Here is a 57,671-nt window from a genome sequence, read left to right as displayed (position 1 = left end):
CGAGCGGGCGGTGGATCTGGAGCACGTAGTTGTCGGCCGTGGTGAACATCGTCTTCGCCAGGCCTTCCCAGGTCTTGGTGATCCGGGCGATCTCGGCGTCCGTCTCGTCGACGATGGAGAAGTTCCAGGCCCGCCAGTTCTCGGCCTTGACGGCGCCGACCTTCCGCCCGCCGACCTCCAGCGCAAAGTTGATCTTCCCAATGGCGTTCTGCTGAACGATCTGGCCGACTTCCTGGCCGTTCGGAAGCTGCACGACCACCCGCGACTTGATGAACTTCGCCGGGCGGGTCAGCAGCAGCACCGGAATGCCGTGCGCGTCACGGATCTCCAGCTTGTGGGTCAGATACTGGTCGAGGGAGGTGAGCAGTCGTACCGCCTTGCGCAGACCGCTCTGGCCGACCTGGACCACCGAGCCCAGCGTGGCGCCCTGCTGGTCGAAGACGGCGTACTCGTTGGTCAGCTCGATCAGCTTGGCCTTCTGGTTCACTACGAGGACCGGCTCGGAGAACAGGGTGCCGCCGCCACCGGAGACCGGGCCGACACCCGCCTGCTGCTGTACCTGGCGCCGCACCTTGGCGGAGTCGCCGACCGGAGCGACCGGCTGCCCGGGGAAGCCGGGAGTGTTCGTGTTCTGGGACATGGCGGGCAGGCTAGGCTCAATCCGCCCCGGAGGGCCAGATCGTTCGACCGCCGCGGTTCGCCCACGGACCACCGGTTCTGCCCGTGACCTGCGGCTTCTGCGGGTGCGAGCGCCAGTTGTCCGCCACCCGACGGCGGCGGTATGAGCGAAGTCACACCCGGGACGCCGGCTCGGGCCCGGTTCGAGACACCTCAACCACTGTGCGCGCCAAGCCCGGTGGGCCGCGGTCAGGTCGCGGTACCAGGCGCAGGAGGCCCTGGGGGTGCGGCGCTGCGTCTCGAAGTCGACGTGGACGAGGCCGGAGCGCCGACAGTCAGGTGCACCTGCCTACACCGGTCGTGTCCATCCGACGGACCTCGTCGACGAGGCGGCTGCTCACCACGGGCCCGTGCGCCCGCCTCGCCTATTGCAGGATGTTGATCGCGCGGGCGATCACCAGGGCGGCAACGATGAGGGAGGCCGCGGCCTCCACCATCATCAGCAGCTTCGCCCATCTCCTGACGGCGGAGACATCGGCCGGGCTGAACGCCGTGGCGGTCCAGAAGGCCAGCGAGAGGTAGTCGGCGAACGTCGGCACCCAGTCGGCCGTCGCGTAGGCCGAGTGCTGCATCTCGGGGAACACGAAGCTCGGGCTCGGCTGGAGCGGGCGGGCGCGGGCCGCTGCACCGCCTCGGTCGAGGTCCCAGTACCACAGCGCGAAGGCGATCACGTTCGTGGCCCAGGTCACTCCCCCGGTGGCCAGCAGACCGGTGGCGTTGTCGGCGAACAGCTTGTTGTCGGTCAGGATGTCCACCACCAGGTGGACACCCGCATAGAGGTTGGCCGCGGTGATGAAGCCGATCATGACATCGGTGACCACTCTGAGCCACCGCTTCTGCCGATCGATCCGCCCCGGGTCACCAAGGATCAGTGCCCCCAGCAGGGTGAGCATGACCACGGGAACCATCCATGCGGGGTCCAGCCGGTACGAGGCGGGCAGCGCCAGGTGGAGCATCGCGGCCGTGGCGATCGCCAGTGCCACCGGCCACCAGCGCTCGCCCCGCGCGGCGGCCTGATCGAGTGTCGCCGACGGTGAACCGGCCGGCCCAGGGCTTGATCCCATGCCTCATTGTGCCGACGCCCGCCGCGTGGGCCTCGGACGGCACACCAACCCGGACGGGTGGACCAGGTGATCTTCACGGTCCTGCGGTCCTCTGCAAGCCGCTGAGCCATCTGCCGCACAAGCCGCTTGCGCACCCGCCGAGACCCGGGCCAGCGAGCCCGGCCGGTTCGGCACCACCGTCAACGCCGTCGCCTCGGGCTTCATCGCCACCGACACGGCCGCCGCCACCGCCGCGCGGATCGCTGTGCTCCTTCGAGGACCTGCCGACGCTCACTGCCGAGCGGATCCCGGTAGGCCGTGTCGGCCGCCCGGAGCTGGTCGGGTCGCCGACTGGGGACTACCGGTGACGCCTCCTGGGCCTGTCGATCACCCGTTGCCGTGACGCGCGGCCACGGACGCCCCTGTCCACCATGCCCCGCCTTCCGGGGCTGGAGCGTCACATGCCACCACTGAACCCGAAGGCCAACTACCGTACGCGGCCATTTCGGTGAGCGGTGATCAGGTCGCGGTACCAGGCGTACGAGGCCCTCGGCGTGCGCCGCTGCGTCGCGGAGTCGACGTGCACGAGGCCGAAGCGTTGGTGGTAGCCCTCGGCCCGTCGGACAGGCTGTCATTCTATTCGTGGCGGTGGCCGGCGAGGACGTGGGCCGCGATACGGTCCGGTCGAGTTCGGCGCGGAAGTCGCCGATTCGGATGGCCACTTGACGGTAGTCCTCGCCGACGGTGCTCTCGACGGCCAGGAGCGAGGACCGGAGCCCGCGCGCCGCGGCATCGGCGGCCCCGGCCTCGTCCAGACTCTCGGCCGCCGCGCCGGCCCTCACTCTCAACAGGTTCCTCACGAGGATCCGAATTCGGCACCGCCATGACCGGAAACGCCGGCCAGCCACCGGGTGCGCACCACGTGATCACCCTCACCCGAGCCGCGCTGCCAGAGCCCGCTCCAGCCGACATGACGTGCAAACCAGTACCCGAACAGGTTTTCACAATTGAATCAGTCATTCCTGTAAGCGGTCGCAGATTCTACGGGCAATCGAATATTTTGACGACACGGGTGGTGGTTTTCGATTCATTCCTCGCGGAACTCAGCTCCACATGAACCCGCCCTTGTGGACCCGCGATTCGCACCCTATCCTCCTGTGGATTAGGCGAGAGGACAGGAGGACCCGTGACAGCGGGCACCAGTGTTTCCCGAGGCGTGCAAAGTCCGCCAGAATATCGGCCAGTTTTGCCGTCGGAGCAGGAGCAACGCCTCCAGGAGACCTACCGGCAGAAGGTCAAAGAATTTGACCAACTAGAGGTCGACCTTCGCGGGGCCCGCGCCTTCCAGCGCATCTTCCTACTGAGCATGCTCGGCGCGATTTTGTTGGCCTTCCTGCTGGGCTACACCGTGATCATCGGCCTCTGGAATACGCAGCCGCTTTTCACGAGGTATGCAGGACTGGCAATCGTTGTTGCTTTGTGGGTGGCAATGGGGAGACTCCTGTGGGCCAACCGCAAGAAGATCTCCACCAAGTCCGGCGAGCTGCGGAACGCACTTCAAGACCGACAGACCGCCGCAGCGCAACTCCCACTGGATTCCCCATCCGCCCTGCGAATCTACCGCGAAGCATCACTGGAGATTGTCGATCAGTACCGGAAGGGAGCCAACAAGAATCGTCGGGTCCACAACTTCTTCCAGGTGATCATTATCACCGGGTCAATCGTAACGTCGACCCTCACCGCAATGAATGACGGAGGCAGCACTTCACTGAGGCTCGGAACTGCCTTCCTCAGTGGATTTGTCGGAATTTCGGCAGGTGTTACAGGGTACTTCAAATTTCGAGAGCGCGGCTACAACCTGCAGTCCACTGCCGATGAGATCGAAAAGCACTACAACGCTTCGCAGTTCATGCTGGACGAATACGCCGGAAGCGACCCGAACACCCCTCTCTCCGAAGACGACCGACTGAGGACATTTGCACGCTTCGTCGAACGACTGAAGGAGGAGCAGAGAAAGCGGGAGCTGCAGCTCGAGCAATCCAGCTCGGCAAGCGAGGAGCACGCCGGCTGATGAGCGGAATGGCCAGTACCACATGGCCGAAGTTGCGCTTCCTGCTCGCGCCGGCTCAACATCGGCGAACCCGTCGGCTGATGACAGCCCACGGATCACTCCCGTACGCTACTGCCTGGTGCCTGGTGGAGCTGGCTCGATCCCCCTTCGAACTTCCGTACGTCCGACATGTCGCCGCTCGAATGAAAGCGCTGGGCACGCTTGCTCCGGGAGTCACCCTGGACTGCTGGGACACTTTGGACCCGGTGGAGCAGCATCGCCGCCTCGGCTGGCTGGAGCGCCACGGGGCAACACCGCTTGCTGCCTTGGGGGTGACTCGCAGTGCGGTCGAGCAGGCGGAACTCCATGTCGTCGAGTGGGGCCTGCCGGCTGGACACAGAGCCATCGCCGTCGCGGCTACTCCGAACGCAAAGTCTGACTAGCTGCGAGCCGCCTCGAGTTCACCCGACCCGCCATCACCACGAAACCTCCCGACACGTTCTTCGACGAATCGCTGCTCCGACACAAACGCCCCGGTTGATAGGGCCCACCTGGTCCGGCCCCCGGCCCCTGCTACCGAGTTGCGGACTTCGCCCGGTGGGTGGCGATCAGGTCGCGGTACCAGGCGTACGAGGACCTGGGTGTACGCCGCTGCGTCGCGGAGTCGACGTGAACGAGGCCGAAGCGCTGGTGGTAACCCTCGGCCCATTCGAAGTTGTCGAGGAGGGACCAGGTGTAGTAGCCGCGGACGTCGATGCCTTCGGTGATGGCGGTGGCGAGGGCGTCGAGGTGGGTGGCGAGGTAGGAGATGCGGGTGGGGTCGTCGGGGCCCTCGGTGGTGGAGCAGCCGTTCTCGGTGATGGTGATCGGGGGGAGGGTGTCGGGGTAGCGGTCGCGGAGGGTGAGGAGGAGTTCGCGCAGGCCTTCGGGGACGACGGGCCAGCCGAAGGCGGTTCGGGGGACGTCGGGGATGTCGACGAGGTCGAAGGGGAGGCCCCCGGGGTCGGTGGGGGCGGCGATGCGGGTGGGGTTGTAGTAGTTGACGCCGAGGCCGGTGAGGGGGGCGGCGGTGATGAGGTCGAGGTCGCCGGGGCGGACGGCGCCGTGGAGGTCGGGGCCGACGCCGAAGGCGGTGAGGTCGGGGTAGCGGCCGAGGAGGAGGGGGTCGGTGAACAGGCGGTTGTGGAGGGCGTCGTAGGCGTCGGCGGCGGCGAGGTCGGCGGCCGAGGACGAGGCGGCCTGCACGGGGGTGAGGTTGTTGGCGATCATCACGTCGAGGCCGCGCCCGTGGAGCAGGGAGGCCGCCAGGCCGTGGGCGAGAAGCTGGTGGTGGGCGGTGGGGAGGGCGTCGAGCAGCAGGGCGCGGCCGGGGGCGTGGATGCCCAGCGCGTAGCCATAGACCATGTGGACGAAGGGCTCGTTGAGGGTGATCCAGGCGGGGACGCGGTCGCCGAGGCGGTCGGCGACGGCGGCCGTGTAGTCCGCGAAGCGGTGGGCGGTGTCGCGGTTCAGCCAGCCGCCCCGGTCCTCCAGGGCCTGCGGGAGGTCCCAGTGGAAGAGGGTGGGCAGCGGGGTGATGCCGGTGGCGAGGAGGGCGTCGACGAGGCGGTCGTAGAAGGCGAGGCCGGCGGGGTTGACGGCGCCCGCGCCGGTGGGCTGGATCCGGGGCCAGGCGATGGAGAAGCGGTAGCCGTCCAGGCCGAGGCCCCGCATCAGGGCGATGTCCTCGGGATACCGGTGGTAGTGGTCGCAGGCCACCACCCCCGTGTGCCCGTCGCGGACCGCGCCGGGGCGGGCGGCGAAGGTGTCCCAGACGGACGGGCCCCGGCCGTCCTCGTCGACGGCTCCCTCGATCTGGTAGGCGGCGGTGGAGACGCCCCAGCGGAAGTCCGCGGGAAGGTCGGATCGGTTCGGCACGGCAGCAGCTCCCCCTCGACGCGCAAAATATGAGGACTGCTCATATTAGTGGCCGGCCGGTGGATTGCCAGGGCCCCGGCGATCCGGAGACGTCGCGGTGCCCCCGCTCCCCGGCGGCCCGCCCCACGAACCACCGGGGAGAGGGACGGACGTCAGGTGAGGGTGGCGCCCCGGGTGTGGGCGAGGGATTCGAGGCCGTAGCGGGTGACGTGTTCGGGGTTGGCCAGGTCGATGGTCCGGATGCCCTCGGCCGTCAGGCGGGCGTTGATCTCGTCCAGGTGCTGCTGGACGAGCTGCTTCTCGGCGTCGGTGGTGCGGCCCTTGTGGGGGCGGCCGGCGTGCTCCAGGCTCGCGTAGTTCACCCGCTCCCGGGCGGCCGCGGCGGCGGTGGCCGGGCTCTGGCCCGGGATGGCGCGGGGCGCGCGCTTGGCGCCGCGCAGCACCTCGGCCATCGGCGCGGCCGTCGCCAGGCGGTCGAACGCCTCGGCGGTCATCACGACGGTCTCCGGCTCGTCGCCGTCCGGGTGGTGCAGTTCGACGGTCACCAGATCGAGCGCCAGGCCCGCGATGCCGGCCAGCTCCCCGGGCAGCGCCTCGATCTCGACCGGGCCGTCCGCCAGGTCGGGGTGGTCGCGGACGACGATCCGCACCAGGTCGTCCTCGTTCTCCGCGTGCTTGCCGGTCAGATCCGAGAATCGGATGATCTTCTGGCCCATGTCTTCCTCTCCCTGCCCCTGTGATCAGCGCAGAGCCTATGCCCTGCGCGCACGGCACGCGGTCCGCGGCGGATCGCGGGAATTGGCCCGGTGAACGGCGTTTGCGGCACAGTGGCCCCATGAGCGCGGACACGAGGAGTCACCCGGGCCCGGGGCGGACGGGCCCCGGACGGCGACGGCCGGTGCAGCAGCGCAGCCAGGAGCGCTACGAGCGGATCCTGGACGCCTGCGCCGCGCTGCTCGACGAGGCCGGGGCGACGGCCCTCACCACCAAGGAGGTGGCCCACCGCGCGCAGGTGCCGATCGGCACGCTGTACCAGTTCTTCGCGGGCAAGGAGGACCTGCTCGCCGCGCTCGCCGGCCGCAACCTCGACCACTACCTGCACCGGCTCGACGAGCGGCTGCGCACCGAGGCCCCCACCGGACCGGCCGGGTTCACCGACCTCGCGGTGGAGGAGTTCGTCGCGATGAAGCGGACGGTCCCGGGCTTCGGGCAGGTGGACTTCGGGCTCACCGGACCGGCCGTACCGCCCGGCGTCCAGGACGACCGGCACCTGCTGGACACCGCCGTGGACAACAACACGGCGGTCGCGCTGCGGCTCCAGGCGCTGGGCGGCGAACTCTTCGCGACGGCCGACCCGGCGGCCCTCACGCTCGGTCTGCGGGTGGCCCTGGAGGCGGCGGACGCGGTGCTGAAGCTGGCCTTCCGCGCGGATCCGCAGGGCGATCCGGTGATGATCGGCGAGTGCAAGCGGCTGGTCCGCTGCTACCTCCTCGAACAGCTCGGCCCACGCTGAGTGACGGCCCGCCGCTGGTCCGCGGCGGGTCCCGGTGAGCCGTTGCGGCCCGGGCGGGCGGGCAGCACAGTGGAGACAGGAGGGCGGCACCAGCCGGCCCACCGGTCCCCGCTGTCCCCCCGACACCCGAGGAGCAAGACCATGCACGCAGCGGTAGGCGACCAGCTCCACATCCACAGCAGGGCGGTGGGCATGGTCGACCAGAAGGGCGAGATCGTGGAGGTGCGCGGCCAGGACGGCCAACCGCCGTACGTGGTCCGCTTCGAGGACGGCCACACCGGCCTGGTCTACCCGGGCCCGGACTGCACCACCGAGCCGCGCGAGGCGATCCGCTGACCCCACCGGCCACCGCCCCGCGCCCGTCCGGCCCGGGGCGGTGAGCCGTGCTGCTCCCCGCCGGCCTGTCCCTCGTCGCCTTTCCGCTCGCCGCCCTGCCCCTCACCGGCGACGCGCCCACGCCCACGCCGGCGCTGCCGGGGCCGCTGGCCGCGCTCGCGCCGCTGCTGGAGCACTACGGCTACGCGGCGGTGGCCCTGTGCGTGCTGCTCGACAACTGCGGGATCCCCGCGCCCGGGCAGACCGTTCTGGTACTGGCCGCCGTCTTCGCCGGCACCGGCCACCTGGACCTCGCCGCCGTGGTGGCGACCGCCTTCGCGGCGGCCGTGCTCGGCAACACCCTGGGCCACCTGATCGGCGCCACCGGCGGCCGCGCCTTCGTGCAGCGCTGGGGCCGGTACGTGTTCCTCACGCGGGAGCGGACGGCGCGCGCGGAGGTGTTCTTCGCCCGGCACGGCGGCAAGGTGGTCACGGTGGCCCGCTTCGTCGACGGGCTGCGGCAGACCAGCGGCATCATCGCGGGGACGACCGGCATGCCCTGGCCGCGGTTCCAGGTGTTCAACGTGCTCGGCGCCGCGCTCTGGGTGGGCGTGTGGGCGGCCGTCGGGTACCTGGCCGGCTCCCACGTCGGCACCGTCTGGCGGACGGCGGTGCGCTACCAGCTGTGGCTGCTGGTCGCGCTCGGCGTGCTCGCCGTCCTGCTCGCCGCCCGTCATCTGCTGCGCCGGCGGCGGACAACAGGCGGGACAACAGGCGGGACAACAGGCGGGGCAACAGGCCGGACGCCAGGAAGGACGGCCGGCAGGACAGCAGGCAGGACGGCACGCGCAACGGCGCGGGCGCGGTTGCGACCGCGGCCCCGGCCGGTGAGCCTGGAAACGATCACCTGGGAGGCGAGCATGACCGACGGCGGGACGCCCAAGGGCCGCGGGTCCGAGGAGGCGCTGCGGGCGCCCACCGACCGGACCGTCCTCCTCGCCGTCCTCCTGGCCACTCTGCTGGCCCTGGGCGCGCAGGCGGCGAGCGGCACCAACGCCCGGCTCGTCCTGCTGCTGGTGTTCGTCCCCGCGCTGCTGGCCGGCCTGGGCACGCTCCGCCAGACCGTCGCCTCCGCGAGCTGGGTCACCGGCGTCATCCTCGTCAGCTCGGTGCTCTTCCCGCCGCAGTCGACGACCGGCCGGGTGCTGACACTGGCCACCGTCGTCGGCGCCGCGGTCGTCGCCGTGGTGCTCTGCGCGCGCCGGATCCGGCGGGAGCGCGATCTCCACCGGATGCGGCAGACCGCCGTCGCCCTGCAGCGCCAACTGCTGCGCCCGCTGCCCGCCCTGACCTCCGACGTGCTGCTGCACGGCTGCTACCGGCCGATCGAGGAGGACGCCATGGTGGGCGGCGACCTCTACGACATCGCCGAGACGCCGTACGGCACCCGGGTCGTCATCGGCGACGTCCAGGGCAAGGGCCTGCCCGCGATCGGCACCGGCTTCGCCGTGCTCGGCGCGTTCCGCGAGGCGGCCTTCCGCGAGCCCGCGCTCACCGACGTCGCCCTCGCCCTGGAGGACGCGGTCACCCGGCACAACGCCTACGCCGTGCAGAGCGGCGAGGCCGAGCGCTTCGTCACCGCGACGGTGCTCTGCCTGGACGGCCGCGGCGACGTCCAGGCCGTCAACTGCGGCCACCTCGCCCCGTACCTGCTCGCCGGCGGGCGCGCGGAGGCCGTCCCGCTGGCGGCCGGCGTGCCGCTCGGGCTCGCCGACCTCGCCGGGGAGGTCCGGACCGTCCAGTGGTTCGACCTCCCCGACGACGGGACGCTGCTGCTGCTCACCGACGGGGTCACCGAGGCCGCGAACGGCGAGGGCGTCTTCTACCCGGTCGAGCAGCGGCTCGGCGCCCTGGGCGACCGCACTCCGGACGAGCTCCCCTCGGCCGTCGACGAGGACGTCCACCGTTACAGCCGCGGCCGCCGGCGGGACGACCTCACGGTCCTCGCCCTGCGCCGCAACCCGGCCTCCCGCCCGCCCGGGGGCCGGGAGAGCCCGGGCGGCTAGCGCAGCGGGAACACCTCGAAGGACACCGCGAAGCGCGTCCCGAGCCGGGTGCCCGCACCCCGGCCGGCGCCCTCCAGGAAGCCGCGGGCGTCCGCCATCGCGCCGCCGAGGCCGGCCAGGTACGCCTTGTGGGCCTCCAGCGAGGCGACGCCCCGGTCGAAGTGCTCGGTGGTGTCCACCGCGTGCCCGGAGTCGGGCGAGGAGGCCGCCCAGATCTGCCGCACCCCGTCCCACGGCTGGTGGCCCTCGTCGATCAGCTCGCGGAAGACCCAGCGGTTGGCCGCGTCCCGCACCGCGTCCAGGGTGGCCCGGCCGACGGCGATGTGGTCGGCCTGGTTGAGGAAGACCCCGCCCCAGGTGTCGCGGAAGTTGCTGGTGATGACGATGTCCGGGCGGTGCCGACGGACGGCGCGGGCGATGTCGCGGCGCAGCGGCAGGCCGTACTCGACGACGCCGTCCGGGTGGCCGAGGAACTCGACGGTGTCGACGCCGACGAGGGCGGCGGAGGCGATCTGCTCGGCCTCGCGCAGCGGGCCGCACTGCTCGGGGGCCATGCCGTCGATGCCGGCCTCGCCGCTGGTGACCATCACGTAGACGACCTTCTTCCCCTGGTCGGTCCACCGGGCCACGGCGGCGGCCCCGCCGTACTCCATGTCGTCGGGGTGGGCGACGACGACCAGGGCGGTCTGCCAGTCCTCGTCGACGCGCTGGAAGGGCGCGGGTGCCTGCTCGGTCATGGTGGTGCTGCCTCTCCGTGGAACCGGTGCGCGCGGGTGGGGCGCACCGTGCGGCGTGCGGTGCAGGTGGTGCGTGTGGTCGTACGGTCCTACCGGTCGCGACTCTAGAAGATCACCGGGCCGGCCGCCGGGCGATCGCGGCGGGGCGTCCGGAGTGACCGGGCTTGCCCCTGACGCGCGGGGCAGGGGTTAGCGTCCCCGCACCGCGCGGCGGCCCCGCCGTCGCCTCGTCACCCGTACCGGATTCCGGAGTCCCCTCATGCCTTCCTCCTCCAGCACCGTCCGCTTCCCCAGCACCGTCCGCGAGGTCCGGCTGGCCGCCGCGCCCGGCGGCCTGCCCGTCCCCGGGGACTTCGCCCTGGCCGAGCGCCCGCTGTCCGCCCCGGGCCCGGACGAGGTGCTCGTCCGCAACCGGGCCTTCCTGGTCTTCCCCGGCCTGCGCACCCTCGTCGGCGGCGCGTTCGCCGACGCGCCGTTCTCGTTCGGGCCGGGCGACGCCCTGGCCGGGCCCGCGCTCGGCGAGGTGCTGGCCGCGCCCGCCGACGGCCCGCTGCGCCCCGGTGACCTCGTCACCCACCTGCTCGGCTGGCGCGACCACGCGGTGGGCGAGGCCGCCGCGTTCACCCGGGTGGCGGACGGCTTCCCCGACCCGCTCGCCCTGCTCTCCCCCGGCGTCGTGGCCTACGGCGCGCTGACCCGGGCCACGGAGGTGCGGGAGGGGGACGTCGTCCTGGTCACCGGCGCGGCGGGGGCGGTCGGCACGGTGGCCGGGCAGCTGGCCCGGCTGCTGGGGGCGGCCCGGGTGATCGGCACCACCGGCTCGGCGGCCAAGGCGAAGCGGCTGACCGGGGAGCTGGGCTACGACGCCGTGCTGGTGCGCGGGCAGGGTCCGATCGCCGGGCAGCTGGCCGAGGCCGCCCCGGAGGGCGTCGACGTGGTGCTGGACATGGTCGGCGGCGAGCAGCTCACGGCGGCCGTCGACGCCGCCCGCCCGAACGCGCGGTTCGCGCTGATCGGGGCGCTCGCCGGGCAGATGGCCCCGGGCGGCAGCGGCGCCGACGCGCCCACCGTGGTGGACACCTTCCGGCTGCTCACCCGCAGCGTCACCGTGCACGGCATCAGCGGGCAGCGGTACACGGAGCTGGAGCCGGAGTGGCGCGAGCGGCTCGGCGCCTGGCTGCGTACCGGTGAACTGACCGTCCCCAGGACGGTCCTGACGGGCATCGAGCAGGCACCCGGGGCGTTGTCCCGACTGATCGGCGGTGACGTCTTCGGCGTGACGGTCGTCGACCTGTAGGCGGGACGCGCGCGGGGAGGACGGATGGCGGGACGGATGAGGATCGGGGACGCGGCGGCGGCCGCGGGCACCACACCGCGGGCACTGCGCTTCTACGAACAGCGGGGCCTGCTGCCACCGCCAGTCCGCACCGCCGCGGGCCAGCGCGAGTACGGGCCGGAGACGGTGACCCGGGTGCGGGTGATCCGGGCGCTGCTGGCGCTCGGCCTCACCGTCGAGGACCTCGCCAGCCGCTCGCACCGGCTGGACCTGCTCGCCTCGGACCCGCCGCGCAGCTGCGCGTCGGAGGGGGACTTCGGGCCGGACACCTTCGCCCCGGTGATCGCCCAGCGGCTCGCCGCCCTGGACGCGGAGATCGCCCGGCTGACCCGGCTGCGCGAGGCCCTGGCCCGGCACACCGGAGCCGTCGTGCCATAACCTCCCCCGATTTACAGAGAGTTCTCTGCAGAGACCCCTATGCAGAGAACTCTCTGCCTCCTACGATGCTGGGCATGCCCACCGAAGGAACCACCGAAGGAACCGCCGAGGAACCCGCGGCGCCCGGCCCCACGACGCCCCGCCCGCCGGCACGCCGGATCGACGCCCGCAGCCTGCGCGGGCTCGCGCACCCGCTGCGGATGAAGATCTTCGAACTGCTGAACCTCGACGGCCCGGCGACCGCCACCCGGCTCGCCGAGCGGCTCGGCGAGAACACCGGCACCGTCAGCTGGCACCTGCGCCACCTCGCCGAGCACGGCTTCATCGAGGAGGAGACCGGCCGCGGCACCAAGCGCGAGCGCTGGTGGCGGCGCGTCCCCGTCGCCAACCGGCTCGACACCAACGACTTCCGGGACGACCCGGACACCCGCGGCGCGGTCTCCCTCTACCTGCACGAACTCCTTGAGCAGTACTTCAACCGGATCGACACGTACGTCACCGAGGACTGGCCGGACGAGTGGCGCAGCGCCGGCACCATCTCGGACTGGAGCCGGCTGTGGCTGACGCCGGACCAGCTCCGGACGCTCAACGAGGAGCTGTTCGCCGTCATCCGGCGCCACCTGCCCGCCCCGGACACCGACCCGGAGGCCGAGGCCGACCCGGCGGCGCTGCCGATCGTCGTCCAGCTCCAGTCCTTCCCCCGCCGCCCCCGCCCCGCCGCGGGCGACACCCCGCACCGGAGCGGCGAGTGAACCGCGACCGCACCGCCCCCCGCAGCCTGCTGCGCCGCCACCGCGACTTCCGCCTGCTGTGGTGCGGCGAGACGGCCGGCAAGTTCGGCTCCTCCGTCACCGGCGTCGCCATGCCGCTGATCGCCGTCTCCGACCTGCACGCCTCCACCTTCGAGATCGGCCTGCTCAGCGCGGCGTCCTGGGCCCCCTGGCTGGTCATGGGCCTGCCGGCCGGCGTCTGGGTGGACCGCTTACGGCGCCGCCCGGTCATGCTCGCCGCCGCGGGCGTCTCGCTCGCGCTGTTCGCCGCCGTCCCCGTCGCCGGGTGGGCGGGGCGGCTCAGCGTCGGACTGCTGCTGGCCGTCGCGCTGCTCACCGGCACCGCGGCCGTCTTCTTCCAGACCGCCTACACCGCCTACCTGCCCGACCTGCTCTCCCCCGCCGACCAGCCCGAGGGCAACGCCAAGCTGCACGGCAGCGCCTCCGCCGCCCAGATCGCCGGCCTCGGCTCCGGCGGCCTGATCGCCCAACTCGCCGGCGCCGCCAACGGCATGTTCGCCAACGCCGCGACCTTCCTGGTCTCGCTGCTCTGCCTCGGACGCATCCGGCACCGCGAGACACCGCCCCGCTCCGCCGCCGAGCGCGACCTGCGCCGCGAGGTCGGCGAGGGCCTGCGGCTGCTCGCCGGGGACCGCTGGCTGCGCTCCTTCACGCTCTTCGCGGCCGCGTCCAACCTGGCGCTGATGGGCTACCAGTCGATCCAGGTCGCCTTCCTGGTCCGCGAGGTCGGGCTGGCCCCGGGCACCGTCGGCGCCCTGATCGCGGTGGCCGGCAGCGGCGGCGTGCTCGGCGCCTTCGCGGCCCGCCGGGTCGCCGGCCGGATCGGCACGGCCCGCGCGATGATCGTCTTCGAGCTGGGCCTGTCCTCGCTCGCCCTGCTCATCCCGCTCACCGGCCCCGGCCCCGGCGTGCTCTGCTACGCCGCCGGCGGCTTCGCCGTCTCGGTCGGGGTGGTGGCCGGCAACGTCATCAAGTCCGGCTTCCAGCAGCGCTACTGCCCGCCCGAGCTGCTCGGCCGGATCGCCGCGAGCGGGGCCGTCCTCAGCTACGGGACCATCCCGCTCGGCGCGCTCCTCGCCGGCGCGCTCGGCACCGCCCTCGGCCTGCGCCCGGCCCTGTGGATCACCACCGCCGGAGTGCCCCTGGCGGCCCTCGTCCTCCTCTTCTCCCCCGTCGGCCGCACCCGCGACCTCCCCACCACCCGCCGCCCCGGCGGCTCCCCGCTCCCGGCTCCCGAACCCGCCACCACCTGACCGGCCGTCCGGCATCCCGGCCGTCCGGCATCCCGGCATCCCGGCATCCCGGGCGGGCCGCGCGGGAAGGCCGCGCGTGCCGTGGCCGGGGTGGGGCGGGGCGGCGCCGTAGGTTGACGGCATGGCACAGGACGCGCCGGGTGGCCGGCTCTCTCCTCCGAAGTGGCTGACCGCCGGGCTGCGGCCGAAGCCGGCCCCGGTGCCGTGGGCGGCGGGGCGCCCGGGCCTCGGTGGGGCTGGCGGCGCCGCTGGCCGTCGGGCTGGCGGCGGGGCGCCCGGCGTACGGGGCGCTGGCGTCGATGGGCGCGCTGTCCGCCGTCATCGGCGACACCGCCGACGCCTACCGGATGCGGGTCTTCAACATCGCCGTGCCCCAGCTGTTCGGCGCCGCCGGTGTCGCCCTCGGCACCCTGGTGTTCGGGCGCGACTGGACGGCCGTCGTCGTCCTGACCCTGGTCGCGCTGGTCTCCGGGATGATCTCCTCGATCGGCTCGGTGGCCTCCGTCTCCGGTCTGCTGCTCCTGCTCAACGCTGTCGTCGGGGCGGGCCTGCCGATGCCGCGCCCGTGGTGGACGGCGCCCCTGCTGCTGCTCGCCGGCGGGGCGGTGGTGCTGCTGCTCACCCTGTTCGCCTGGCCGCTGCGCGGCGGCGTGCCGGAGCGGGGATCGGTGGCCGCCGCCTACCGGACGGTCGCCGCGTTCGTCCGCGCCGCCGGCACCCCGGAGCACGACGAACGGCGCCTCGCCGTCACCCAGTCGCTCGACTCCGTGTACGACATGCTGCTCGCCCACCGCACCCGCCGGCACGGCCGCTCCCCCGGGCTGGCCCGGCTGATCGCCCAGCTCAACGCGCTGATACCGGTCGTCGAGGCGGCCTCCGCCGCGAAGCTGCGCCCGACGGACCGGCTCGGCCCGCTGCCGGAGGCCTACCCGGCCGCCGTCCTGATCCTCGCCGACGCCGTCGAACGCGGCCGCGCCGCCCCCGGGCCGGGCGAGGACCCCGCCGCCTTCCTGGACCTGCCGGCGCCCACCGGCCCGTCCGAACGGGCGCTGGACCAGGCCCTGCGGTACGCGGCCGCCGTCGGCGCCGAACCCGGGCGCGCGGACGTCCCCGACCGGCTCGGCCGCCCCGCCGCCCCCGGCGAGCGGATGCGGCGCACGGCGCGGGCGGCGCTGCTCTCCGGCTCCTCCTGGCGGTACGGCCTGCGGCTGGCGCTCTGCATCGGCCTGGCCCAGGTGCTGGTCTCGGTGCTGCCGGTGCCCCGCTCGTACTGGGTCGCGCTGACCGTCACCTTCGTCCTGAAGCCGGACTTCGGCTCGGTGTTCTCGCGCGCCGTGCTGCGCGCCTTCGGCACGGCGCTCGGGCTGCTGATCGCCATCCCGGTGCTCGCCGAGGTGCCGCGCGGCTGGTGGGACGTGCCGACCGTCGCGCTGCTGGCGACGCTGATCCCGGCGTTCTCGGCGAAGGGGTACGCGTTCCAGACGGCGGCCATCACACCGGTCATCCTGCTGCTCTCCGACCTGCTCAACCACCAGGGCTTCGGACTGGTGCTGCCCCGGCTGTACGACTCGCTCATCGGCTGCGGGATCGCGCTGCTGGCCGGCTACCTGTGCTGGCCGGAGTCCTGGCACACCCGGATCGGCGACCGGCTGGCCGACGCGGTCGCGGACACCTCCGCGTACGTGGCGCTGGCCTTCGCCGCCGCCCCCGGGCACGACCAGCCCTCCCGGCCGCGCCGGCGCCGGCGGCTCTACCGGGACCTCTCGGCGGTCCGCTCGGAGTTCCAGCGCGCGCTCACCGAGCCGCCGCCGACCGGCACCCGGGCGGCGGCGTGGTGGCCGCTGGTGATCGCGGTGGAGCGGGTGGTGGAGGCGACCACCGCCACCCGGGTCCGGGTCGAGCACGGGGTGCCGGCGCCGGCGCCGCAGGAGGTCGCCGCGCTCGCCGCCGAACTCGCCGCGCTGGCCGAGGCCCTGCGGACCGGCACCCCGCTGCCCGCTCCACCACCCGACGGCGGGCCCGGCGGCGAACCCGGCGAGGAACCCGGCGGCGAGCACGGCGACGGGCACGGCGACGAGCACGGGACCGGGCCCGGGACCGCCGACGACGTGCTCGGCCCGCTGCGCCGCGAGGTCCGGGCGGCCTGCGCGATCGCCTCCCCGGTCCTCGGCTGACGGGGACCGGGGCTCCGTCCCGGACCGGGACTCAGTCCTGGATCCGCCGCCAGGGCCGGTCCGCCTCCAGGGCGAACGCCAGCTCCAGCAGCACCCGCTCCTGCCCGTGTCCGGCCGACAGGTGGACGCCGATCGGCAGGCCGTCCGGGCTCGCGCCGACCGGCAGGGCGATGCCGGGGCCGCCGGTGATGTTGTTGACCGGCGTGAAGGAGACGTACCGGGTGAGCCGCTCCAGCAGTTCGTCGAACGCGACGTTCGGGCTCAGGTGGCCGATCGGCGGCGCGACGTGCGCCAGCACCGGCGACAGGATCGCGTCCCGCGTACGGAACAGCCCCGCGTACGTCCGCTCGGCCAGGCGCAGCCGCCGCACCACCCCCGGCACCCGGGTGAACTCGCGGTGGAAGATCCGCCGCAGGCCGGTGGTGAGGCCGTCCAGCCGGTCCGCCCGGAAGCCGGGGTCGACGGTCAGCCGGCCGGTGGTGGCGATCAGGAAGGCGATGTAGCCCCAGTAGAGGATGAAGTCGCGGGAGAACTCCTCCCCGAACGGGAGCTCCACCGGCGTCACCTCGTGGCCCAGGGCGGCCAGGCGGGCGGCGGTCTCCTCGACCGCCGCCCTGGTCGGCCCGTCGGTGGGCGCCGTCGGGGAGTCCACCACCAGGCCGATCCGCAGCCGGCGCGCGCACGGTCCCTCGACCAGGCCGAGCGGGGGCAGCGCGGGGTTGCGGTGGTGGCGTTCGGCGGCGGCGAAGAACGCGGCGGTGTCGCGCACGGAGCGGGTCAGCACGCCGTCGGTGACGATGTCCACCGGCAGCCGGCGGCCCTGGGCGTTGGGCACCAGCCGGCCGCGGGTGGGCTTGAGGCCGACCAGGCCGCAGCAGGCGGCGGGGATCCGGATCGAGCCGCCGCCGTCGTTGGCGTGCGCGATCGGCACGACGCCGGAGGCGACCAGCGCGGCCGCGCCGCCGGAGGAGGCGCCCGGGGAGTGCGAGGTCCGCCACGGGTTGCGGACCGGGCGGGCCGCGGCGAACTCGGTGGAGGCGTTGAGGCCGAACTCGGGCAGCCGGGTCTTGCCGAGGACGGACAGGCCGGTGCCGAGGAACTGCTCGGCGAAGCCCGCGGAGCGGCGGGCGGGCTTGGCGCGGAAGGCCGCGCTGCCCTGGCCGGTGGGCATGCCGCGCAGGTCGGTGTTGTCCTTGAGGTAGCTGGGCACGCCGTACAGCGGCGCCTTCGCCCCGGTGCCGTGCGCGCTGCCGTCCGCGCCCCGCCCCCGCCCGTACGCGGCGAAGGCGACCGGGGCGAGCGCCGCGTCGACCCGTTCGGCCCGGGCCGCGGCGGCGGCCGCCAGCTCGGCGGGGCTCACCTCGCCGGTCCGCACCAGGGCGGCCAGGGCCACCGCGTCGTGCTCCCCCAGCGCGTCGTCCCCGTAGGCGTGCACCCGCTCGTCGGCCATCCGGACTCCCCATCCCCTGTCGGTCGGTGACGGCATCCGGCCCGGGAACCTACCTACCCGTCGGTAATGCCGTGCGAGCTGAGCAGTCTAGGGCGGCTGCGGCCGGGTGGAACAGCCCCGCGCGGCGGGCACGATCGCACCGCACCGGCCGTTCGGAGGGGCGACGCCCCGGGATCCCGACCGCCGGAACCCGACCCCCGGCGGCCCGCGTCGCCACGCCACCATCGAAAGCTGGTCCGCAATGATCGAGCTCGGCTTCGACGCCGGCGGCTTCCGCCGCAACGGCGCGCCCCACCGCATCGTCTCCGGCGCGCTGCACTACTTCCGGGTCCACCCCGACCTGTGGGACGACCGGCTGGCCCGGCTGCGCGCCCTGGGCGTCAACACGGTGGACACCTACCTCCCCTGGAACTTCCACGAACTCCCGGGCGGTGAGGTGGACTTCACCGGCTGGCGGGACGTCGCCCGGTTCGTCCGGCTGGCCGAGCGGCACGGCCTGGACGTCATCCTGCGCCCCGGCCCGTACATCTGCGCCGAGTGGGAGTTCGGCGGCCTGCCGGCGCGGCTGCTGGCCGTGGACGGGATCCGGCTGCGCAGCTCCGACCCCGCCTTCCTCGCCGCGGTGGACGGCTGGTTCGACGCCCTGGTACCGCAACTGCTTCCGCTGCTGGGCAGCCGGGGCGGCCCGGTGGTGGCCGTGCAGGTGGAGAACGAGTACGGCAGCTACGGCAACGACGCCGCCTACCTGGCGCACCTGCGCGACGGCCTGGTCGCCCGCGGGGTGGACTGCCTGCTGTTCACCGCCGACGGCTCCGAGGACTTCATGCAGCAGGGCGGCGCGATCCCGGGCCTGCTGGCGACCGCCACCTTCGGCTCCCGCGCCCCCGAACGCTTCGAGGTGCTGCGCCGGCAGCAGCCCGAAGGTCCGCTGGCCGCCATGGAGTTCTGGATCGGCTGGTTCGACCGGATCGGCGACCCGCACCACGTCCGGGACGCCAAGGAGACCGCCGCCTCGCTCGACGAACTCCTCGCCACCGGCGCCTCCGTCAACCTCTACATGGCGCACGGCGGCACCAACTTCGGTCTCTGGGCGGGCGCCAACCACTCCGGCACCGGCCCGGACACCGCCGGCTTCGAGCCGACCACCACCAGCTACGACTACGACGCGCCGATCGGCGAGGCGGGCGAGCTGACCGAGAAGTTCCACGCCCTGCGGGCCGTCATCGGCACGTACGTCCCGCTCCCCGAGGGCGAACTGCCGCCCCCGCCGCCCCGGTTGTCGCCCCGCCGGCTCGACGCCGCGACGGGCCGCGCCCGCCTCCTGGACTCCCTCGACGCCCTCTCCGCCCCCGTCCACCGGCCCGCCCCCGAGCCGATGGAGCGCCTCGGCCAGTCGCTCGGCCTGATCCACTACCGCACCCGCGTCCCCGGCCCGCGCCCCGAACTCCCGCTGCGCGTCGACGGCCTCGGCGACCGCGCGCAGCTCTTCGCCGACGGCCGCCCGCTCGGCGTCCTCGACCGCAACCGCCCCGGCGAGAGTCTCCCGCTGGCCACCGGCCCCGACGGCGTCACCCTCGACATCCTGGTCGAGGCGCTCGGCCGCGCCAACTACGGCCCCCAGCTGGACGACCGCAAGGGAATCCGGCGCGGCGTCTCGCACGAGCGCCAGCGCCTGCACGGCTGGGAGATCCGCCCGCTGCCGCTCACCGACCTCGGCGCCCTCGAATTCCACGACGCCCTCGACACCGCCGACGGCGAGCCCGCCTTCCACCGCTTCGAGACGGACGTCGACGCCCCCGCCGACGCCTTCGTCGCCCTCCCCGGCTGGGGCCGGGGCCTGCTCTGGCTGAACGGCTTCCTGCTCGGCCGGCACACCGACGAGGGACCGCAGCGCACCCTCTACGCCCCGGCCCCGCTCTGGCGGCCGGGCCGCAACACCCTCGTCGTCCTCGAACTCACCCGCCACGGCGCGGCCCTCGAACTGCGTGACGAGCCCGACCTCGGCCCCACCACCCGCGCGCCCAGCGCGGACTACTGAGCCACACGCCCCCCGTGTGCCTCCACACGCCTCCCGCGCCGGGGGCCGGAAACGGTCCGGCCCCCGGCCGCGAGGGCTACTCGACGGTGACGCTCTTGGCGAGGTTGCGGGGCTTGTCCACGTCGCGCTCCAGGGCGACGGCGGCGTGGTAGGCGAGCAGCTGGAGCGGGATGTTGAGGAGCAGCGGGTCCAGCTCGGGCTCGCTCTTGGGCACCAGCACGCAGTGGTCGGCGAGCTTGCTGTCGGGGCGGCGGTGGGCGACCGCGAGGACCCGGCCGGCCCGGGCCTTGATCTCGCCGAGGGTGGTGAGGTTCTTGTCGAGCAGCTCGTCGTCCGGGACGAGGGCGACGGTCGGCAGCTCGGGGCTGATCAGGGCCAGCGGGCCGTGCTTCAGCTCGCTCGCCGGGTAGGCCTCGGCGTGCACGTAGGAGATCTCCTTGAGCTTCTGCGCGCCCTCGCGGGCGACCGGGTAGCCGCGCACCCGGCCGATGAACATCATCCCGGTGGAGTCGGCGTACTCGCCGGCGAGTGCGGCGATCTCCTCGCTCTGGGCGAGGACCTCGCGGATCTGGCCGGGCAGCGCCTTGAGCGCGGAGACGATCCGGCGGCCGTCGGCGGGCGAGAGGTCGTGGATCCGGCCGAAGTGCAGGGCGAGCAGCGCGAAGGCGACGACCGTGGAGGTGAACGCCTTGGTGGAGGCGACCGAGATCTCCGGGCCGGCGTGCAGGTAGATGCCGCCGTCGCACTCGCGGGCGATGGCGCTGCCGACGGTGTTGACCACGCCGAGCACCCGGCCGCCCTTGCGCTTCACCTCCTGGACGGCGGCGAGGGTGTCGTAGGTCTCGCCCGACTGGCTGACCGCGATGTAGAGGGTGTCGGCCTCGACGACCGGGTTGCGGTAGCGGAACTCGGAGGCGGGCTCGCTGTGCGCGGGGATGCGGGCCAGCTCCTCGATGAGCTGGGCGCCCATCTCGCCGGCGTAGTAGGCGGAGCCGCAGCCGAGGATCTTGACCCGGCGGATCTCGCGCAGCTCGCGGGCGTCCAGGTTGAGACCGCCCAGGTGGGCGGTGGCGAAGCGCTCGTCGAGGCGGCCGCTGAGGGTGCGTTCGACGGAGCCGGGCTGCTCGTGGATCTCCTTGAGCAGGAAGTGGTCGTAGCCGCCGGTGTCGTAGGAGTCGACCTCCCAGTCGACGGTGGACGGCTGGCGGTGGGTGGTGCGGGCGTCCTCGGTGAAGGTGCGGAAGCCGTCGGCGCGCACGGTGGCCAGCTCGCCGTCCTCCAGGTGGACGACCTGGCGGGTGTAGCGGACCAGGGCGGAGACGTCGGAGGCGGCGAACATCTCCTTCTCGCCGATGCCGAGCACGATCGGGCTGCCGTTGCGGGCGACCACGATGCGGTCGGGCTGCTCGGCGTCGAGGACGGCGATGCCGTAGGTGCCGACGACCTTGCCGAGCGCGGCGCGCACGGCGTCCTCCAGCTCGCCGCCCTCGGCGGCGTGGGCGGCGATGAGGTGGGCGAGCACCTCGCTGTCGGTCTCGGAGCGGAAGACCGCGCCGTCGGCGGCGAGCCGCACACGCAGCTCGTCGGCGTTCTCGATGATGCCGTTGTGGACGACGGCGATCCTCCCCCAGCCTTCGGCCGGGGGTGCCCCCACGGCGTTGGCGACATGCGGGTGGGCGTTGGCGTCGCTGGGGACGCCGTGGGTGGCCCAGCGGGTGTGGCCGATGCCGGTGGTGCCCTTGAAGCGGGCGGGGACGTCGGCGGCGAGGTCGGCGACCCGGCCCTTGACCTTGCGGACCTTGATGCCGCCGGTGCGTCCGGCGACGGCGACGCCGGCCGAGTCGTAGCCCCGGTACTCCAGCCGGGCGAGGCCCTCCAGCAGGAAGGGGGTCGCGTCCTTGGGGCCGATGTAGGCCACGATTCCGCACATGGTGGACTCCTTGGTTCCGTGATGACGAGGGCCGGCCGGCCGGCGCGGGCCGGGGCGAGCCGACAAGACCTGAACGCGGACCGTCAGCCGTAGACGATCCGGCGCAACTGGCGGGCCGAGAGCCCGGGCGCCGCGACCCGGCGGGCCGGCAGCTCCTCGGCGAGCCGGGCGAAGATCCGCTCGTTGGTCAGGCCGCGCGCCTGCAGTTCGCCGTGGCGGCGCCGGACGTACTCCTCGGTGGTCTCGGAGAAGTACGCCAGCACCTCCGCCACCACCCGCGCCGCCTCCCGGGGCCCGAGCGGGCTGGTCCGGGTGAGGTGCGCGAGCAGGTCGTCGTGAGGGTGCGAGGGACCGGGCGAGCTGGACACGAGTGGGGAGCCTAGGCATCCCGTCGCCGAAAGATCAAAGATCCTGCCCGAAATCGGGCAGGATCTTGCTGCATTCGGAAGATGAAGAGGGGTCTTGTAGCCGCACGGGTGACCACGTAGCGTGATGACTTGCTCACACACCGGGGGGCCGGGGGAGGAAAGGGAGCGTCGGAAGAGTGTCGGAAGAACCGGAGGCTGGCTGATGTGCGGGATCACCGGATGGGTCGCCTACGACCGCGACCTGACCCTCGAACACGCGGTGCTCGACGCCATGACGGAGACCCAGCTCTGCCGCGGCCCGGACGCCGGCGGCGTCCACCTGGAGCGGCACGCCGCGCTGGGCCACCGGCGCCTCGCCGTGATCGACCCGATCGGCGGGGTCCAGCCGATGACGGCCGAGCACGACGGCCGGATGCTGGCCGCCCTCAGCTACAGCGGGGAGGTGTACAACCACCGCGAGCTGCGCGCCGAGCTGGAGGCCGCCGGGCACCGCTTCCGCACCCGCAGCGACACCGAGGTGGTGCTGCGCGCCTACCTGGAGTGGGGCGAACACCTGGCCGAGCGGCTCAACGGCATGTTCGCCTTCGCGGTCTGGGACGCCCGCACCGAGGAGCTGCTGCTGGTCCGCGACCGGATGGGCGTCAAGCCGCTGCACTACCACCCGACCCCGGACGGCGTGATCTTCGGCTCCGAACCGAAGGCGCTGCTCGCCCACCCCGCGGTGCGCCCGGTGGTCGACCTCGACGGGCTGCGCGAACTGCTCACGCTCACCCGCACCCCGGGCATCACCCCGTACCGGGGCATCGCCGAGGTCCGGCCCGGCCATGTGGTCCGGGTGCGGCGCCAGGGCCTCACCGAGCGGCGCTACTGGGCGCTGGAGGCCCGCGAGCACCTCCAGGACCTCCCCACCACGATCACCACCGTCCGGGCCCTGCTGGAGGACATCGTCCACCGCCAGCTGGACTCCGACGTGCCGCTCTGCTCGCTGCTCTCCGGCGGCCTCGACTCCAGCGCGGTCACCGCCCTGGCCGCCCGGACGCTGCGCGCCGCCGGCGCCGGACCGGTGCGCTCCTTCGCCGTCGACTTCACCGGCCAGTCCGAGCACTTCGCCCCGGACGCCGTGCGCACCACCCCGGACGGCCCGTACGCGGAGCTGCTCGCCCGGTACGTCGGCGCCGACCACCGGGTGATCGAGCTGGACACCGCCGACCTCGGCCACCCGGCGCAGCGGCTCGCCACCCTGCGCGCCCGGGACCTCCCGGGCGGCGTCGGCGACATGGACGCCTCACTGCTGCTGCTCTTCCGCGGGGTGCGCGAGCGCTCCACGGTGGCGCTGTCCGGGGAGTCCGCCGACGAGCTGTTCGGCGGCTACCGCTGGTTCCACGACCCGCGGCTGGTGCGCGCCGACGACTTCCCGTGGGCGCCCGTGCTGAGCAGTCTCGGCGGCAGCGGCAGCGGGCCGCGCGAGCAGCTGCTGGACCGGGAGCTGCTCGCCAAGCTCGACCTGCCCGGCTACCGGCGGGCCCGGTACCGGGAGGCGCTCGCCGAGGTCCCGCACCTGCCGGACGCCGACCCGTTCGAGCGGCGGATGCGGGAGGTGTCGTACCTCAACCTCACCCGCTTCGCCCGCATCCTGCTGGACCGCAAGGACCGGATGAGCATGGCCACCGGCCTGGAGGTGCGGGTGCCGTTCTGCGACCACCGGCTGGTGCAGTACGTCTTCAACACGCCGTGGACGATGAAGTACTTCGACGGCCGGGAGAAGAGCCTGCTGCGGGCCGCCGTCCGCGACGTGCTGCCGGCCGAGATCGCCGACCGGGCGAAGAGCCCGTACCCGATCGTGCAGGACCCGCGCTATCCGCAGCTGCTGCGCGGCGAGCTCGCCGCGCTGGCCGCCGACCCCGGCTCGCCCGCCCTCGCCCTGCTGGACCGGCGGGCGCTGTCGGACGCGCTGGCGCCGGACACCGACCCGCAGTCGGTCCGGCTGGCGACCGATCTGGCCCTGGACATCGACGCCTGGCTGACGGAGTACCAGGTGTCCCTGGAGCTCTGAGCGACGCGGCCCCGGGCGGTGCGGGCAGCGCGCCACCCGGGGCCGCGGGCCGGGCCGTGACCAGCCGCCAACCCGCTTCGTTGACCGGGCGGGACGTGCGGTAGCGTCGCCGACACCTCCCGAATGGCGGCCGATAACACGGAATCCTCAGCCCGTGCCGTCAGGATGGGGAGAGTCCCGTCCGTCTCGATCCGCCGGGGGATCTCCGTCATGCAACCGCGAGCCTTCGCGATCCTCACCGCCCTGCTGCTCGGGGTGCTCGGTCTGGGGTCGGTGGCCGTCACCGACTGGACGCCCGAGCCGGTCACCGCCGCGGTGTCCGGGCCGGCCGCCCCCGGGGACGCCACGGGCACCGCGCCCGCCGGCGCCGCGCAGCCGACCGCCGCGGGCGCCACCGCGACCGCGACCGGGGACCCGGCGGTGTGGACCCGCTCGACGCTGCGCAACAAGCTGATGGCCGAGATGGACGCCTCCGACCCCGGCATCGCCCTGGCGGACCTCGACAGGATCACCAAGCAGCTGCCGTACACCGTCCGGTTCTGCCACCCGATCGCCCACGAGCTCGGGCACGCGGCGGTCAAGCGCTTCAACGCCGACTTCCAGAAGGTCATCTCCTTCCCGCACGAGACCTGCGCGGCCGGCTACCTGCACGGCGCCGTCGAGGAGATGCTCAACGCCTCCCCCCAGCCCGAGACGGACCTGGTCAAGCTCTGCGCGCCCAAGAACAGCGGCCCGTGCATCCACGGCGTCGGCCACGGCACGATGTTCGTCGCCAAGCAGGACGTCGCCAAGGCGCGCGAGCTGTGCAACAGGTTCACCACCGACCAGAACCGGATCCGCTGCTCCGAGGGCCTGTTCATGCAGCTCTTCGGCCCGGACGAGGAGGACGAGAAGGCCAAGGCCAACCTGCCCGCCGACAAGCTCGCCCAGGACCCGCTCTACCCGTGCAAGGAGCAGCCGGCGCTGTTCCAGTCCGCCTGCTTCTTCTACGCCCCCACCTTCTACCTCTCCTCGCACGACTACCCGAACCACCCCGAGGTGTACGCCGAGGCCCTGAAGTGGTGCCTCGACGGCAAGGCCTCCGGCGGGGCGGTGGACTGCAGCCGGGGCGTGGGCTCGCGCACCATGAAGTACAACCTGGACCGTGAGGACTGGGCCGCCCAGCAGTGCGCGACCGCCGCGGACGGCTGGCAGCGCAAGGCCTGCGCGGAGGGCCTGGTCAGCTACTACACGGTCAACTACACGGAGGCGGGTGCGGCCGGCCGGCTCTGCGCCAAGTTCACCGACAAGGAGATGCAGGGCTACTGCCGCTCCGCGAGCGGTCTGTCCGGCTCACTGGACTGACGCCCGCCGTCCCACCTGTCGGGCCCGCGCCGCACGACGCGGGCCCGTTTTCGTAGGATCGCGGGGATCGGGTGCGCCGAGGACGCCGCGCCACCAGGCCCGCACCCTCCCGGAGCCGCACATGACCTCCGACGACTTCCGCGCCGCCGCGCACACCGCCGCCGACCTGGCCGCCGACCACCTGGCCGGGCTGGCCGACCGCCCCGTCTGGCAGCCGATGGACGACGCCGCCCGCCGCGCCCTGCTGGACGCCCCGCTGCCCTCGGCCGGCCGCCCGCTCGCCGAGCTGCTGGAGGCGGTCGGCCGCGACGTCCTGCCGTACCCGATGGGCAACGGCCACCCCCGGTTCTTCGGCTGGGTGAACTCCGCCCCGGCCCCGGCGGGCGTGCTCGCCACCCTGGCCGCCGCCGCGATGAACCCCAGCTCGGCCGGCGGCGACCACGCCGACGTCCACCTGGAGCGGGCCGTGGTCCGCTGGATCGCCGAGCTGGTCGGTTTCCCGCACCCTCCCGGCGGCGGGCTGCTCACCTCCGGCACCTCGATGGCGACCATCGTCTGCCTGGCCGCCGCCCGCAACCGGGCCGCGCTCGCCGCCGGCTGGGACGTCCGCGAGGACGGCCTGGCCGGGATGCCGCCGCTGGTCGGCTACGTCACCGGGGAGACCCACTCCTGCGTCCGCAAGGCCACCGAGCTGCTGGGCCTCGGCAGCCGGCACCTGCGCACCGTGGCCACCGGACCGGACGGCCGCCTCGACCTCGCCGACCTGCGCGCCGCGGTCGCCCGCGACCGGGCCGCCGGGCTGCTGCCCTTCCTGGTGGTCGCCTCGGCCGGCACCGTCGGCACCGGCGCGGTGGACGCCTTCGACCCGATCGCCGACCTCTGCGCCGAGGAACACCTGTGGCTGCACGTGGACGGCGCCTACGGCGCCTTCGGCGCGCTCGACCCGGTGATCGCGCACCGGTACGCCGGGCTGGAGCGGGCCGACTCGCTCGCCCTGGACCCGCACAAGTGGCTCGGCGTCCCGGTCGACTGCGGCTGCGCGCTGGTCCGCGACCCCGCCGAGCTGCGCGCCGCCTTCAGCCTCGTCCCCTCCTACCTGCGCGACGAGACGGCCGGGGAGCTGGGCTGGTTCTCCGAGTACGGCACCGAGCAGACCCGCCCGTTCCGCGCCCTCAAGGTGTGGGCCACCATCGCCCACCGCGGCCGCGACGGCCTCGCCCGGGACATCGCCCGGACCACCGCACTCGCCCGCCACCTGGGCGAACTCATAGCCGCCGACCCGGAGTTGGAACTGCTCGCGGAGGTCAGCACGTCCATCGTCGCGTTCCGCCTGCGCCCGGCCGGCCTCGCGGGACCCGCCCTGGACGCCCTCAACCGCGACCTGCCCGCCGCCGTCCAGCGCCGCGGCCGCGCCTTCGTCACCGGCGCCCGCCTGGCCGGCCGCGAGATGCTCCGCGCTTGCCTCCTCAACCCGGCCACCACCGAAACGGACCTGCGGATCCTGCTCGACGAGGTGAAGGCCGCCGGGCGCGGGACGGCCGATTCACGGCACCATTAACCGTCAGGTCACGGGGGATTCGTGATCGTGAAACACCGGAGCGGCAGATTGATGGCATGGAGCACCCGGAGAAGCCGAAGCCCGAGACCGTCCAGTCCCCGAACCCCTCCCGTGCCCAGCGTCGCGGCGCCGGAACCCACCGGTGGCGGCGCGACGCGGTGGAACTCGCCGCCGTCTTCCTCTCGGTGACCACCGCCGACCTGGTGGCCAAGCTCGTGGTGCACGGGCCGGACGGGCCGGTCGTGCTCGCGGCGTCCGCCACCACACTGCTGGCCACCGCGCTGTTCCACACCTGGTGGTCGCACCGGCACCAGTTGCACGGGCCGCCCGCGCCGGACGCGCCCCCGTCACCACCGGCCGGGGCGGCGGCCGGGACGGCCAGGACGGCCGGGACGGAGACGCCCGAGCCGCTGAAGGGGCCGCTGCACGACTTCGAGGAGACCGCGCTGTGGCGGGTCCGCACCACGGTGCAGGACTCCCCCGGCAGCCTGGCCCGGGTCTGCGCGGCCTTCGCGGCCCGGCAGGTGAACATCGTCTCGATGCAGTCCCACCCGCTGCCGACCGGCGCCGTGGACGAGTTCTTCGTCCGCGCGCCGCGCTCGCTCGCCCGGGCCGACCTGGCCGCGGTGGTGGCCGGGGCCGGCGGGCACGACATCTGGACCGGCCCGGCGGACGCCCACGACCTGGTGGACGTGCCGACCCACGTGCTGGCGCTGGCCACCCGGACCGCGCTGGACGCCGCCGAGCTGCCGATCGCGCTGCGCCAGCTGTTCGGGCAGTGCAGCATCCGGCAGTACCCGGGGGCGGCCGCGCGCGGCACCGCCGGGGTGGACGGGCACGTGATGCGGCTGCCGGTGCCCTCCGGCGGCCTCGTCGAACTCACCCGCCCGCAGCTGCCGTTCACCCCGACCGAGTTCGCCCGGGCCCAGGCGCTGGTCGAGCTGGACACCCTGCTCGGCCCCCGGGTGCCGGACGTCCGGGCCCGGCTGAGCCTGCCGGCCGGCACCGACCTGACCGTGCGGCGCGCGGACCCGGCGGACAAGGAGGCCGCGCTGGCGATGCACCACCGCTGCTCCCCCGACACCCTGCGCAAGCGCTACCACGGGCCGGTCCGGGACGCCGACCGCTATCTGGACCACCTGCTGGACGCCCGGCACGGCCAGACCCTGGCGGTGGAGACGGCCGACGGGCGGATCGTCGCCCTCGGGCACCTGATGTGGGACGACGAGGGCGCCGAGGTGGCGGTGCTGGTCGAGGACGCCTGGCAGCGGCGCGGGCTGGGCCTGGACCTCATGCGGCGGATGTCCGCGCTGGCCCTGGAGGCCGGGATGGACACCGTGTACGCGGTCACCCAGGCGTCCAACTCCGGGCTGATCGCCACCATGCGCCGGCTGGCGGCGCCGCTGGACTACCAGGTGGAGGAGGGGACGCTGGTGATCACCGCCCACCTGGCGGAGGCGGCCGAGGAGCTCCCGGTGCCCTGGCAGACCCGCCCGGGCCGGTGAGCATAGGCGGGTGAGCGCGGGCCGGCGGACGGCGGGCGGCTCCGGGGCGGCCGGTGAGCAGCGGCGATGGGACAGGTAATCATTCGGTCATTTCTTCACCACACCCTCACCAAGGCCCCCACCCGCCCCGGAGCACGGAACCGCCGTGCCCCGCTCCCGCGTCCCCGACGGCGAACGGCCCCTCCGTACACCGCCGGGCCTGACCGCGCGTCAGGGCCGCCCGGACGGGCTCTCCGGGCGCGTCCCAGCAGGCGGCGCGGGGTCCGGGGCGCCGAGCCGGGTGGGGGAGTCGGTAGGCTGATCCCGTCCCCGCCGCCCCACGGCCCGTAGTCCGGCCCCCGGGCGGTGCCGCAGCAAGGAGGAACCACTGAGCATGGCAGGCACCGAATCGGAGCCCACAGGCGCACGCGACGCCTCGCTGCCGGCGCGCGCGAAGATCGCGGTGACCGCCGGCAAGGTGGCCGCCGCCGTGTCCCGCAAGGCCGGGCGCGGCAGCGGCTCGGTGATCGGCGGCAAGGTCGCGCTGAGGCTCGACCCCGATCTGCTCGCCACCCTCGCCGAGAACCTCGACGTCGTGCTGGTCAGCGCCACCAACGGCAAGACCACGACCACCCGCCTGATCGCCGAGGCGCTGCGCGCCGCCGGCCCGGTGGTCTCCAACGCGCTGGGCGCCAACATGCCGGCCGGCATCACCTCCGCCCTGGCCGGCGGCTCGGACGCCCGCTACGGCGTCATCGAGGTCGACGAGAAGTACCTGGCGATGGTCGCCCGGGACACCCGCCCCAAGGCGATCGCCCTGCTCAACCTCTCCCGCGACCAGCTCGACCGCGCCGCCGAGACCCGCATGATGGCGGAGAAGTGGCGCGAGGGCCTGCAGGACACCGAGGCCGTGGTGATCGCCAACGCCGACGACCCGCTGGTGACCTGGGCCGCCTCCTCCTGCAAGAAGGTGGTCTGGGTGGCCGCCGGACAGGCGTGGAAGGAGGACGCCTGGTCCTGCCCGGCCTGCGGCGGCGTGATGCAACGCCCCGGCGACGACTGGTTCTGCCAGGAGTGCGGCTTCCGGCGCCCCAACCCGCACTGGGCCCTGCAGGGCACCCACGTGATCGACCCGCAGCGCGGCGCCTGGCCGATCCAGCTCCAGCTGCCCGGCCGGGCCAACCTGGCCAACGCCACCAGCTCGGCCGCCGTCGCCGCGGTGTTCGGCGTCTCCCCGCAGGTCGCGCTGGAGCGGATGCGCTCGGTCACCGCGGTGGCCGGCCGCTACGACGTCGTCCAGTACCAGGGCCGCGACATCCGGCTGCTGCTGGCCAAGAACCCGGCCGGCTGGCTGGAGACCTTCTCCCTGATCGACGGCCCGCCCACCCCGGTGGTGCTCTCCGTGAACGCGCTCGACGCCGACGGCACCGACACCTCCTGGCTGTGGGACGTGGACTACGAGCGGCTCGCCGGGCACCCGGTGTTCGTGCTGGGCCAGCGCAAGCTGGACCTGGCGGTGCGCCTGGAGGTCGCCGGGCTGCAGTTCCACGTCGTGGACTCGCTGGAGCAGGCCGTCCGGATGGCCCCGCCCGGCCGGATCGAGGCGATCGCCAACTACACCGCCTTCCAGCAGCTGCGGAAGGTCGTGGCCGGCTGATGCCGGACCGCCGCCGAGCGACCGCGGCCGCCCCGGCAGCCCCAGCAGCCCACCGCACGTACGTCATGGAAGGCCTTCGAGGATGAGTGAGAGCAGCCTGCGCGTGGTCTGGGTCTACCCCGACCTGCTCAGCACCTACGGCGACCGGGGCAACGCCCTGGTCGTGGAGCGCCGGGCCCGCCAGCGCCATCTCAACGTGACCCGGATCGACGTCCGCTCCGACCAGGCGGTGCCCACCAGCGGCGACATCTACCTGATCGGCGGCGGCGAGGACCGTCCGCAGCGGCTCGCCGCCGAGCGGCTGCGCAACGACCCGGGGCTGGTGCGGGCCTCCGAGAACGGCGCGATCATCTTCGCGGTCTGCGCCGGCTACCAGATCCTCGGCCACGAGTTCATCAACGACCTCGGCCAGCGCGAGCCGGGCCTCGGCCTGCTCGACGTGTGGACCACCCGCGGCGAGGGCGCCCGGTGCGTCGGCGACGTGCTGGCCGACGTGGACCCGCAGCTCGGCCTGCCGCAGCTGACCGGGTTCGAGAACCACCAGGGCGTGACCCACCTCGGCCAGGGCGTCAGCCCGCTGGCCCGGGTCACCGCCGGCCGGGGCAACGGCACCGGCGACGGCACCGAGGGCGCCTGGCGGGACACCGTCTTCGGCACCTACCTGCACGGACCGGTGATGGCGCGCAATCCCGCCGTCGCCGACATGCTGATCAAGCTGGCGCTGGACGTGAACGCCCTGCCGCCGGCCGACACCACCTGGTACGACGCGCTGCGCGCCGAGCGCATCGCGGCCACGACGCGCCCCGCGTAGCACGTCCCGACGCCCGTCCGCCGGGTGCCCGCGATGCGGTCACCCGGTCCACGGACGGGCCGGAACGTACGACAATGGGGCTGCCCCACCCGGGGCTGCCGGCTGCACACCCTCCTCGGCAGCAGGCTGCAATTCCGCGCGGGGGCGCCGACGGCGCCGCTCCCGCGTCGGCTCCTGCCCGGCCGGACGCAGGGGCCGTATGCTCGACATCCACGGCCGGTTTCGGATGTTCTGTCCGGATCGGCCGGTCCTTCACCCGGCGGACACCTCCGCGCCAACCCGGCGCGGGAGAGGCCCGCTACGGTGGCGGTCCGTCGTCCCAGCCTGTAGTCCGGCCGTTCCTCGGTTCTGCTCGGGAGTTGCAAAGCAATGCGTATTGGAGTGCTGACCAGCGGCGGTGACTGCCCCGGCCTGAACGCGGTGATCCGCTCCGTGGTCCACCGGGGGGTGGTCGACCACGGCGACGAGATCATCGGGTTCGAGGACGGCTGGCGCGGTTTCCTGGAGGGGCATCACCGGCCCCTGACCCTCGACTCGGTGAGCGGCATCCTCGCCCAGGGCGGCACGATCCTCGGTTCCTCCCGGGTCCAGCCCAGCCACCTGCGCGACGGCGTCGAGCGCGCCAAGCAGTACTGCGCGGACCTCGGCCTGGACGCGGTGATCCCGATCGGCGGCGAGGGCACCCTGAAGGCCGCCAAGCTGATGAGCGACGCGGGCCTGCCGATCGTCGGCGTGCCGAAGACCATCGACAACGACATCGCCTGCACCGACGTCACCTTCGGCTTCGACACCGCCGTGTCGGTCGCCACCGAGGCGCTCGACCGGCTGAAGACCACCGCCGAGTCGCACCAGCGCGTCATGGTCGTCGAGGTCATGGGCCGGCACACCGGCTGGATCGCGCTGAACGCGGGCATGGCGGCCGGCGCGCACGCGATCGTCGTCCCGGAGCGCCCGTTCCACATCGAGAAGCTCACCGAGGTCGTCCGGGAGCGCTTCGACCGGCAGAAGAAGTTCGCGATCGTGGTCTGCGCCGAGGGCGCCAAGCCCGAGCCCGGCACCATGCACTGGGAGGAGGGCACCAAGGACATCTACGGCCACGAGCGGTTCACCGGCATCGCCACCCAGCTCTCCCGCGAGCTGGAGCACCGGCTCGGCAAGGAGGCCCGCCCGGTGATCCTCGGCCACACCCAGCGCGGCGGCACCCCGACCGCCTACGACCGGGTGCTCGCCACCCGGTTCGGCTGGCACGCCGTGGAGGCCGTCCACAAGGGCGCCTTCGGGCAGATCACCGCGCTGCAGGGCACCAGCATCAACCTGGTGCCGCTGGCCGAGGCGGTCGCCGAGCTGAAGACCGTGCCGGCCGACCGCTACCAGGAGGCCGAGACGGTCATCTGACCGCCTTCCTCCCGCGGACCGGTGCCCCGGCCCCCCGAGCGCGCGAGTCTCGGGGGGCCGGGGCCGTTCTCGGCAGCCGCCCTGCCGGGGTCGGGACCGCCGGGATCGGGACCGCCGGGAGCCGGCCGCCGTCGGATCAGTAGCCGGTGTCGTAGGTGTAGGTGCCGCTGTGGTCGAGCAGGTCGGCCGGGGAGACGGTGTTCCACGGCTTCATCGGCTCGTTGAGGTCCACCACGTTCGGCGTGCCGGCCGCCGGCAGGTAGCTCTGACCGGGGTTGCGCTTCTGCCACTCGGACCAGAGCTTGTCCACGAAGCAGTGGTGCAGCCAGAACACCGGGTCGTTGGGCGACATCCCGGTGGCCATCTGGCCGCCCACCCAGACGTGCACCCGGTTGTGCAGGTTGACCCCGCGCCACCCCTCCAGGTTGTTGCGGAAGCCGGACGAGGAGCTGTTCCACGGCGCGGCGTCGTAGGTGGTGATGGCGAGCACCGACTCGGTGTCGGGGCGGCTGGGCAGCTCGGCCACCGCGCTGCCGAGCTGGCGGCGCAGGTAGGTGCGGCTGTCGGTGTTGACGTTGAGCCGCCAGTTGCCGGTGGAGTAGGCGAACGGGCCGGTGGTGACCTGGCCGTCGCTGGACCGCCCGTTGCCGCCCATGAAGTCGGCGGCCCACAGGGTCGAGCCCGCGGAGCGGTCGGCGGTCCAGTCCCAGTACGGGAGGGTGACGGCCGGGTCGATCGCCTGGAGCGCCCGCTCGAACTGCAGCAGGTACTGGCGGTGCCAGGGCAGGAAGGACGGCGAACGGTGGCCGGTGCGCTCGCCGTTGTCGACGTCGCTGAGGATAAACTGGTTGTGCGTGGTGACGAACGGGTCGTAGCCGCCGTTGGCCTTGAGCGCCAGGACCGCGGTGACGAAGGCGCGCTTCTCCTGGGCCGTCAGGGTCGCCTGGTTCTTGCGGACTCCCATGAGTCCCCCCCTCTGTGGTGGTTTCGGTGCCGGGTACCGGCCGGATCAGGCGGTCGCGACCGGGACGAGCGTGGCGCCCTGCAGGTCGTTGACGGCGGCCCGGGCGAGCGCGCGCGGCGTCGCGAAGGTCTGGTAGTGGTTCACGACGCTGATCCAGGTGCCGTCGGCGTTGCGCATCATGTGCAGCTCGTCGCCGTCGATCCGCACCTCGTACCCGGTGCCGGTGCCAGTTCCGGCGCCCGCACCGGTACCACCGTGCTGGTGGCTCCCCCCGTCGACCGGGCGGCCCTGGATCCGCCGGCCCTGGAAGACCTCGTCGAAGCTGTCGGAAGCGCCGGGATCGGCGGCGGTGGCCGCCCCTCCCGGACCGGCCACGCCGATCACGACCGTCCCGGAGGCGACGGCCAGGGCGGCCGCGGCCCCCTGGAGCATCCGCCGGCGGGTCAGTTCGGTGCCGTGGGTGTCCTCGGACATGCTGAATACCCCCTCGTGTGCCTTCGGCTGTTGTCGAGGCACTGTTCACAAACGATTGGTGCATCGTTAATCAAAGGCGATTCCTTGATCGAAACCGCTCTTTCGATGCTGGCAAGGCTTGTTGACCTAGGGAACAGCCGATCGGCGGGGGTGCGGAGGGTTGCGTCCACATTCGGTCATCTTTTGCTCTACCTTGACCGGTGCACCAGAGTGGACCACACCACCACCGGAAGGACCCGGGCCAGATGGAGATCCTCGCGTACGGCGTGCAGGCGGACGAACGGCCGCTGCTGGAGAAGGCCTTCGAGGGCCGGCACGAGCTGCGCTGCCTGTCCGTCTTCCTCAACCGCGACACCGCCCCGCTGGCCGCCGGCTACCCGGCCGTCAGCAGCAGCGTCAACGCCGAGCTGGACGCCGGGACGCTGACCGCGCTCGCCGAGGGCGGCACCGAGCTCATCGCCCAACGCTCAACCGGCTTCAACAACATCGACCTCGACGCCGCCGCCGAACTCGGCCTGACCGTCGCCCGGGTCTCCCACTACAGCCCCTACTCAGTGGCTGAACACGCCTGGGCCCTGGCCCTCGCCGTCAACCGCCGCCTCACCCGGGCGGCCAACCGCTCCCGCGAGTTCGACTTCCGCCTCGACGGCCTGCTCGGCCGCGACATCCACGGCATGACCGTCGGCGTCATCGGCACCGGCAAGATCGGCGAGTGCTTCACCCGCATCGCCGCCGGCTTCGGCACCGAGCTCCTCGGCTGGGACATCGCCCCCAACCCCGCCTGCGTCGACCTCGGCATGACCTACACCGAACTCCCCGAACTCCTCACCCGCGCCGACCTGGTGAGCCTGCACGTGCCCCTGCTGCCGTCCACCCACCACCTGATCGACGGCGCCGCCCTCGCCCGCATGAAGGACGACGCCATCCTCGTCAACTCCAGCCGCGGCGGCCTCGTCGACAGCCTCGCCCTCGTCGAAACCCTGCGCGCCGGCCGCCTCTCCGGCGTCGGCCTCGACGTCTACGAAGAGGAGACCGGCGTCTTCTTCACCGACCGCTCCATCCAGGGCATCACCGACGACACCCTCGCCCGCCTCGTCACCTTCCCCCAGGTCCTCGTCACCAGCCACCAGGCCTACTTCACCCACACCGCCGTCGGCCAGATCATCGACGCCACCGCCCGCAACATCGACGACTACGCCGCCGGCCGCACCAACGAGAACACCCTCGTCCCCAAGGGCTGACCCGGGCCGCTCACCGGGCCCCGTCCTGCGGCGGCTTCACCCCCGCCACCCCGTAGAGGATCCTCGTCGACCGGCCGCTGCGCATCCGGACACCGTCGCGGCGCCCCAGGGACCACGGGACGAGGTCCCGGACGACCGGCACGACGCCGAAGACCTCGACCGGCACGCCGTTGGCCGCGCACGCCTCGGCGAGCCGGCGGGGGTCGATGAACATCCGGTGGTCGTGCGAGCCCTTGGGGGCGGCCCAGGACACCGGCATGCCCTCGCCCACGGTGATGACCGAGAGCCGGGCCAGGAAGGTGTCGGCGATGGTGTCCATGACGAGGGTGCCGCCGGGCTTGAGCAGGCGGCAGCACTCGGCCACCACGTCGAAGGGGCGCTCCACGTGTTCGAGGCAGTACCCGGCCACCACGACGTCGGCGCAGCCGTCGGGCAGCGGGATGGCGTGGACGTCGTGGATCAGGACCTCGTCGACACCGTGCCGCCGGGCCACCTCCGCGCTCTTGGCGGACACGTCGATGCCGATGTGGCGGTAGCCCTTGTCCGCGATGTGCGGGTGCAGCAGGCCTCCGCCGCAGGCCACGTCGATCAGCACGGCGCCGGGCCGGCGGGCCGGCGGGATGTGCTCGGCCCGGGTGCGGGCGCACCAGTGGAGGATCGCGAGCGGGCCCCGGCGCTGCCACCACAGCGTCGACCAGGAGTCGTACTCGGCGGGCTCCGGCGCGCCGGGATCGCCGGTACTCACGACGCTCTGGGTGCCCACCGTGCCCACCGTGCTCACGGGGCCCCCGGGGGCGGCCCCGGCATGGCGTGCGTGCAGGGCGGTCGCCCGCAGCGCGAGCGCGTCGGCGCGCAGGTCGGCAGCGGGCCGGTCGCCGTCCACGCGACGGTGGCTCAGCAGGAAGGCGACGGCCGCGTCGAGGCGCGGCACGTCGAGGACCCCGGTGGTGTGTGCGGCGATGACGCACCGGGCCGTCTGCGCCACCGCGCTCGGGCCGCTCGGCCGTCCGGCGGTGCCCGGGGCGCGCGCGGTGTCCTCGCTCCATCCACCGTCCGGGTTCTGCTGCCGGTAGACCCACTCCATCGCGCCGTCCACGGCGAGGTGCCCGATCCGCATCCCCGCCGCTCCGAGCGCGGGCAGCACCTCGGTGGTCGCGCGCAGCCGGCCGTCGCGGCGGTCGTCCCAGTACCCCTCGACGGCCTGCCGGGCCAGCAGGAGGCGGATCGCGCGGGAGACGGCCGGATTCCGGCCGTGTCCCGCGGCGCACAGCGCCTCGACGACGTGGGCGGTGACGCCCGGCGCGGTGGACTCGCCGAGCCGGCCGGGGCGGTGGACACCGTGGTGCGACCAGCCGCCGTTCGCGGACTGCCGTTCGAGGAGCCGGCGGACACCTTCGGCGACGGCGGTGTCCGCCTTCCGCGCACGGGACGCTTCGACGGCGTGCAGGGCGGAGAGGACGAGTGCGGTGCCGTCCACGTCGGACACCGCCATGGGCGCGAGGGCGGGCAGGCCGGCCGCCGTGCCGTCCCGGTCGGGAAGCAGCCGGTCGAGCGCACGGTCCACCGCCGGGTCCGAACCGGCCAGTGCGCCCGCCGCGGCCAGGGACCGCAGGACGACGGCGGTGTCCACCGCGGCGGCGGGGAGGGCGAGGACGTCCGGCCGGGCCAGGGCGTCGAGTGCGGCACGGACGGCGGGGTGCGAGGTGCCGCCGCCCAGGGCCCACAGGGCCAGCGCGCAGAGGGCCGTGTGCGACCGGTCGCCGCCCCAGCTCCCGCCGCTCTCCTGCCCGTCGACAAGGAGGCGTTGCGCCTCGCGCAGCGCGTCGCGGCGCAGGGAGCGCGGAGCGGTCCGGCCGAGGGCGCGGACCGTGCCGAGCCCGGCGGTGGCCGCGGTGCGGCGCAGGCCGGTGCGCCCGTGCTTCCCGGTCCGCAACGGCGCGGTGTCGACGGGAAGTCGACGGACCGGGCGGACCGATCCCAGCACACCGACCGCGGCGGCGAGCGCGCGCGCCGGGGCGTCCGGACCGGGGCCGGCGCCGGCGGCCCAGGAAGGCAGCAGCAGTTCCGCGGGCAGCGGCCCGGTCCGGTTCCAGCCGACGGCCCCGGTGACCGCCAGCAGGAGGTGCGCGGGTTCGGGCCCGAGCGCCTCGATGCCGCCGTGCCGCCTGGTGAACCGCGCGGCGCGGTCGAGGACCGCGTGGTCCGCGGCGCGGCCGACGATCTGGAGGGCGAGGTGGGCGAGCACGGTGGTGGACAGGTCGGAGGGCCCGTCCGGATGCCAGGGGAAGCCCCCGTCATCGTTCTGCCGTGCGGTGATCCGCTCGTACCGCTCCGCCTCCCGGACCGGGTCGACGGCGTCGAGCAGCCGGTGGGCGAGGAGGTCGACGGCCTCCTCCCGGACGCCTCCCGCCGCGAGGCCGGCGCTCCCGTCGACCTCCTGGTCCAGCCGCTCGGCCAGGGCCGCGCGTGCGGCGCGGAGCGCCGCGTCCACCTCGGGCCCGGCCCCGTCCACGCGCGGGTCGGTGCGCCGCTCCGTCACCGGGCCTCGCTCCCCCCGGTTCACCATGCGACGGAGAGCTTCTCGGGGCCGCGGAAGAGCAGGCCGGTCTTCCAGTCCACGGAGTCCGGCGAGCCGGCGAGCCGGAGGTCGGGCAGCCGCGTCAGCAGCGCGCCCAGCGCGACCTGGAGTTCCATCCGCGCCAGGGACGCGCCCACGCAGTGGTGCGGGCCGTGGCCGAAGGCCAGGTGCTGGCGGCCGGTGGAGCGGGTGAGGTCGAGGAGGTCGGGTCCGTCGAAGATCCCGGGGTCCCGGTTGGCGGCATTGGTCGAGGTCAGCACCGGCGAGCCGGCGGGCACCGTGCCGCCGCCGAGTTCGACGTCGGTCGTGGCGTAGCGCGGGTAGGCGGCACAGACCGTCAGCGGGGTGAACCTGAGCAGCTCCTCGACGGCGTCGGGGAGCAGTTCCGGCCGGGCCTTGAGGAGCGCCAGCTGGTCGGGGTGGGTGAACAGCACGTAGGCGAAGTTGGCGATCTCGTTGGCGGTGGTCTCGTAACCGGCGATGAGCAGCAGCATGCACAGGAAGACGAGTTCGTCCTCGGACAGCCGGTCGTCCTGGTCGTGTGCCACGACCAGCTCGCTGATCAGGTCGTCGGCCGGATCGGAGCGCCGGGTCTGGATCAACCCGCCCATGTACGCCAGGAGTTCGCCCAGGCTCTCGAGCCGGGCCGGCGCGCTGTCGCCGCCGGCGAGCTGGTTGACCTCGGTGACCCACTGGTGGAACCGGTGGCGGTCCTGGTACGGGACGCCGAGGAGGTCGCAGATGACACCGATGGGGAAGGGAACGGCGAAGTCCCGGACGAGGTCGGCCGGCGGCCCGGCGGCGACCATCGCGTCAAGGAGCGAGTCGGCGAGCCGTTCGGTCGACGGGCGCATCCGCTCGGCGCGCTGCGCGGTGAACGAGCCCGCGATGAGGCGGCGGATGCGGGTGTGGTCGGGCGGATCCATCTCCATCAGGCCCATGGGCATCAGCTCGGGGGTGACCCTGGGCTGGTCGGTGCCCTCCGGCACGGACCGGCGGAAGCGCGGGTCGGTGAACACCGTCCTGACGTCCTCGTACCGGGTGACCAGCAGGCCCGGATCGCCGTAGGGCATCCGCACCGGGCACAGGGGTTCGTTCTTCCGGGCCTGCTGGTAGAGCGTGTGCAGGTCGAGCGCCTGGACCGGCGTGAACGGATACGGCCGTTCCCCGCCGGTTCCCTCCTTCTGCGCACGAACCCCGTCGCGGCTCTCCGTGCTCATGCCCCACCCCCATTGTCGGGAAGTCCGGCGTCCCGGTATCACCGGGACGATGACGGCGGACACTAACAGGCCGGTGCCCGGTTTCGCAGGGTCACCGGTGTCCCCACCGGACATCGGTGTCTCTGGACGGAGGGACACCGCACGACTTCAATCTTCCGGGGTCGCCCGGAAAGTCGGCCGGGCCCCGTCACCGCTCCGTGCCGCGCACCGCGCGCACTCGCCGTCGTCTCGCTCGGACCCGTTTTCCGGGAACCGTCCGCCAGGGGGGAAGAATCAAGAATGCCGGAGTCCCGGTCGGAAAGGTCCGCGCCCCTGCCCGCCGCACCGCTACCCGCCGATCCGCTGCCCGCCGAACCCCCGCCGGCCGTGCGCCCGCTCCCGCGGGTGCGGGCGTGGATGTCGGCGATGGGGCTGCAGATGACCGTGGTGGTGCTGCTGCAGGTGACGTTCGCGCTCTCCGTGGCCCGTCACCTCGGCACCCTCTCCCCCGGCCGGGCGCTGCTCACGCTGGGTCTGTTCGTGCCGGAGTCGATCTCCCGGCGCCTGCTCAACGACTACGACGACTTCAAGCACGGCGTGGACGTGCCGGAGAACGCCCGGCGGGGCAGTGCCCTGGCGCTGGGCCTGTCCATGCGGCGTGTGCGGGCGGTCGGCCTGGCCTGCCTCGCGGCCGGACTCCTGGCGCTGGGCTGGCTGCTGTACACGACGAATCCGTGGTCCCTGGTGGTGTTCCCGCTCTCCTTCGCCGTGCTGGTGTATTCCGGTGGGCCGATTCCGCTCGGGCACCGCGGGCTCGGCGAGATCATGGACTTCGTCATCGGCGGTTTCTACGTCGTGGCCGTCGTGATCTGGGTGAATGTCCACCGACTGCCCTTCGCGGCCGTGATGGCCGCGGCGGCCGCGGGATTCCTCTTCGCCGCGACGATGTTCCACAACGATCTGCGGGACCACGCCGAGGACATTCGGGCGGGAAAACGGACCCTCGCCCACGCACTGTCGCCGCGCGGCTCCAAGATCTGCTACGCGGTGTTCGTGCTCGCACCGTACCCGTGCGTCGCCCTGGCCGCGTACACGCTCGACTCCCCGCGCTTCACCGCGCCCCTGCTCACCCTCCCCTACGCGGTCTGGCTGGTGGCCAAGGTGACGCGGTCCCGCCTGGGAGGCACGATGCCGTCGTGGATGCACCTGCCACGGCTCCTGGCATCGGTCTTCGCCCTGCTCTCGCTGGCCGTATGGATATGACGAACCGTCACACAACGCCGACCGTGGTCGAGGTGGTCACCGAATGTCTGTCCTGTGCCCTCCCGTGGTGCACGTCCCCGAGCACGAGGTCACCCTCGAGGACACTCTCGAGACGGCACGCCGGCTGCACCCGCGGCATCCGCGCCTGAACACCGTCCTGCGCCTGATCGAGAACACCGGGGTGCGCACCCGCCGCGTCCTCCAGCCCCTGGAGCTCACCCTCGCCCACCCCGGTGTGGCCGCGCGCACCGAGCTGTACCGGGAGGCGGTGCGCACCCACCTGCCGGGGCTGGTCACGGAGGCGCTGGAGCAGGCGGACATGTCCCGCGACCAGATCCACGCGGTGGTCTTCGTCTCGTGCACGGGCTTCACCATGCCGTCGCCGATCGTCTGGATGATCAACGAGCTGGGGTTCTCCAGCGACGTCGACCAGATTCCGATCGCCCAGCTCGGCTGCGCCGCGGGCAGCGGAGCGATCAGCGCCGCCGCCCGCTACTGCCGGGCCCATCCGGACCGCAATGTCCTGATCGTCGCCTTCGAACTGTGCTCACTGTGCTACCAGCCGACGGACACCGACGTGGGCGCGCTCCTGTCGGCCGGACTCTTCGGCGACGGCTTCGCCGCGGCGGTGATGCGCGGCACGGCCCGCTCGGGCCTGCTGATCGAGCGGTCGGCCTCCGAGACCATCGCGGGGACCGCGGACTGGATCTCCTACGACATCCGGGACACCGGCTTCCACTTCCGTCTGGACAGCCGGGTCCGGCACACCATGCGCGCGGTCACTCCGGCGATCGGCAAGCTGGTGGAGGAGGCCGGCCGGAGCACCGGTGAGCTGGACTTCGTCCTGGCCCACGCGGGCGGTCCGCGCATCCTGGACGACCTCACCCGGTTCCTGGACCTCGATCCGGCCCTGCACCGGTTCAGCCGGGCGGCGCTCACGGAGCACGGCAACACCGCAAGCGTCCTGATCTTCGATTCGCTGGCGCGGTTCTGGGCGGAAGGAGCGGCCCGGCCGGGTGCGCGCGGCGTCATCGCCGGCTTCGGCCCCGGAGTCAGCGCCGACTTCTCCCTGGGGGTGGTCCTGTGAAAGGCACGCGAGGTTCCACCGGGTCCGCGCGCGCGACGGATGCGCCGCCGGTCGTCCTGATCACCGGCTGCTCCTCCGGCATCGGCCGGGCGGTCGCGCTGCGCGCCGTACGCGCCGGATTCACCACCGTGGCGACCGCCCGCAGGCCCGAGTCGCTGGCCGAGCTCGAGGCCGCCGGCTGCCTGGTGCGCGCGCTGGACGTCACGGACGACGAGGCCCGCCGCCGGGTGGTGGCGGAGCTCGACGAGCGGTACGGCGGGGTCGACGCGCTCGTCAACAACGCAGGCTACGGGGAACTGGGCCCCTTCGAGGAGGTCCCGCTGGACCGCTGGGACCGGCAGTTCCAGACCAATGTCCTCGGTCCGGTGGCGCTCGCCCAGCTCGTCCTGCCGGGGATGCGCGCCCGCGGGCACGGCCGCATCGTGAACGTCAGCTCCCTGGCCGGCAAGATCGTGCTGCCGGTGGGCGCCGCGTACCACGCGAGCAAGTTCGCGCTGGAGGCCGCGATGGAGGGGCTCTGGCTGGAGGCGCACCGGTTCGGCATCGAGGTGAGCCTGGTGCTGCCGGGTGCCGTGAACTCGAGCTGGGCGGCCAACGTCCCGGAGCAGAAGGAGTACGCCTCCGGCGTCTACGGCGACCTGGTGTCCGAGTTGACGCGGGAGATGACCAAGCGGCTGCCGCGCGGCTCCTCCGTCGAGTACGCGTCCTCGGTGGTGATGCGCGCGCTCACCGACCGCCGACCGCGCCTGCGCTATCCGGTGGGACTCGACGCCCGCCTCCTGCTGCCGGTCAGCCGGCTGGTGCCCGGGCGGCTGTGGTCGGCGTGGGTGCGCAGCCACTTCCCCTCGATGAAGCGCCCCGCGCGGCCGTCCGCGCATCCGCCGGTACCCGACGGGACCAGCCGGTGACCGCGGCGGCGCGCCCCGGGCGCGGGAGCCGGGCGCTGCGGGCCGCGTTCGCACGGTCCGGGGCTTTCGCGCGGCAGGCGGACCCGGGTTCCCGCGTGGCGGCGGCCGGGGTGCTGCTCTGCGCGGCCGGGCTGACCGCCGCGTTCCGGGGACCCCGGCGGGCGCACTGGCGCACGCTCGCGCTGACGCACGGTGCGCTGGGGCTGGCCGCGTCGGTCGTGGAACCGTCCGCCCGGCACCGGTCCGTGGGCCGGGACGACGTGGTGACGGCGCTGCGCATCGGTACGGGGATGGTCCTGGGCAGCGTGGTCCTCGACACGGCGGCGCGACGCGCCGTGCCCAGGATCGCGGCGGACGCGAAGGCCCTGCGCGCGCTGGCCGGCACGGCGGGCCCGCTGAGCATGTCCGCCCATGTGCTGCTGGTGCTCGCCCCCGCCGAGGAGCTCTTCTGGCGGGGCCTGGTGCAGGGCCGCCTCACCCGCCGGCTCGGCGCCGGCCGGGCCGCCGTCGCGACCACCGTGCTGTACACCCTGGCCCACCTGCCGACCGGCAACGCGGCGGTGACCGGCGCCGGCGCCGGCCTGGGCAGCACCCTGTCGCTGATGCGCGCCCGCGGCGCGAGCCTCGAACGCCTCGCGCTGGTCCACGCGTTCTGGGTGGTGCCGGCGATGCTGGGCGAGCGCGTCCGCTTCGCCGACGGCACCCCCCGGGGTCTGACCGCACCACGGCGCGCCGACGGCCGCGGCACCGCCGACGAGAAGGGTCCCGCCATGACGACGGCGCCGAGCGCCCGACGGGCCGGCCGGGCCGTGACCCCGTGGGGGCGGTTCGCGCAGCTCGTGAACAACGCCGTGCACATCGCCCTGTACGAGCGGACCGGGGGGCGGCTGGGCGGGCGGATGCTGGGCAACCAGGTCGGCGTCCTGACCACGGTGCGGCCCCGCGACGGCCGGCCGTACTCGGTCCCCCTGTTCACCTTCCGGGACGGCGCCGATGTCCTCGTCGTCGCGTCGTACCGCGGATCGTCCGAAGACCCCCGGTGGTTCCGCCACCTGCTGGCCGATCCGGACGCGGAGCTGCGCATCGGCGGCCGGGTGCGGGCGGTGCGGGCGCGGGTGCTGGACGGGGAGGAGCGGGCCGCCGCGTGGCGGCGCGTCGCGCGCGGCTTCAAGGGCTACGCGGACTACCAGCGCCGCACGACGCGGGAGATCCCCGTGGTCCGGCTGTCCCCGCGAGCGGAGCGCGGCTGAGGTGCCCGCCCCGCCGGGGCCCTCCCCCCTCGCGGTCCACGCGGGCCAGGCGCTGTACACCCGGTCCTTCCTGCGGATGTACGACACCCTCGTCTACCGCGTCAACTCCCCGCTCACCTGGCGCTGTCCGAAGGAGCGTCTCGTCGCGCTCTACGACCGGCACGTCTCGGGCCGTCACCTGGACGTCGGCGTCGCCTCCGGGGCGCTGCTCGACACGTGCCGCTTCCCCGTCGCGGCGCCGGACCTGACGCTGATGGACCTCAACCCCGACTCCCTGGCCGCCGCGTCCCACCGCCTGCGCCACTACCGTCCGCGGCTCCTGCGGGCCGACGCGCTGCGGCCGTGGGCGCTGCCGCCCGAGGCCGTGGACTCCGTCGGCATGTGCCACCTGCTGCACTGCCTGCCGGGGACGCTCGCGGACAAGGCCGTGCTCTTCGAACACGCCAGGAAGGTGCTGAAGCCGGGCGGCACGCTGTTCGGTGCGACCATCCCCGGCGCGGGCGTGCGGCACAACCGGTCGGCGCGGCTCCAGCTGGCGGTGGCCAACCGGCTCGGGATCATGTGCAACCGACGGGACCGGCCGGAGGACCTCGAAGCGGCCCTCGCCGCCGTCTTCACCGATGGCGAGGTGAAAGTCGTGGGGTCGGTGGCCCTCTTCTGGGCCCGGGCGGGGTGACGGACCCCGGCCCCACCCGCACCGGCGAAACACGGGCCGGCATCCGCCGGGGCGGGAGAATCCGCAGCCCCGCCCGCCCGTTGACCCCGTGGAATACCACCGGCATGATTGTCGAGACATCGTCAAAAAGGATCGCGGCGCAATCGTTTTCGCACGAGAGCTGATACGGGCACGCTCGTTCCCGAGTGGCCCGAAATGGACCACCGTGAGGGGGAGACTCCGTGTTCGGTCCGCATCGGACGAACGTGGCACGCGAAATCCAGACACCGAAGGACGACAGACGGCCCACCGACCGGCGCCCCGCGCCGCAGCGCCTCAGGAATCCGGGCACCAGAACCCCCGCGCCCCCCGGCGGACTCCCCGGCTCCGGTCATCCCCCGGATCCCAGCGCGGCGTACGAGGCCGTCCGGATCCTCTCCGGCAAATGGGTCTTCGCCGTACTGGTCCAGCTCGCCCGGGGGCCGCACTACCACAACGAACTGGCGCGTTCGACGGGCATGCCCGAGAACAAGCCCCTGGACCGCGTCCTGGACCGTCTCCTGCACATGCGCCTGGTCGACCGCACGGTCCACAACCTCGCCGGATCCGCGCCCCGGGTGCGCTATCAGCTCACACCGCGCGGCCATTCCGTGCTGCCGATCATCGACGAACTGGCGGGGTGGTGGCAGGCCACCGAACTGCCCGAACACTGAAGTCGGAGTTCCGCTCTCGGCCCTGTCCGATCCAGCGACCCGGGAAAAGTGATGACCGTCAATCGGAAGACAACGACCGCGCCCCCGGTTCCCGCGCCCACCTCGAGCGAGCGAACCGCGGTGGAACGCGGCTGGGAATTCCTGTCCGCCCGGACCGATACCCTCCCCCCGGCCTCCCTGGCCTTCGAGATGGACATCAGCGCGCCGGTCGCCGCCGACGAGGTGGTCCGCCGTGCCCGTACCGAGCTGGGAATCGATCTCGACTTCGAACCGCGCGACGAAGGCTTTTCGGCGATGCTCGCGCTCGACAACCTGCCCCACCCGCCACCGGAACGCGCCCAGGCCCTGCTCCCCGCCCTGATCCGCCGGGTCGAGGCGTGCCACTGGCGCGGCCGGTACCGCTTCTTCCCGACGGTGCGGGAGTTCGCCGCCGACACGGACTGCACCGCGCTCGCCGCGGCCGGGCTGCACCGCCACCACGCCCTGCGGCCGTCCCGGCTGGCCGCGAGCGCGCGCGAACTGCTCGCGGCCGGCGCCCCGGAGTCCTCGGCGCGGGACGGCCTGCTGCCGGGTGCCGCCATGGTGTATTGGGAGGACGGCGCGGAGCCGCTGGCGCGGCCGAGGGGCCGCAAGCACGACGCGGTCGTGAGTGCCAACGTCCTGCGCACCCTGCACCTCGCGGAACAGCACGACAGCCACGAGGGCCGGCGGACCGTCGACGCCACCCTCCGCCATGTCGAGGACCACCTCCGGTCCGGGCGCTACCTCGGGGGAACCCGCTACTACCCCTCGCCGGCCGCCTTCCTCCACGCCGTCGCACGCCTGTGCGGCGTGTGCCACGACTGCGCGACCAGGCTCGGGCCACTGCTGCGGAACGCCTGCGCCGCCCTCCCCGCACCGACGAACGCCCTGGACCTGGCGCTGTTCATCATCTGCGCGGAGACCTGCGCCGCCCCGGGGGACCGCCACGGGCACCGGGCGGAGCTCGCCGGCCGGCAGCGGCCGGACGGGGCCTGGCCCGCGCACGCCTACTTCCGCACCGGCCGCGTCCCCATCTACTTCGGCTCCGCCCATCTGACCACGGTGTTCGCCCTGCGCGCCCTCGGCTCCGACTCCTCCAAGCCGCCGGAACCGCACCGCACCCACGCACCGGGCCGTGCCGGGGCACCGCGCCCCGACCCCTGGGGAGCGCGCTGAGACCCGTCCGCACCCCCGTCGCGCGGGAACGGCCGGAATCCGGCGCGACGGGGGCCGGGGAACCGGCCGGGGTAAGGGCCGCCTAGGCTGTACGTCGAAGCAAAACGGGCGAACCGGACCCATCCAGGGGCCGCGAGGACGGAAAGCAGGACCCGCCGATGGGCGACGGAATGTCAGGCATGCACCACCACGGCGGGATGACCGAACTCGGCCCCTTCTCGCTCTCCAACGTGCTCACCTGGTCTCCCGACTGGGTGTTCCTGATCGGCAGCCTGGCCGCGCTCGCGCTGTACCTCACCGGCGTGGTGCGGCTGCGGCGGCGCGGCGACAGCTGGCCGATCGGGCGCACGGTGGCCTGGGTGCTGGGCATCGGCACGGTGATCCTGGTCACCTGCACCGGCCTGAACGACTACGGCATGGTGCTGTTCAGCGCGCACATGATGCAGCACATGGTGCTCTCCATGCTGTCGCCGATCCTGCTGCTGCTCGGCGGGCCGATCACCCTGGCGCTGCGCGCCCTGCGGCCGGCCGGGAAGGGCCGACCGCGCGGGCCGCGCGAGCTGCTGGTGGCGCTGCTGCACTCGACCTACATCAAGGTGGTCTCGCACCCGGCGTTCACCATCCCGCTGTTCATCGCGAGCCTGTACGGCGTCTACTTCACCCCGCTGTTCGACTTCCTCATGCAGTACCGGCTCGGGCACATCTTCATGATGGTCCACTTCCTGGCGACCGGTCTGGTGTTCTTCTGGCCGATCATGGGCGTGGACCCGGGCCCGCACCGGCCCGGCCATGTGATGCGGATCATCGAGCTGTTCATGGGCATGCCCTTCCACGCGTTCTTCGGCGTCGCGGTGATGATGGCCAACCACCAGCTGGTGAACACCTTCACCACCGAGATGGCACCGCCCGGCACCGACCTGCTGGCCGACCAGAAGCTCGCGGGCGGCATCACCTGGGCGTTCGGCGAGATCCCGACCGCGATCGTGCTGATCGCGCTGGTCTACCAGTGGATGGGCTCGGAGCAGCGGCTCTCGCGCCGCCGGGACCGCGCCGAGGACCGCAGCGGTGACGCCGAGCTGGCGGCGTACAACGCCTACCTGGCCTCGCTGGACCAGCGCAGCCGGCGCCCGGCCGCCGACGCCGGCTGACCCCCGCCACAGCCCGACGCCGGAGCCCCCGTCCGATCCCGGACGGGGGCTCCGGCGTTTCCGGGCACCGCGTTCAGGCGCCGCCGCCCGGGGCCTGCCGGGCCAGGCCGGCGACCAGGATGTCCAGGCCGAACTCGAAGCGCTCGTCGCCGACGTTGCGGGTGAGCGCGGCGGCCATCGAGGTCATCATCGGGTAGCGCTCGGCGGGGATGGTCGCGAAGTAGTCGCGGATCCGCTCGCCGAAGGCCTCGGTGTCGTCGCCGCCCCGGGTGGAGGCCTCGAAGGCGGTCGCGGTGGTGTAGAGGCCGAGCAGGTCGACGCCGTACGCGGCGGTCTGCTCGTCCAGGCCGCCGGCCCGCAGCATGGCGAGCATGGCCTCGGCGATGTCCATCGCGTGCGGGGTGACCGGGACGTTGGCGACCACCGCGGCCCTGGCCAGGTCACGGTGCGAGAGCAGCGCGTCGCGAGAGGTCCGCAGCAGCCGCTTGACCTGCTCCTGCCACCGCGCCGGGTCGGCCGGAGGGCGAGGGGCACTGAGGGCGTGTCGGCCACGCCCTCGGTGCCCCTCGTACGGCCGGGAGGCCCCGGAGGTCCGGTACCGGACCTCCGGGGCCTCCCGGGTTCACCTCGTGCGCCGTCAGGCGAGGGCCGTCAGGCGAGGTTGGAGAGCGCCTCGTTGAGGGTCTTCGACGGGCGCATCACGGCCGCGGCCTTGGCCGGGTCCGGCTGGTAGTAGCCGCCCAGGTCGACCGGCGAGCCCTGCACCGCGATGAGCTCCTCGACGATGGTCTGCTCCTGCTCGCCGAGCGCCTTGGCCAGGCCCTCGAAGGCCTGGGCGAGCGCGGCGTCCTCGGTCTGGCCGGCCAGCTCCTGGGCCCAGTACATGGCCAGGTAGAAGTGGCTGCCGCGGTTGTCGATGCCACCGAGGCGGCGGCTCGGCGACTTGTCCTCGTTGAGGAAGGTGCCGGTGGCGCGGTCCAGCGTGTCGGCCAGCACCTGGGCGCGGGCGTTGCCGGTGGTCCGGGCCAGGTGCTCGAAGCTGGCGGCCAGCGCGAAGAACTCGCCCAGGCTGTCCCAGCGCAGGTAGTTCTCCTTGACCAGCTGCTGGACGTGCTTCGGGGCGGAGCCGCCGGCGCCGGTCTCGAACAGGCCGCCGCCGTTGATCAGCGGGACGACCGACAGCATCTTGGCGCTGGTGCCCAGCTCCAGGATCGGGAACAGGTCGGTCAGGTAGTCGCGCAGCACGTTGCCGGTGACCGAGATGGTGTCCTCGCCGCGGCGGATGCGCTCCAGCGAGAACGCGGTGGCCTCGACCGGGGCCAGGATCTCGATCTGCAGGCCGGCGGTGTCGTGGTCCGCCAGGTAGGTCTTGACCTTCTCGATCAGCACCGCGTCGTGGGCGCGGGTCTCGTCCAGCCAGAAGACGGCCGGGTTGCCGGTGACCCGGGCGCGGGTGACGGCCAGCTTCACCCAGTCGCGGATCGGCAGGTCCTTGGTCTGGCAGGAGCGGAAGATGTCGCCCGGCTGGACGGACTGCTCCAGGACGACCTCGCCGGTGGCGGCGTCGACCAGGCGGACGGTGCCGGCGGCCGCGATCTCGAAGGTCTTGTCGTGGCTGCCGTACTCCTCGGCGGCCTGGGCCATCAGGCCGACGTTCGGGACCGAGCCGATGGTGGCCGGGTCCAGGGCGCCGTTGGCGCGGCAGTCGTCGATGACGGCCTGGTAGACGCCCGCGTAGCTGCTGTCCGGCAGCACGGCGAGGGTGTCGGCCTCCTGGCCGTCCGGGCCCCACATGTGGCCGGAGGTGCGGATCATGGCCGGCATCGAGGCGTCGACGATGACGTCGCTCGGCACGTGCAGGTTGGTGATGCCCTTGTCGGAGTCGACCATGGCCAGGGCCGGGCCCTCGGCCAGCTCGGCCTCGAAGGAGGCCTTGATCTCCGCGCCCAGGTGCGGGACGTTCTCCAGCCCGGCCAGGATGCCGCCGAGGCCGTTGTTCGGGTTCAGGCCGGCCGCGACCAGCACCTCGCCGTACTTGGCGAAGGTCTGCGGGAAGAAGGCGCGGACCACGTGGCCGAAGATGATCGGGTCGGAGACCTTCATCATGGTGGCCTTCAGGTGCACCGAGAACAGCACGCCCTCGGCCTTGGCCTTGGCGACCTGCGCGGCCAGGAACTCGTTCAGCGCGGCGGCGCGCATGACCGAGGCGTCCACGACCTCGCCGGCCAGCACCGGCACCGACTCGCGCAGCACGGTGGTGGCGCCGTCCTCGGCGACCAGCTCGATGCGCAGCGCGCCGTCCGCGGCGATCACGGCGGACTTCTCGGTGGAGCGGAAGTCGTTCTCGCCCATGGTGGCGACGTTGGTCTTGGAGTCGGCCGACCAGGCGCCCATGCGGTGCGGGTGGGTCTTGGCGTAGTTCTTGACCGACGCGGGGGCGCGGCGGTCCGAGTTGCCCTCGCGCAGGACCGGGTTGACGGCGCTGCCCTTGACCTTGTCGTAGCGGGCGCGGACGTCCTTGTCCTCGTCGGTCTGCGGGTCGTCCGGGTAGTCCGGCAGCGCGTAGCCCTGCGCCTGCAGCTCGGCGACGGCGGCCTTGAGCTGCGGGATGGAGGCCGAGATGTTCGGCAGCTTGATGATGTTGGCGCCCGGGGTCTTGGCGAGGGCGCCCAGCTCGGCGAGGGCGTCGCCGATCCGCTGGTCCTCGGTCAGACGCTCCGGGAAGCTCGCGATGATTCGCCCGGCGAGGGAGATGTCGCGAGTCTCCACCTTCACGCCAGCCGTCGAGGCGTACGCCTGGACCACCGGCAGGAACGAGTACGTTGCCAGGGCCGGCGCCTCGTCGGTGTGCGTATAGATGATGGTCGAGTCAGTCATCGGTACTCCGCTTCACGTCTCCAACGTCTTGACGTCAAGATATCTCGTGACCGCCCCTCCGCTCCACCTCCCCCCGGATCCGGATCAGCTCCACGGTCGTCCCGGCGCGGCCGAGGGGCAAGCGGAGCGGGTCAGGCGGCCCCGCCGCGGGCGGCGCGGGACGCGCCGAGGCGGGCGTCGAACCCGGCCTCGTCGGCGAGGAACCACAGCTGCCGGCCCCGGTTGCTCTCCCGGACGAAGTCCCGCAGCGCCCCGCTCGCCCCGGTGTGGCGGGAGATGTCGCCGACGACGGCAAGGCCGACCCGGTACTGGGCGAACTTCTGGGTGATCTCCCCGGCGATCCTGGTGCTCAGCGTGAAGAACTCCTCGCCGAACCGGGCCGCGGGCACGACCAGCCACTCGGCGGCGGCGCCGAAGGCCTCGCCGAGCAGGTCCGCCCCGGCGCCCGCGTCGCGGACCACCGGACCCTCGGCGGGCAGCCGCAGCACGACGGGACCGGCGGGGTCGGCCGGGCCGGCGGCGGTGTCCGGCGTGACGGGGGCGGGCGCGGCGGCGGGCGTGCGGGGCGGCTCAGTCATGGCGGTTCTCCGTCGTCAACGTGTGGACCAGCAGCAGCAGTTCGGCGGTGTCGGCCGGCGAGCCGAGGATGATCACCTTGAGGGTCGAGCGCTCCTCGTGGTGGAGGGTCTCGATGCGCAGCGGCACCCCGCCCTCGCGCGGGCCGGCGACCATCGCGACCAGGGTGTTGGACAGCCGGGCGGCCTCGCGGACGCCGATCGCGTCGATCTGGACCACCGTCGAGGCCTCGGCGTGCAGCGGCCCCCGGGGCGCGGGCTCCGCGGGCTCGCCGGCGCAGGCCGGGGCCCCGGTGAAGTCCTCGAAGTCGCGGCGGGCGATCCGGTACTGCTTGCCGATCCTGACCGCGCGCAGCCGGCCGTCGCGGACGTAGCCGCGGACCGTCCGCACGTGCAGGCCGAGCAGTTCGGCAACCTGCTCGACCGAGAAGTACTCCGGGTACTGCTCCGGCACCGGCGCCTCCCTGGGACTGTCGTTTGATGACGCAAACTACCATGCGACAGGGACGGATAGGGAAGGATGAGGAAGGCCGTCCGATGAGCGGTACACCCGACCGTCAGGACTTCGTCAACGCGGTGCACCATTCGGTCAACGCTGCGTCAGGACTGTTCACCGTGCGCCCGCACCGGCCCTAGCGTCGAAGCATCAGCGCGGGAGCGTCACGAACGGTTCCGCGCGGTCGAGCAGTTCCGGCAGGCCCACACTCCACCACTCGGGAGCACCCGCATGGCCCGCGTCGTCGTCTGGCACGTCCCGGTCACCGTCACCGGACGCACCACCTCCCTCCGCCTCTTCCGCCTGCGCGACGGCCGCCGCTGCGCCGTCGGCTTCAGCTCCGCGGGCGCGCTCGCCGAGCTGCTCGGCCCGGAGCAGGCCACCGTCGAACTCGGCGAACCGGCGCTGCGCGCGCTCACCGCGCCGCTCGGCATCGACGAACTGGTCCTGGACCCCCGCCTGGTCGCTTCGCCGGTGAGCGGCCCGGCCACCGGCGGGGCCGTCCGCCCGGCCTCCGGGCACCCCGCCTCCCGCTCCGGCGCACGGCTCCAGCGCCGGTGAGCGCACTCCACCTGGTCCCCGGCGCGCCGCAGCCCGAGCCGGCCCGCCCGCTGCAGGCCCTCGCCCGGGTGAGCTTCGGCCCGGTCCCGCTCGACTTCGACCGGCTGGCCGCCGAGATCCCCGCCGTGCAGAGCGGCCTGGCCCTGGCCGGCGACGCCGACCTCGAACTGCGGCTCGCCTGCACCGGCCCGGAGGAGTTACGCGCCGTCTCCGCCGCCCTGCTCCGCGCCGGCGCCGCCCACGTCCACGTCGACCTCGTCCTGCGGGCCCTGCTCCCCGCCCGGCCGACCCTGCGCCCGGTGCCCTGACACCGCCCCGGGGTTCCCGCGCCCGCCCGCCGCCCGGACAGCGGGCGGGCGGGCGCGGGGCACCTCCGGCTACCGCCGCCGGGTGAGTGCGGCGATGGCGGCGAGCAGCAGGGCGGAGCCGGCCGGCAGGGCCGGGGTGAGCGGTTCGCCGAAGCAGGCCACGCCGAGGACGGCGGCGGTGGCCGGTTCGAGCAGGACCAGCACCGCCGCGGTGGCCCCCGGCACGGTGGCCAGACCGGCGAAGTACCAGCGGTAGGCGAGCAGCGTGGGCACCGTCCCCAGGAACAGCAGGGCGCCCGCCGTCGGCAGCGGCGCCCCGGTGGACGGCAGCACGCCGCCCTCCACCGCGAGGGCGAGCGGCAGCAGGCAGAGCAGGCCGGTGGCGAAGGCCCCGGCCGAGGCCCGGGCCGTGCCGCCGGCGCGGGCCCACAGGGTGAGCCCGCTCTGCCCGGCGCCGGCCAGCACGGCGAGCGCCACCCCGAGGACGGGCCTCGGTCCGCCGGCGGGGCCGGCCACCAGCAGCGCCAGCCCGCCCACGGCGAGCAGGTTGGCGGCCACCGCCCGGCCGGTGAGCCGTTCGCCGAGCAGCAGGTGGGCGCCGAGGCTGGTGAGCACCGGCCCGGCGCCGATGGTCACCAGGGTGCCGAGGCCGAGCCCGGCGCAGCGCACCGCGCCGAAGTAGGCGCACTGGCTGACCGCCAGCCCGAGCCCGGTGAGCACGGCGGAGCGCCGCGGCCCGGCGGCGGCGCGGGCGGGCAGCAGGACGAGGCAGCCGGCGGCGACGGCGAACCGCCAGGCGCAGACGGCGACCGGGCCGAGCCCGGCGGCGCCCATCAGCAGGGCGGCCACGGCCCCGCCGGCGCCCCAGGCGACGGCGGCGGCCGAGATGGACAGAAGGCCGTGCCGCAACGGCACGGCGGCATGAGTGGTCATGCGTTCGTTCTCCACGACGAGTGCCGGGCACGGCCCGGCCGGATGAGGTCCACCGGCGGCGCGGGCGGCGCTCATCGGCCCGGGAACGGCGGAGCCGCCGGGCTGCGGTGCGCGTGGAGGGGCCGCCCGCTAGCGGACGGGCGGCGGCAGGATCCGGGAACGCATGGGCGTCACCATACAGCGGGTGTGCCGCGGCCGCGTTTCCCTACGGACGGAGCCATTTCCACAACCCCCCGGATCGCACTCCTTAGCACGGACACGAACCGAAGCTCAATGGACGCTCAAATCGTGGAATTACCCGCAGGTAGCGTAACGGGCACCTGAACAGACGGCCTCCTACCTGCGGGGATATCCCGCGAAGTAGGTAACCATTCGGTAAGGAAACCTGTGCAGATGTCTCTGCATCCGCCTATTGTGTGGCAACTCTCCGCGCTCCGTACCCCCGGAGAACCCTCACCACAGAGAGATTGCGCATGGCCTCCCTCAACCAGCTCTCCCCGCCCGGCACGAGCACCGGCTCCACCCCCGGCACCACCACCCACCGGTCGCTGCGCCGCGAGGTCGGCCTCATCGGGCTCATGTGGGCCTCGGTCGGCTCGATCATCGGCTCGGGCTGGCTCTACGGCGCGAAGAACGCCGTCGTCGTCGCCGGACCGGCGGCGCTCGTCTCCTGGGGCATCGGCGCGGTCGCCATCGTCCTGCTCGCCTTCGTGCACGCCGAGCTCGGCGGCATGTTCCCGGTCGCCGGCGGCACCGCCCGCTACCCGCACTACGCCTTCGGCGGGCTGGCCGGCATGTCCTTCGGCTGGTTCTCCTGGCTCCAGGCCGCCACGGTCGCGCCCATCGAGGTCGAGGCGATGATCGGCTACGCCGGGCACTGGGAGTTCGCGCAGGGATTCCTCAACGACAACGGCACCCTCACCCCGAGCGGCATGGTCGTCGCCGTGCTGCTGATGGGCCTGTTCGTCGCGGTCAACTTCCTCGGCGTGCGGGTGCTCGCCCGCACCAACAGCGCCGCCACCTGGCTGAAGATCTTCGTCCCGCTGTTCGCGATCTTCGTGCTGGCGGTGAGCAACTTCCACGGCTCCAACTTCACCTCGCACGGCTTCGCCCCGTTCGGCGTCAAGGGCGTGCTGACCGCGGTCAGCGCCAGCGGCATCATCTTCGCCCTGCTCGGCTTCGAGCAGGCGATCCAGCTGGCCGGCGAGAGCAAGAACCCCAAGCGCGACATCCCCCGCGCCGTGCTCGGCTCGGTCGCCATCGGCACCGCGATCTACGTGCTGCTGCAGGTCGTCTTCATCGCCGCACTGCCCGCCTCCACCTTCGCCGGCGGCTGGGACAACCTCGACTTCCCCGGCATCGACGGCCCGTTCGCCGGCCTCGCCACCCTGGTCGGCCTCGGCTGGCTGGCCTGGGTGCTGTACTTCGACGCCATCGTCTCCCCCGGCGGCACCGGCCTGATCTACACCACCTCCACCTCGCGCATCGCGTACGGCCTGAGCAAGAACGGCTACGCCCCGCAGCTCTTCGAGCGGGTCGACAAGCGCGGCGCGCCGTGGTTCGGCCTCATCATGTCGTTCGTCACCGGCGTCATCTGCTTCATGCCCTTCCCGAGCTGGCAGGAGCTGGTCGGCTTCATCACCTCGGCCAGCGTGCTGATGTACGCCGGCGCCCCGCTCGCCTTCGGCGCCCTGCGCCGCCGGCTGCCGGCCCGCGAGCGCTCGTACCGCCTGCCCGCCGGCGCGATCGTCTCCCCGGCGGCCTTCATCGTCTCCAGCCTGATCATCTACTGGTCCGGCTGGCACACCCTGTCCCGCCTGGGCATCGCGATCGTCATCGGCTACCTGCTGCTCGGCGGCTACGCCACGTACGCCATCCGCAAGGGCCTGCCGAACGCCCCGCACATGGACTGGCGGGCCGCCCAGTGGCTGCCGGCCTACCTGCTGGGCCTGGGCCTGATCTCCTGGCAGGGCGGCTTCGGCGACGGCACCGGCCGGATCCCGATGTGGTGGGACATGGCGGTGGTCGCCGTCTTCTCCCTGGGGATCTACTACTGGGCGATCCGGGTCGCGCTGCCGGCCGAGATCATCGAGCGGAACATCGAGGACGTCGAGGTGGTCGACGAGGGCGGTCACTGACCCCCCGACGGACATCCCCTCGCCGGACATGCGGAAGGGCCCGCCGGATCGAAGCCACCCGGCGGGCCCTTCCGCGGTGTCCCGGGCCTACAGCGCCAGCACCGCGCGCAGGGCGTACTCGACGGCGGCCTCCGGGTCGTCCGCGGGGTGCTCGCAGCGCCAGGCGACGAAGCCGTCGGGGCGCACCAGCAGGGCGCCGTCGGGGCGGATGCCGTGCAGGGCCGCGAAGTCGGTGCCCGGCTCGGGGGCCAGGTCGTCGTCCGCGCCCTCGCCGATCCGGTAGGCGTCCAGCGGGACGGCCAGCCGGTCCGCCGCGCGGCGGGCGGCGTCCCGCCAGGCGGTGCCCGCCGAGCCGGTCAGCAGCACCATCGTCTGCTCGTACAGGTCGAGGGTGGACAGCCGCACACCCGCCCGCAGCAGCCACTGGTGCGGCGCCCGGCTGCCCGGCTCGCCCGAGGACTCGAAGGAGTCGGGGACGACCGCGCCGGCCGGGTCGGTGCCGAGCACCGCGCCCTCCCGGTAGCGGTAGCCGAGCGCCACCGACAGCACCCCGGCCTGCCGGCCGACGCCCGGGACGACGGCGTACCCGGGGTGGCTGTGCTCGGCGGAGCGGGCCGAGGCGCGCTCGCCGGTCACCCGCGCCACCGGCCGGCGCTCCTGCCCGTAGGTCTCCAGCAGGCCCGGTCCGGCCCAGCCGCAGAGGACCGCGGCGAGCTTCCAGGCCAGGTTGTGCGCGTCCTGGATGCCGGTGTTGGAGCCGAACGCGCCGGTCGGGGACATCTCGTGCGCCGAGTCCCCGGCCAGGAACACCCGGCCGACCGAGTAGCGCTCGGCGACCCGCTCGGCGGCGTGCCACGGGGCCTTTCCGGTCACCTCGACGTCGAGGTCGGGCAGCCCGACCGCGGCCCGGATGTGCCGGGCGCAGCGCTCGTCGCTGAACGCCTCCAGCGGCTCGCCGTCCTCCGGGTGCCACGGCGCGTGGAACACCCACTCCTCCCGGTTGTCCACCGGCAGCAGGGCGCCGTCCGCCTCCGGGTTGGTGAGGTAGCAGGCGATGAAGTGGCGGTCGCCCACCACCTCGGCCAGCCGCTTCGCCCGGAAGGTGATGCTGACGTTGTGGAACAGCTCGCCCTTGCCGCTCTGGCCGATGCCCAGCCGGGTGCGGGCCGGGCTGCGCGGGCCGTCCGCCGCGACCAGGTAGTCCGCCCGCACGACCCGCTCCTCACCGGTCTCCCGGCTGCGCAGCAGCGCCGTCACGCCCTCGGCGTCCTGCTCGAAGGAGAGCAGCTCGGTGCCGAAGCGGATGCCGGCGCCCAGCTCGCGGGCCGCGCGGCGGAGCACCGGCTCCAGGTCGTTCTGGCTGCACAGGCACCAGGAGCTGGGGCTGAACTGGGCCAGCCGCCCGCCCGGGTCGATCTCCCGGAACAGCCACTCCTGCTCCTCGCCGGTCAGCGAGGGGGCCTGCAGGATGCCGTGGTTCGGGGCCAGCACCGACGCCGCCTCGCGGATCGCCGTCTCGATCCCGGCCACCCGGTAGAGCTCCATCGTCCGCACGTTGTTGCCTCGGCCACGCGGGTGATGCGAGGTGTCGGCGTGCTTCTCGACGAGCAGGTGCCTGACACCCAGTCGGCCCAGGAAGAGCGAGGCCGACAGCCCGACCAACGAGCCGCCGACGATCAGGACCGGTACCCGGTCGTCCACCTTCGGATTCATCAATTGCTCCAGCCTGTACGGGAGTTCGGGGCCGAGTGCGGGGCTCGGCGCGGCCCTCGGCGGGGCGCGCGGGCACGGCGGCCCGGTCCTATCAGTCCCCCGTGCCGGAGGCGTTGTGCCGTCCCTTCGCCCGGATGGCCCGCATATCTCGCGCCACCCGGAAGCGCCGCGCACGATCGACCTCAGGCCTGGTGGCCCACCGCCACCGCTGCACCCCTCCCGCCGGGGGCCGCCCGGCCCCCTCCGGCACCGGCGCCGCCGCTCGCGGCCCCCGACGCGCGCGGCCCAGAAGCAGAAAGTGGATCATGACGACTCTGTCCGAACCGCCCGCCCGGCAGCACTCCCCCTCCGAAACCCGGCTGCGGGTGGTGCTGATGCTGGAGATCCAGGACGGCGCCCAGCAGCGCTTCATGGACGTGTACGAGCAGCTGCGCCACCAGGTCGCGACCGTGCCCGGCCACGTCAGCGACCAGCTCTGCCAGTCCATCAACGACCCCCGCCAGTGGCTGATCACCAGCGAGTGGGAGGACCAGGAGACCTTCCTGGAGTGGGTGGACAGCCCGGCCCACCGGGAGATGGTCAAGCCGATGCACGGCTGCGTCAGCGACACCTTCCGCTCCCTGCGCTACGCCATCCTCCGGGAGACCTCCGCCGCCGGCGCCACCGGCAGCCGCCAGCCGGTGGAGGTGCCGTCCGACCTGCCGCGCACCGCCCCCGCCGGACAGGCCGGCCCGCCGAAGGCCGACCCGGGCCCGGACGGCGTGGTCCGGCACGCGCTCACCTTCACCGTCAAGCCCGGCAGCGAGCCGGAGGTGGCCCGGATCCTGTCCGGCTATACCTCGCCCCGCGCGGAGGTGGACGGGACCACCCGGCTGCGCCGCACCTCGCTGTTCATGCACGGCAACCGGGTGGTCCGCGCGGTCGAGGTGACCGGCAGCCTCGGCGACGCGCTGCGGCACGTCGCCATGCAGCCCGAGGTGCGGGCCGTCGAGGAGGCGATCAACCCGTACCTGGAGGAGGCCCGCCAGCTGGGCGACCCGCAGGCGGCGCGCGC

At 73.5% G+C, this 57,671-nt stretch carries 46 protein-coding genes and 3 pseudogenes (2 of these 49 only partly in view); 30 read left to right on the top strand and 19 right to left on the bottom strand.

Translation table 11 applies throughout. The annotated features are described in order from the left end of the window. The 3 genes and pseudogenes from ABT093_RS07755 to ABT093_RS07745 form a co-directional block, all read right to left on the bottom strand. On the bottom strand, positions 1 to 712 hold the 5' portion of the coding sequence (locus tag ABT093_RS07755; protein WP_502884152.1) for an LURP-one-related family protein. 83 nt of this gene lie to the left of the window's left edge; the window shows 712 of its 795 coding nt (coding positions 1-712); it begins with the start codon at positions 710 to 712; the stop codon falls past the left edge of the window. A 331-nt stretch (positions 713 to 1,043) separates the two neighbouring features. Then, on the bottom strand, positions 1,044 to 1,661 hold the full coding sequence (locus ABT093_RS07750; RefSeq protein ID WP_350561534.1) for a hypothetical protein: 618 nt from the start codon (positions 1,659 to 1,661) through the stop codon (positions 1,044 to 1,046). A 547-nt stretch (positions 1,662 to 2,208) separates the two neighbouring features. Then, positions 2,209 to 2,337: pseudogene (locus tag ABT093_RS07745) on the bottom strand (family 1 glycosylhydrolase); the annotation flags it as partial. Positions 2,338 to 2,907: 570 nt separating this feature from the next. Between ABT093_RS07745 and ABT093_RS07740 the strand changes: the two are divergent. Next, complete coding sequence (locus tag ABT093_RS07740; RefSeq protein WP_350561532.1) at positions 2,908 to 3,792, top strand: DUF4231 domain-containing protein; 885 nt, start codon at positions 2,908 to 2,910, stop codon at positions 3,790 to 3,792. A 552-nt stretch (positions 3,793 to 4,344) separates the two neighbouring features. Here the strand turns inward: ABT093_RS07740 and ABT093_RS07735 are convergent. Beyond that, positions 4,345 to 5,688: a GH1 family beta-glucosidase gene (locus ABT093_RS07735; protein WP_350561530.1), complete on the bottom strand. Its 1,344-nt coding sequence runs from the start codon at positions 5,686 to 5,688 to the stop codon at positions 4,345 to 4,347. A gap of 152 nt (positions 5,689 to 5,840) precedes the next feature. Then, positions 5,841 to 6,404: a hypothetical protein gene (locus tag ABT093_RS07730; RefSeq protein ID WP_350561528.1), complete on the bottom strand. Its 564-nt coding sequence runs from the start codon at positions 6,402 to 6,404 to the stop codon at positions 5,841 to 5,843. A 119-nt stretch (positions 6,405 to 6,523) separates the two neighbouring features. On the opposite strand from ABT093_RS07730, the gene ABT093_RS07725 reads away from it, so the two are divergent. From ABT093_RS07725 to ABT093_RS07715, 3 genes are all read left to right on the top strand, one after another. After that, positions 6,524 to 7,201: a TetR family transcriptional regulator gene (locus tag ABT093_RS07725; protein WP_350561526.1), complete on the top strand. Its 678-nt coding sequence runs from the start codon at positions 6,524 to 6,526 to the stop codon at positions 7,199 to 7,201. Between the two features lie 141 nt (positions 7,202 to 7,342). Then, positions 7,343 to 7,537 (top strand): DUF1918 domain-containing protein, encoded by a 195-nt coding sequence (locus ABT093_RS07720; protein WP_350561524.1) that lies wholly within the window; start codon positions 7,343 to 7,345, stop codon positions 7,535 to 7,537. A gap of 47 nt (positions 7,538 to 7,584) precedes the next feature. After that, a complete protein-coding gene (locus ABT093_RS07715) occupies positions 7,585 to 9,582 on the top strand; it encodes a SpoIIE family protein phosphatase (protein ID WP_350561522.1) in 1,998 nt (665 codons plus the stop codon). On the opposite strand, the gene ABT093_RS07710 is transcribed toward ABT093_RS07715, so the two are convergent. Beyond that, the gene (locus ABT093_RS07710) at positions 9,579 to 10,319 is read right to left on the bottom strand and encodes a PIG-L deacetylase family protein (RefSeq protein WP_350561520.1); all 741 of its coding nucleotides are present in this window, start codon (positions 10,317 to 10,319) and stop codon (positions 9,579 to 9,581) included. The two genes, ABT093_RS07715 and ABT093_RS07710, sit on opposite strands and share 4 nt — an antisense overlap. A gap of 259 nt (positions 10,320 to 10,578) precedes the next feature. On the opposite strand from ABT093_RS07710, the gene ABT093_RS07705 reads away from it, so the two are divergent. The 5 genes and pseudogenes from ABT093_RS07705 to ABT093_RS07685 all read left to right on the top strand — a co-directional run bounded on the left by ABT093_RS07705 (position 10,579) and on the right by ABT093_RS07685 (position 16,251). Next, positions 10,579 to 11,616 carry an MDR family NADP-dependent oxidoreductase gene (locus tag ABT093_RS07705; RefSeq protein WP_350561518.1) on the top strand — a complete coding sequence of 346 codons (1,038 nt, stop codon included), beginning with the start codon at positions 10,579 to 10,581 and terminating at the stop codon, positions 11,614 to 11,616. Positions 11,617 to 11,652: 36 nt separating this feature from the next. Further along, positions 11,653 to 12,033: a MerR family transcriptional regulator gene (locus ABT093_RS07700; protein WP_350561516.1), complete on the top strand. Its 381-nt coding sequence runs from the start codon at positions 11,653 to 11,655 to the stop codon at positions 12,031 to 12,033. A gap of 74 nt (positions 12,034 to 12,107) precedes the next feature. Continuing rightward, positions 12,108 to 12,785: an ArsR/SmtB family transcription factor gene (locus ABT093_RS07695; RefSeq protein WP_350561514.1), complete on the top strand. Its 678-nt coding sequence runs from the start codon at positions 12,108 to 12,110 to the stop codon at positions 12,783 to 12,785. Next, positions 12,782 to 14,077, top strand: a complete 1,296-nt coding sequence (locus ABT093_RS07690) for an MFS transporter (RefSeq protein ID WP_350561512.1) — start codon at positions 12,782 to 12,784, stop codon at positions 14,075 to 14,077. Before ABT093_RS07695 ends, ABT093_RS07690 begins: the two co-directional genes overlap by 4 nt. A gap of 121 nt (positions 14,078 to 14,198) precedes the next feature. Continuing rightward, positions 14,199 to 16,251 (top strand): annotated as a pseudogene (locus ABT093_RS07685) (FUSC family protein). A gap of 31 nt (positions 16,252 to 16,282) precedes the next feature. On the opposite strand, the gene ABT093_RS07680 reads toward ABT093_RS07685, so the two are convergent. Next, positions 16,283 to 17,701 (bottom strand): amidase, encoded by a 1,419-nt coding sequence (locus tag ABT093_RS07680; protein WP_350561510.1) that lies wholly within the window; start codon positions 17,699 to 17,701, stop codon positions 16,283 to 16,285. Between the two features lie 241 nt (positions 17,702 to 17,942). Here ABT093_RS07680 and ABT093_RS07675 point away from each other — a divergent pair, with 241 nt between their 5' ends. Beyond that, positions 17,943 to 19,739, top strand: a complete 1,797-nt coding sequence (locus tag ABT093_RS07675; RefSeq protein ID WP_350561508.1) for a glycoside hydrolase family 35 protein — start codon at positions 17,943 to 17,945, stop codon at positions 19,737 to 19,739. 76 nt (positions 19,740 to 19,815) lie between these two features. Here the strand turns inward: ABT093_RS07675 and glmS are convergent, their stop codons facing one another. Both glmS and ABT093_RS07665 read right to left on the bottom strand, forming a co-directional pair. After that, complete coding sequence (gene glmS, locus ABT093_RS07670) at positions 19,816 to 21,669, bottom strand: glutamine--fructose-6-phosphate transaminase (isomerizing) (protein WP_350561506.1); 1,854 nt, start codon at positions 21,667 to 21,669, stop codon at positions 19,816 to 19,818. A gap of 83 nt (positions 21,670 to 21,752) precedes the next feature. Continuing rightward, positions 21,753 to 22,037 (bottom strand): hypothetical protein, encoded by a 285-nt coding sequence (locus ABT093_RS07665; RefSeq protein WP_350561504.1) that lies wholly within the window; start codon positions 22,035 to 22,037, stop codon positions 21,753 to 21,755. A gap of 202 nt (positions 22,038 to 22,239) precedes the next feature. Between ABT093_RS07665 and asnB the strand changes: the two genes are divergently transcribed. From asnB to ABT093_RS07630, 7 genes are all read left to right on the top strand, one after another. Continuing rightward, positions 22,240 to 24,090: an asparagine synthase (glutamine-hydrolyzing) gene (asnB, locus tag ABT093_RS07660; protein WP_350561502.1), complete on the top strand. Its 1,851-nt coding sequence runs from the start codon at positions 22,240 to 22,242 to the stop codon at positions 24,088 to 24,090. 210 nt (positions 24,091 to 24,300) lie between these two features. Then, positions 24,301 to 25,434, top strand: coding sequence for a hypothetical protein (locus ABT093_RS07655; protein WP_350561500.1), 1,134 nt, complete (start codon positions 24,301 to 24,303; stop codon positions 25,432 to 25,434). Positions 25,435 to 25,555: 121 nt separating this feature from the next. Beyond that, on the top strand, positions 25,556 to 26,992 hold the full coding sequence (locus tag ABT093_RS07650) for a pyridoxal phosphate-dependent decarboxylase family protein (RefSeq protein WP_350561498.1): 1,437 nt from the start codon (positions 25,556 to 25,558) through the stop codon (positions 26,990 to 26,992). Between the two features lie 56 nt (positions 26,993 to 27,048). Continuing rightward, on the top strand, positions 27,049 to 28,497 hold the full coding sequence (locus ABT093_RS07645; RefSeq protein WP_350561496.1) for a GNAT family N-acetyltransferase: 1,449 nt from the start codon (positions 27,049 to 27,051) through the stop codon (positions 28,495 to 28,497). Positions 28,498 to 28,870: 373 nt separating this feature from the next. After that, positions 28,871 to 30,133, top strand: a complete 1,263-nt coding sequence (locus ABT093_RS07640; protein WP_350561494.1) for a MurT ligase domain-containing protein — start codon at positions 28,871 to 28,873, stop codon at positions 30,131 to 30,133. Between the two features lie 82 nt (positions 30,134 to 30,215). Beyond that, positions 30,216 to 30,944, top strand: coding sequence for a type 1 glutamine amidotransferase (locus ABT093_RS07635; protein WP_350561492.1), 729 nt, complete (start codon positions 30,216 to 30,218; stop codon positions 30,942 to 30,944). 369 nt (positions 30,945 to 31,313) lie between these two features. After that, a complete protein-coding gene (locus ABT093_RS07630) occupies positions 31,314 to 32,339 on the top strand; it encodes a 6-phosphofructokinase (RefSeq protein ID WP_350561490.1) in 1,026 nt (341 codons plus the stop codon). 136 nt (positions 32,340 to 32,475) lie between these two features. On the opposite strand, the gene melC2 is transcribed toward ABT093_RS07630, so the two are convergent. Next, entirely contained in the window at positions 32,476 to 33,303 is an 828-nt protein-coding gene (gene melC2 / locus ABT093_RS07625; RefSeq protein WP_350561488.1) for a tyrosinase MelC2, read from the bottom strand. A gap of 45 nt (positions 33,304 to 33,348) precedes the next feature. After that, positions 33,349 to 33,777 (bottom strand): apotyrosinase chaperone MelC1, encoded by a 429-nt coding sequence (melC1, locus tag ABT093_RS07620; protein ID WP_350561486.1) that lies wholly within the window; start codon positions 33,775 to 33,777, stop codon positions 33,349 to 33,351. A 245-nt stretch (positions 33,778 to 34,022) separates the two neighbouring features. Here melC1 and ABT093_RS07615 point away from each other — a divergent pair, with 245 nt between their 5' ends. Next, positions 34,023 to 35,018, top strand: coding sequence for a 2-hydroxyacid dehydrogenase (locus ABT093_RS07615; protein WP_350561484.1), 996 nt, complete (start codon positions 34,023 to 34,025; stop codon positions 35,016 to 35,018). A 10-nt stretch (positions 35,019 to 35,028) separates the two neighbouring features. Here ABT093_RS07615 and ABT093_RS07610 read toward each other — a convergent pair whose 3' ends face one another. After that, positions 35,029 to 37,557, bottom strand: coding sequence for a methyltransferase domain-containing protein (locus tag ABT093_RS07610; RefSeq protein ID WP_350561482.1), 2,529 nt, complete (start codon positions 37,555 to 37,557; stop codon positions 35,029 to 35,031). A 20-nt stretch (positions 37,558 to 37,577) separates the two neighbouring features. Further along, the gene (locus ABT093_RS07605; protein WP_350561480.1) at positions 37,578 to 38,816 is read right to left on the bottom strand and encodes a cytochrome P450; all 1,239 of its coding nucleotides are present in this window, start codon (positions 38,814 to 38,816) and stop codon (positions 37,578 to 37,580) included. A gap of 405 nt (positions 38,817 to 39,221) precedes the next feature. Here ABT093_RS07605 and ABT093_RS07600 point away from each other — a divergent pair, with 405 nt between their 5' ends. The 8 genes from ABT093_RS07600 to ABT093_RS07565 all read left to right on the top strand — a co-directional run bounded on the left by ABT093_RS07600 (position 39,222) and on the right by ABT093_RS07565 (position 47,016). Next, positions 39,222 to 40,058, top strand: a complete 837-nt coding sequence (locus ABT093_RS07600; protein WP_350561478.1) for a prenyltransferase — start codon at positions 39,222 to 39,224, stop codon at positions 40,056 to 40,058. A gap of 43 nt (positions 40,059 to 40,101) precedes the next feature. Then, positions 40,102 to 41,145, top strand: coding sequence for a type III polyketide synthase (locus ABT093_RS07595; RefSeq protein ID WP_350561476.1), 1,044 nt, complete (start codon positions 40,102 to 40,104; stop codon positions 41,143 to 41,145). Next, positions 41,142 to 42,053 carry an SDR family oxidoreductase gene (locus ABT093_RS07590; protein WP_350561474.1) on the top strand — a complete coding sequence of 304 codons (912 nt, stop codon included), beginning with the start codon at positions 41,142 to 41,144 and terminating at the stop codon, positions 42,051 to 42,053. Before ABT093_RS07595 ends, ABT093_RS07590 begins: the two co-directional genes overlap by 4 nt. A gap of 95 nt (positions 42,054 to 42,148) precedes the next feature. Continuing rightward, complete coding sequence (locus ABT093_RS07585) at positions 42,149 to 43,303, top strand: nitroreductase/quinone reductase family protein (RefSeq protein WP_350561472.1); 1,155 nt, start codon at positions 42,149 to 42,151, stop codon at positions 43,301 to 43,303. Between the two features lies 1 nt (position 43,304). Further along, positions 43,305 to 43,979, top strand: coding sequence for a class I SAM-dependent methyltransferase (locus tag ABT093_RS07580; RefSeq protein WP_350561470.1), 675 nt, complete (start codon positions 43,305 to 43,307; stop codon positions 43,977 to 43,979). A gap of 245 nt (positions 43,980 to 44,224) precedes the next feature. Further along, entirely contained in the window at positions 44,225 to 44,671 is a 447-nt protein-coding gene (locus ABT093_RS07575; protein ID WP_350561468.1) for a winged helix-turn-helix transcriptional regulator, read from the top strand. A gap of 120 nt (positions 44,672 to 44,791) precedes the next feature. Beyond that, entirely contained in the window at positions 44,792 to 45,868 is a 1,077-nt protein-coding gene (locus ABT093_RS07570) for a hypothetical protein (protein ID WP_350561466.1), read from the top strand. Positions 45,869 to 46,047: 179 nt separating this feature from the next. Further along, complete coding sequence (locus tag ABT093_RS07565) at positions 46,048 to 47,016, top strand: cytochrome c oxidase assembly protein (protein ID WP_350561572.1); 969 nt, start codon at positions 46,048 to 46,050, stop codon at positions 47,014 to 47,016. A 73-nt stretch (positions 47,017 to 47,089) separates the two neighbouring features. Here ABT093_RS07565 and ABT093_RS07560 read toward each other — a convergent pair. The 4 genes and pseudogenes from ABT093_RS07560 to ABT093_RS07545 form a co-directional block, all read right to left on the bottom strand. After that, positions 47,090 to 47,524: pseudogene (locus ABT093_RS07560) on the bottom strand (TetR/AcrR family transcriptional regulator C-terminal domain-containing protein); the annotation flags it as partial. A gap of 143 nt (positions 47,525 to 47,667) precedes the next feature. Next, entirely contained in the window at positions 47,668 to 49,893 is a 2,226-nt protein-coding gene (locus tag ABT093_RS07555; RefSeq protein ID WP_350561464.1) for an NADP-dependent isocitrate dehydrogenase, read from the bottom strand. A gap of 131 nt (positions 49,894 to 50,024) precedes the next feature. Then, the gene (locus tag ABT093_RS07550) at positions 50,025 to 50,471 is read right to left on the bottom strand and encodes a DUF4180 domain-containing protein (protein ID WP_350561462.1); all 447 of its coding nucleotides are present in this window, start codon (positions 50,469 to 50,471) and stop codon (positions 50,025 to 50,027) included. After that, positions 50,464 to 50,922, bottom strand: coding sequence for a helix-turn-helix domain-containing protein (locus tag ABT093_RS07545; protein WP_350561460.1), 459 nt, complete (start codon positions 50,920 to 50,922; stop codon positions 50,464 to 50,466). Before ABT093_RS07545 ends, ABT093_RS07550 begins: the two co-directional genes overlap by 8 nt. A 273-nt stretch (positions 50,923 to 51,195) precedes the next feature. On the opposite strand from ABT093_RS07545, the gene ABT093_RS07540 reads away from it, so the two are divergent. Both ABT093_RS07540 and ABT093_RS07535 read left to right on the top strand, forming a co-directional pair. Next, a complete protein-coding gene (locus tag ABT093_RS07540; protein WP_350561458.1) occupies positions 51,196 to 51,525 on the top strand; it encodes an SAV_915 family protein in 330 nt (109 codons plus the stop codon). Continuing rightward, positions 51,522 to 51,833, top strand: coding sequence for a hypothetical protein (locus tag ABT093_RS07535; RefSeq protein ID WP_350561456.1), 312 nt, complete (start codon positions 51,522 to 51,524; stop codon positions 51,831 to 51,833). Before ABT093_RS07540 ends, ABT093_RS07535 begins: the two co-directional genes overlap by 4 nt. A gap of 69 nt (positions 51,834 to 51,902) precedes the next feature. Here the strand turns inward: ABT093_RS07535 and ABT093_RS07530 are convergent, their stop codons facing one another. Beyond that, complete coding sequence (locus ABT093_RS07530; protein WP_350561454.1) at positions 51,903 to 52,766, bottom strand: EamA family transporter; 864 nt, start codon at positions 52,764 to 52,766, stop codon at positions 51,903 to 51,905. Positions 52,767 to 53,239: 473 nt separating this feature from the next. Between ABT093_RS07530 and ABT093_RS07525 the strand changes: the two genes are divergently transcribed. After that, positions 53,240 to 54,904, top strand: coding sequence for an APC family permease (locus tag ABT093_RS07525; protein WP_350561452.1), 1,665 nt, complete (start codon positions 53,240 to 53,242; stop codon positions 54,902 to 54,904). An 87-nt stretch (positions 54,905 to 54,991) separates the two neighbouring features. Here ABT093_RS07525 and ABT093_RS07520 read toward each other — a convergent pair whose 3' ends face one another. After that, positions 54,992 to 56,617, bottom strand: a complete 1,626-nt coding sequence (locus ABT093_RS07520; protein ID WP_350561450.1) for an FAD-dependent oxidoreductase — start codon at positions 56,615 to 56,617, stop codon at positions 54,992 to 54,994. 305 nt (positions 56,618 to 56,922) lie between these two features. Here ABT093_RS07520 and ABT093_RS07515 point away from each other — a divergent pair, with 305 nt between their 5' ends. Further along, positions 56,923 to 57,671: the 5' portion of a SchA/CurD-like domain-containing protein gene (locus ABT093_RS07515; protein WP_350561448.1), read on the top strand. Its footprint extends 418 nt past the window's final position; 749 of the gene's 1,167 nt are visible here — the first part of the coding sequence; its start codon is at positions 56,923 to 56,925; the stop codon falls past the right edge of the window.

Source organism: Kitasatospora sp. NPDC002551 (assembly GCF_040296005.1).
In the GTDB taxonomy this organism is placed as follows: Bacteria; Actinomycetota; Actinomycetes; order Streptomycetales; family Streptomycetaceae; genus Kitasatospora.
This window is presented reverse-complemented; position numbering and strand designations above follow the sequence as displayed.

Coding starts and splice junctions, on each gene's coding strand:
- ABT093_RS07730 (WP_350561528.1), bottom strand. CDS start 6,404: ATGGGCCAGAAGATCATCCGATTCTCGGATCTGACCGGCAAGCACGCG.
- ABT093_RS07725 (WP_350561526.1), top strand. CDS start 6,524: ATGAGCGCGGACACGAGGAGTCACCCGGGCCCGGGGCGGACGGGCCCC.
- ABT093_RS07720 (WP_350561524.1), top strand. CDS start 7,343: ATGCACGCAGCGGTAGGCGACCAGCTCCACATCCACAGCAGGGCGGTG.
- ABT093_RS07710 (WP_350561520.1), bottom strand. CDS start 10,319: ATGACCGAGCAGGCACCCGCGCCCTTCCAGCGCGTCGACGAGGACTGG.
- ABT093_RS07705 (WP_350561518.1), top strand. CDS start 10,579: ATGCCTTCCTCCTCCAGCACCGTCCGCTTCCCCAGCACCGTCCGCGAG.
- ABT093_RS07700 (WP_350561516.1), top strand. CDS start 11,653: ATGAGGATCGGGGACGCGGCGGCGGCCGCGGGCACCACACCGCGGGCA.
- ABT093_RS07695 (WP_350561514.1), top strand. CDS start 12,108: ATGCCCACCGAAGGAACCACCGAAGGAACCGCCGAGGAACCCGCGGCG.
- ABT093_RS07680 (WP_350561510.1), bottom strand. CDS start 17,701: ATGGCCGACGAGCGGGTGCACGCCTACGGGGACGACGCGCTGGGGGAG.
- ABT093_RS07675 (WP_350561508.1), top strand. CDS start 17,943: ATGATCGAGCTCGGCTTCGACGCCGGCGGCTTCCGCCGCAACGGCGCG.
- glmS (WP_350561506.1), bottom strand. CDS start 21,669: ATGTGCGGAATCGTGGCCTACATCGGCCCCAAGGACGCGACCCCCTTC.
- asnB (WP_350561502.1), top strand. CDS start 22,240: ATGTGCGGGATCACCGGATGGGTCGCCTACGACCGCGACCTGACCCTC.
- ABT093_RS07655 (WP_350561500.1), top strand. CDS start 24,301: ATGCAACCGCGAGCCTTCGCGATCCTCACCGCCCTGCTGCTCGGGGTG.
- ABT093_RS07650 (WP_350561498.1), top strand. CDS start 25,556: ATGACCTCCGACGACTTCCGCGCCGCCGCGCACACCGCCGCCGACCTG.
- ABT093_RS07645 (WP_350561496.1), top strand. CDS start 27,049: ATGGAGCACCCGGAGAAGCCGAAGCCCGAGACCGTCCAGTCCCCGAAC.
- ABT093_RS07640 (WP_350561494.1), top strand. CDS start 28,871: ATGGCAGGCACCGAATCGGAGCCCACAGGCGCACGCGACGCCTCGCTG.
- ABT093_RS07635 (WP_350561492.1), top strand. CDS start 30,216: ATGAGTGAGAGCAGCCTGCGCGTGGTCTGGGTCTACCCCGACCTGCTC.
- ABT093_RS07630 (WP_350561490.1), top strand. CDS start 31,314: ATGCGTATTGGAGTGCTGACCAGCGGCGGTGACTGCCCCGGCCTGAAC.
- melC2 (WP_350561488.1), bottom strand. CDS start 33,303: ATGGGAGTCCGCAAGAACCAGGCGACCCTGACGGCCCAGGAGAAGCGC.
- melC1 (WP_350561486.1), bottom strand. CDS start 33,777: ATGTCCGAGGACACCCACGGCACCGAACTGACCCGCCGGCGGATGCTC.
- ABT093_RS07615 (WP_350561484.1), top strand. CDS start 34,023: ATGGAGATCCTCGCGTACGGCGTGCAGGCGGACGAACGGCCGCTGCTG.
- ABT093_RS07605 (WP_350561480.1), bottom strand. CDS start 38,816: ATGAGCACGGAGAGCCGCGACGGGGTTCGTGCGCAGAAGGAGGGAACC.
- ABT093_RS07600 (WP_350561478.1), top strand. CDS start 39,222: ATGGGGCTGCAGATGACCGTGGTGGTGCTGCTGCAGGTGACGTTCGCG.
- ABT093_RS07595 (WP_350561476.1), top strand. CDS start 40,102: ATGTCTGTCCTGTGCCCTCCCGTGGTGCACGTCCCCGAGCACGAGGTC.
- ABT093_RS07565 (WP_350561572.1), top strand. CDS start 46,048: ATGCACCACCACGGCGGGATGACCGAACTCGGCCCCTTCTCGCTCTCC.
- ABT093_RS07555 (WP_350561464.1), bottom strand. CDS start 49,893: ATGACTGACTCGACCATCATCTATACGCACACCGACGAGGCGCCGGCC.
- ABT093_RS07550 (WP_350561462.1), bottom strand. CDS start 50,471: ATGACTGAGCCGCCCCGCACGCCCGCCGCCGCGCCCGCCCCCGTCACG.
- ABT093_RS07540 (WP_350561458.1), top strand. CDS start 51,196: ATGGCCCGCGTCGTCGTCTGGCACGTCCCGGTCACCGTCACCGGACGC.
- ABT093_RS07530 (WP_350561454.1), bottom strand. CDS start 52,766: ATGACCACTCATGCCGCCGTGCCGTTGCGGCACGGCCTTCTGTCCATC.
- ABT093_RS07525 (WP_350561452.1), top strand. CDS start 53,240: ATGGCCTCCCTCAACCAGCTCTCCCCGCCCGGCACGAGCACCGGCTCC.
- ABT093_RS07520 (WP_350561450.1), bottom strand. CDS start 56,617: ATGAATCCGAAGGTGGACGACCGGGTACCGGTCCTGATCGTCGGCGGC.